The following is a 57,671-nucleotide window of genomic DNA, read 5'->3' as shown; positions in this document are numbered from 1 at the left end:
CCTGCGCCATCAGAGGGAAAATATGACCAGGCATGACAATATCGGCAGGAGACGCATTCTGGGCCACCGCAGCCTGCACAGTACGGGCACGATCCGCTGCGGAGATCCCTGTGGTCACGCCGCTGGCAGCTTCTATCGATACGGTGAAATTGGTACTGAACTGTTCCGCGTTATCCTGCACCATCAGTGGCAGTTTCAGCTGCTGACAGCGGGCCTGCGTCAGTGTCAGACAGATCAGGCCGCGACCGTGAGTCGCCATAAAGTTGATCGCTTCAGGGGTAATTTTTTCCGCGGCAATGATCAGATCGCCTTCATTTTCCCTGTCTTCGTCATCCATCAGGATAACCAGCTTACCCTGACGTATATCTTCAATGATGTCCTTCGCGCTACTCAACGCCATGTTGTATTCCCTCTACCCAAATGATTGTCGTAGTACTTAATCTTGCTCAGGCTGCATCATCAGCCCAGAAACCCGCTACGGGCCAGCAGCGCCATACTGAGTTCAGACGATGGCTCAGACTCAGCCGCTTTCTCTCCCAGCATCAAACGCTCCAGGTAACGGGCAATCACGTCCACTTCAAGATTCACTTTACGGCCTGGCTTAAAGTGTTCCATAGTGGTTTCCGATGCCGTGTGAGGCACAATCGTCAATTTGAATTCCGCCCCGCGAACGGCATTCACTGTCAGGCTGATCCCGTCAATCGCCACCGATCCTTTCTCGGCAATGTAGCGGGCCAGGGTATCCGGTGCTTTGATCCAAAACTCAATCGCCCGCCCGGTCTGAGTGCGGGAAATGATCTCCCCGACATTATCAACGTGGCCGGAAACCATATGGCCGCCAAAACGGGTGGTCGGCAACATGGCTTTTTCCAGGTTGACCCACTGACCCGGGCTGTAATCGGTAAAGGCCGTGCGGTTCAGGGTTTCCAGCGACAGATCGGCGACATAGCCTTTGCCGGTCAGTTTCACCACGGTCAGACACACACCATTGGTCGCTATGCTGTCGCCCAGTTTGACATCCGCTAAATCCAGCTTGCCGCTGTCGACAGTCACGGACACATCTTGTCCGGTTGGCGTGATGGCCGTAATCGTACCTACGGCCTCAATAATACCTGTAAACATTCTAATTTTTCCTTACCCGGCACCTGTCGATGCCATACACAGACGTATTCTGTTACGCAGGGTGAGCTATAGTGCCACGGATCCGAATATCGGCACCAACCATGCGCACATCGCTCAGCGTCACATCCGGTACCTGAGACATAGCCGTGAATTGTGTCAGATCTATCAGGCTGCGACCATGGCTGCCCATGAGTTTGGGTGCCTGATAAAGAATGAATTCGTCCACCAGCCCGGCATTGAGCAGAGCCCCGGCCAGACTCGCACCTGCCTCTACCCAAATATGGTTAATATCTTCCGCTGCCAGCGCTTTCATCAGTGCTGTTAAGTCTAGCTGACCGTCCGGCTGAGCAGGCACCAGTAACTGCCGCACCTGTTCCGGCCATAGTGCTTCATCAGTTTGTGTTCTGGCCAGCAGCACTTTTCCCGGTAACGCGAATAAACGCTGTGACGGCAACAAGCGGTTCTGGCTGTCAGTAATCACCCGTACCGGCTGGCGTACCTCAGATTCCGGATAGTCAGACTGGACGGCTGCCCCTAATTCCTGCCAGCGCACATTCAAGGACGGGTCATCGGCGAGTACCGTTGAGCTGGTTGACAGAATCGCACCCGCCTGGGCGCGAAAACGCTGCACATCAGCACGAGCCTGAGAGCCGGTTATCCACTGGCTGACACCGTTTGCCAGCGCGGTTTTACCATCCAGGCTGGCCGCCAGTTTTAGCTGAACATAAGGCAGGCCGGTTTTCATTCGCTTGATAAAACCGGGATTCAATGACAGTGCATCGGCTTCAAGCAGACCCGTCTCAACGGCAATGCCAGCTTGTTTGAGCATCTCAACACCGCGTCCCGCCACCTTCGGATTAGGGTCAACCATGGCGCAGACAACCCGGGAAACGCCCGCTGCTATCAGGGCTTCGGCACAGGGCGGTGTACGGCCGTAATGGGAACAAGGCTCTAGGGTGACATAGGCCGTCGCCCCTTTGGCCTGCTCGCCAGCGGCACGTAATGCAAACACTTCGGCGTGCGGCTGGCCCGCGCGGTAATGATAACCTTCGCCAATAATGTCGTTATCTTTGGCGATGACGCAGCCCACATTCGGATTCGGGGCGGTCGTGAAACGGCCACGCCGGGCAAGGCTAACGGCTCGGCGCATCATGGCGTGATCAGTAGGCGTAAACATCTTGGTTTATTTTTCCAGTTTAGCTATGGCTTCGCCAAACTCGCGGAGATCGTCAAATGAACGGTAGACAGAGGCAAACCGGATGTAAGCCACTTTATCAAGCTCAATCAGGGCATCCATGACCAGATTACCAATCATGTCTGATTTTACTTCCCGCTCACCCGTTGCACGCAGACGAGATTTGATAGTGTTGATGGCGCGTTCAATGTCATCAGCGCTGACAGGCCGCTTTTCAAGCGCACGTTCTATACCGCCGCGCAGTTTCTCTTCGTTAAACGGCTCGCGGCTGCCATTGGTTTTGATGACATGCGGCATCACCAGTTCCGCGGTTTCGAACGTTGTATAACGTTCACTGCACGCCAGACACTGACGACGTCGGCGAACCTGATGTCCATCAGCGACCAGACGGGAATCGATTACTTTGGTGTCATTGGCACCACAAAACGGACAATGCATCTTGCCTCCTCAATTTCGTCGCCTCAGTGTACCCCAAATCAACCGCTATGCGAGGACTTAGCCCATTATTTTTATCAACAAAAACGGCATCCCAGGGATGCCGTTGAACAAGATAGACCCAAGAGCGGATCGGTCTTTAATGGTGTTTAGTGACACCCATTGTGCTGGCTTATGCGTAAACCGGCAGGCGCTGGCAGATTTCCAGCACTTTGGCTTTGGTCGCTTCGATAACCGCGGGGTTATCGATATTGTCCAGCACATCGCAAATCCAGTTCGCCAGTTCTTTGGCATCTTCAGTGTTGAAGCCACGGCGGGTAATTGCTGGTGTACCGATACGGATACCGGAAGTCACAAACGGGCTGCGCGGGTCATTCGGAACACTGTTCTTGTTGACCGTGATGTTGGCCGCACCCAGTGCTGCATCGGCGTCTTTACCTGTGATGTTCTTGTCAATCAGATCAACCAGGAACAGGTGGTTTTCGGTGCCACCGGAAACGATTTTGTAACCGCGCTCCAGGAACTGGCTGACCATGGCTTTCGCGTTATCCACCACACGTTGCTGATACGCCTGGAACTCTGGCTCCATCGCCTCTTTGAACGCCACGGCTTTGGCTGCAATCACGTGCATCAGAGGGCCGCCCTGACCACCAGGGAATACCGCAGAGTTCAGTTTCTTATACAGATCTTCACCCGCGTTTGACAAGATCAAACCGCCGCGAGGACCGGCCAGTGTTTTGTGCGTTGTGGTGGTGACCACGTGCGCATGCGGCACAGGGTTAGGGTAAACACCTGCTGCAATCAGACCGGCTACGTGCGCCATATCCACGAAGAAATAAGCGCCGGCTTTGTCTGCGATTTCACGCATCCGCTTCCAGTCAACGATTTGCGAGTAAGCGGAGAAACCACCGATGATCATTTTCGGCTTGTGTTCCAGTGCCAGCGCTTCAACTTCTGCGTAGTCGATCTGGCCGGCTTCATCAATGCCGTAAGGAATCACGTTGTATAGCTTACCGGAGAAGTTAACCGGTGAACCGTGCGTCAGGTGACCGCCGTGTGCCAGGCTCATGCCCAGAACGGTATCGCCGGCATTGAGCAGTGCCATGTATACAGCGCTGTTGGCCTGAGAGCCTGAATGCGGCTGAACGTTGGCATATTCGGCACCAAACAGCTGGCAGGCACGGTCAATAGCCAGTTGCTCGGCTTTATCAACATACTCGCAGCCGCCGTAATAGCGCTTGCCCGGGTAGCCTTCTGCATACTTGTTGGTCAGCTGTGACCCCTGTGCTTCCATTACACGCGGGCTGGTGTAGTTTTCAGAAGCAATCAGCTCAATGTGCTCTTCCTGACGGGCAGTCTCTTCCTGGATGGCCGCAAATAGTTCTGCGTCATAATCAGCAATATTCATGTCACGCTTTAGCATCAGTCTCTCCTGACTCAGATAGTTCTCAAATTCGTTGACCTAAGTATCAGACAAGGCCAGACACTTAGGTCAACGCGGGATAATTGGCATTTTTCCTCATTCAGACAAAAAACACAACCCCAGTAACCACGGCGACGCAAACGTTTTCGTCACACCGGAAGATTAAGCCGCATTTTAGCGAATTTGCTTCTCTACAGGTAGCCCTTTTCTGGTTTTTTAACCGGTTTTTTTGTTCGTTTTTTTCATCTGGAAGATGAATTTATTTCACCTTGTCACCGGTTCCATTAAAAACATGACAGAGAAACCGTGATTGCAACCATGAAGCGAAAATAATGATTTACAAAACAGTAAAGAATTCATTACGGGTGGTTTTTCTTTAAGTTAGATCACACTATTCTTTTTTTATTTTCACTCTATATCATATCGCGCGCATTACCTTTCAGCATCAAGGCCACCCCGACTGGCAGGCTGTAAAGGAACCATTTTGGAGGTACAGATTGAAACACCGCGGTCACTCTCGCAAAGAAAACCTAATCGCTATTCTTACTGGTACATTCATCGTCGCGCAAGGCGTTTTTTTCTTACAGCAAGCCCACTTACTGACAGGTGGTACAACTGGCTTAGCACTTTTGCTTACCCATTTTGTTGATTTCAGTTTCGGCCAGCTGTATTTCGTTATGAACATTCCGTTTTACATCATGGCTTGGTGCCGGATGAACCGCCGTTTCGCACTGTCCAGTATTTGCTGCGGCGCATTAGTGTCTGTGATTACAGATAACCTGCATCACTTTGTTGAGATCAGTCAGTTTGATCCTGTGTACTGCGCCGTGATGGGAGGGATGCTGATGGGACTGGGTATGCTGATCCTGTTCAGGCATAACACCAGCCTGGGCGGATTTAACGTACTGGTGCTGTATCTGCAGGAGAAATTCGGGGTGTCAGCCGGTAAGCTTCAGATGGGTATCGATATCAGTATTCTGCTCTGTTCCTATGTCCTGATGACACCCACCATTCTGATGCTGTCACTGCTCGGTGCCGTGATGCTCAATCTGGTACTGGCCATGAACCACAAACCTGGCCGCTACAACGACGGCAAGGCCGTGGCTAAAACCGCAGACTGATCACACGGCAACTGGCTCATGCAACAGTCCGGCATGGGCCAGTTTATCGAGTAATATTCCCCTCGCCTGGCGGCGTAAATCCCGGTCCAGCACATTGATGTTCACCGGCACCGTAATTGTCTTTCCTGCTTCAATATCGATCTGAATTCTAAGCTGGTTTTTAACAACCGCCACGGCAGACACCTGGGTATAAGGCACCCGATAGCAGCCCAGCCAGGGGTTAGGCGTAATAAATAATGCCTGAGGGGTCACCATCAGGGCTGTTTTCTTTTTACCGGCCAGGTTGCGGACAAAAATCACCACGCCCGCCACTACAGCCAGTCCGCCAAAGGGAATACCGACTATCATGGTCAGGATACCTATGCCGCACAGACCGAAAGCTAACGGGTCTTCATCGCAAAAACCAAACTGCGGATACTCAGGTTTCAGCTCGGGTTTGACTTCCTGCAACAGCCGCAGCTCCCAGCGCTTACAATCTGCCAGATAACAAATATGGAAGTACAGGCCAAAGGGAAACAGAACGAAGGTTGTCAGCAAACTCAGGCATTTTCCGGTGAGCGGGCTTCTTGTCAGTAGCCAGAGGCTCACGCCCTGAACCAGCACAGCGGCCGCCGCCAGCAAGGGCCAGAGTGACAGGATCTCCCGGTGCTCTTTGATAGCGGCAGCGATAAATCCGTTAGGGTTAACACTCAGGTTATTTGTCAGTAGTGGCGATGCGATCAGTACCGCGACTGCCGTCGTCAGCACCGAAATGGCAAGCCCGCCGCAAGTGGACAAAGACACGTGCTTCATGATGACTCTCCTTGAAGACACTGAAACAGAAGGATGATCAGACTGTTTTCAACGTCAGATACAGGCAACGTCAGCAAACAGGCAAAATCAGATTGGCTAAGGCATCAATGCGGCAGGGAAAACTGGATATTAAATAATCAGATCGAGAATCAGAGATGGCTCCATAAAGCACAGCCCCGGCACAAGGCCGAGGCTGCAAGGAGTAGCATAATGTTTGCGAAAACAATTCGTTACAGAGCAATCAGATCGCGTCTTCGTCTTCTTCACCGGTACGGATACGGACAACACGTTCAATATCAAACATGAAAATTTTACCGTCGCCGATCTTACCGGTTTGGGCCGTTTCGATGATGGTGTCGACACATTGCTCGGCCACATCATCGGTCACCACGATTTCCAGTTTCACTTTAGGCAGAAAATCCACCATGTATTCCGCACCGCGGTACAGTTCAGTATGGCCTTTCTGACGACCGAAACCTTTCACTTCGGATACTGTCATACCCGTGATCCCCACCTCTGCCAGGGCCTCACGCACATCATCCAACTTGAATGGCTTTATAATGGCTTCGATTTTTTTCATATCACAATATCCTTTGCTCAGCGGGGGTCGATTAAACAGGGACCGTTTTCGACGCCGGAAAGGCCCCATTATCACCGATTTTTCATAGAAAACTCAACGGCTCCCTATAAACTTACACCATTTTCTGATTCGCTGGCGCCTGCTGTCAGCGCAGAAAAAAACCGCTGCGAAATGCAGCGGTTTTCCTATCATCAGCCAGTCAGACATCAGGCTGTGAAAGATTAGCCCAGATTGACGCGCGCATTACGGAACATACGCATCCAAGGGCTGTTTTCGTTCCAGTCATCAGGATGCCAGGAGTTAGCCACAGTACGGAACACACGCTCCGGGTGAGGCATCATGATAGTCACCCGGCCATCCTGGGTTGTCAGGCCGGTAATGCCGTTAGGGGAACCATTCGGGTTGGCCGGATAGTTCTGCGTGACATTGCCGTAGTTATCAAGGAAACGCAGCGCAACCGTTCCTGACTGCTCTATCGCAGACAGATGCTCAGCATTACGCACTTCCACGCGACCTTCACCGTGCGACACTGCAATTGGCATACGCGAACCGGCCATGCCGTTCAGGAACAGTGAATCGCTCTGCTGCACTTCTACCAGGCTGAAACGGGCTTCAAAACGCTCCGACTCATTGCGCACGAAACGCGGCCACAGCTCAGCTCCCGGGATCAGGTCGCGCAGATTAGACATCATCTGACAACCGTTACACACGCCCAATGCGAAGGTGCTGTCACGGTGGAAGAAACGCTCAAACTGATCACGGGCCATGTTATTAAACAGCACAGACTTGGCCCAGCCTTCACCGGCACCCAGTACGTCACCGTACGAGAAACCGCCACAGGCCACCAGACCATTAAAGCCATCCAGTTCCACACGCCCGGACAGAATGTCACTCATGTGAACATCGCGGGCATCGAAACCAGCACGATCGAAGGCTGCTGCCATCTCAACGTGGGAGTTCACACCCTGCTCACGCAGAATGGCCATCTTAGGACGGGCACCGGTAGCGATAAATGGCGCGGCCACATCTTCGTTGATATCAAAGCTCAGCGAAGCACTCAGACCCGGATCCTGGCTGTCTTTCTTAGCCTCAAATTCCTGCACAGCGCCAGCAGGATTATCACGCATCGCCTGCATCTGATAGGTGGTTTCCGCCCAGATAGCGCGCAGCTCAGTGCGGTTTTGATCCAGCACCAGATCGTTCCCGTTCCAGATACGGACTGCGTCTTCGTCAACCACAGTCCCTATCACATGGCTGCACGATGCCAGACCGTACTTCGCCAGCTCGTTTTCAACCAGTGCCAGATCATCAGTCCGCACTTGCAGGACTGCCCCCAGCTCTTCGTTGAACAGCATAGCCAGTACATCGTCACAACTGTCGCCGTCTGTGGTGTTGATATCCACTTCAACACCGGTATGACCGGCAAAAGCCATTTCAGCCAGCGTCACATACAGGCCGCCGTCGCCACGGTCATGGTACGCCAGCAGTTTTTCGTCCCGCACCAGCTTTTGTACTGCGTGGAAGAAACCTTTCAGCAGTTCAGGGCTGTCAACGTCCGCAGGCTTATCACCCAGTTGTTTGTAGACCTGCGCCAGTGCTGTCGCACCCAGACGGTTCTTACCGCAGCCGAGATCGATCAGGATCAGGCTGGAGTCGCCTTGGTCGGTACGCAGCTGTGGGGTTACGGTTTTACGCACATCTTCCACGCGACCAAAGGCCGTGATCACCAGAGACAGCGGAGAAGTAACTTCTTTCTCTTCGCCGTTCTCCTGCCACTTGGTCTTCATCGACATGGAGTCTTTACCCACCGGAATGGTCAGGCCCAGCGCCGGACACAGCTCCTCGCCCACCGCTTTAACGGCTTCGTACAGACCGGCATCTTCACCCGGGTGACCGGCTGGTGACATCCAGTTGGCCGACAGTTTAATCCGCTTCAGATCGCCGATATCGGCACTGGCAATGTTAGTGAGCGCTTCACCGACAGCCAGGCGGGAAGAAGCGGCAAAGTCCAGCAGAGCCACAGGGGTACGCTCACCCATAGACATGGCTTCGCCATGGTAGGTGTCATAACTGGCTGCGGTGACCGCACAGTTGGCAACCGGCACCTGCCAGGGACCGACCATCTGATCGCGGGCAACCAGACCGGTCACCGTGCGATCGCCAATGGTGATCAGGAAGGTTTTCTCGGCAACGGCTGGCAGACGCAATACGCGATGGCTCGCTTCTGCCAGTTCGATCCCGTCACGGTTAATCGCACTGCCCTGCACCTTCTGTGTGGTCACATCACGGTGCATTTTAGGTGGCTTGCCCAGCAGAATGTCCAGCGGCATATCGATTGGCGTGTTATCAAAATGACTGTCATCCAGAGTCAGATGACGCTCTTCCGTTGCTTCGCCCACCACAGCGTACGGTGCACGCTCACGCTGACAGATAGCATCAAAGACAGCCATATGCTCAGGGGCAACCGCCAGAACGTAACGCTCCTGGGATTCATTACACCAGATTTCCAGCGGGCTCATGCCTGGTTCGTCGTTAGGAACATCACGCAGCTGGAACTTACCGCCGCGCTCGCCATCGTTCACCAGCTCAGGCAGGGCATTGGAAATACCGCCCGCGCCGACATCGTGGATAAAGGCAATCGGGTTGTCATCACCCAGCTGCCAGCACCGGTCGATCACTTCCTGACAACGGCGTTCCATTTCCGGGTTTTCACGCTGTACCGAGGCAAAATCCAGGTTTTCCGCCGACTGGCCGGAAGCCATAGAAGAAGCCGCGCCGCCGCCCAGACCGATATTCATTGCCGGGCCACCCAGCACGATCAGCTTGGCACCAACCGGAATTTCTTTCTTCTGAACATGATCTTCACGGATGTTACCCATACCACCAGCAATCATAATCGGCTTGTGGTAACCGCGAATTTCTTCGCCATTGTGGGAAGTGACTTTTTCTTCATAAGTCCGGAAGTAACCCAGCAGGTTAGGACGGCCGAACTCGTTATTGAATGCCGCGCCACCGAGCGGGCCTTCCAGCATGATATCCAGCGCAGTCACGATACGACCAGGCTTACCAAAATCCGTTTCCCACGGCTGCTCAAAACCCGGCACACGCAGGTTAGAGACAGTAAAGCCCACCAGACCGGCTTTGGGTTTACCGCCGATCCCTGTTGCGCCTTCATCACGAATTTCACCGCCAGAACCGGTCGATGCACCCGGCCAGGGTGAAATCGCCGTCGGGTGGTTGTGGGTTTCTACTTTCATCAGGATGTGCGCCGCTTCCTGATGGTAGTTGTACTGGCGGTTTTCCGCATCCGGGAAGAAACGCCCTACCTCAGAGCCGGTCATCACAGCGGCGTTATCTTTATAGGCCGACAGCACATACTCGCTGTTCTGCTCATAGGTATTTTTGATCATCTTGAACAGTGACTTTTCCTGATCGACACCGTCGATAGTCCAGTCAGCGTTAAAGATTTTATGACGGCAGTGCTCAGAGTTTGCCTGGGCAAACATCATCAGCTCAATGTCGTTCGGGTTGCGACCCAGCTTGGTAAAGTTCTCAACCAGATAATCAATTTCGTCCTCGGCCAGTGCCAGGCCCAGTGCGATATTGGCGTCTTCCAGCGCGCGGCGACCGCCGGCCAGGATATCCACGCTCTGCAGCGGTGCCGGTTCGGCATGACGGAACAGGGCTTCAGCCTGAGCAACATCGTCAAAGACGACTTCCATCATACGATCATGCAGCAGCCCTTTAAGCACAGACAGCTGGTCTTGGCTCAGCGCTGAGTCAGTTTCGACATAATATGCCGTACCGCGCTCAAGGCGTTTGATTTGCTCCAGACCGCAGTTATGGGCGATATCTGTTGCTTTGGAAGACCAGGGAGAAATGGTGCCGGGACGCGGAGTGACCAGGAACAAGCTACCCGTAGGTTCATGTTCGGCAATCGTAGGGCCATAGGTGAGCAGGCTGGTCAGCGTACCCAGCGCTTCGCTGTTAAGCGGCGATGCCAGCTCAGCAAAGTGCATGTATTCGGCGTAGATGCCGGTGACAGGCAGACCGGACTCTTGGCAACGCGCTAGCAGCTTGTTGACACGAAACTCAGACAGTGCGGGTGAACCACGCAAAATTTCCATGTGCGTACGACTCTCGATTAGCAGTTGAATGAAGGTGATATTGGCCTGCTCCCCAGCCGGGAATCACGTCAATGTCACCTTGTTCAGCGCCCTTTTTTCTCACTTGTCCGGGAGGAAAAATTACGATGGGCGATAGTATAAGGGAAAACACAGTGTGACGTAACACCTGACGCAACCGTTTGCGCTATTTTTTTTCAATCCGGCTGATATCCACAGCGATCTTTGACTACCAGCCCAAAATCGGACATTTTTTCACCTAAATCCAGACCGCCGGATAAGATCAAAGGGGGTCGGCTTTGTCCTGAATGCGACCTTTGGTATAAAGAACGACTGAATAAATAAATGAGCATGCATTATTGAGACGAGTAGTTTTTTCCACTAATCTCCGCGCCTTTGTCGCCATACTACTGACAGCATTCACATTATCTGGCTGTCAGTGGGAAAGCGACACCCGCACTGAGCTGGAACGGATACGCGACAGTGGCGTTTTGCGCATTGGCACGCTGAATAACCAGATTTCCTACTATATAGGTCCGGACGGCCCTACCGGGCTGGATTATGACCTTGCGCAGCGCTTCGCAGACAAACTGGGGGTAAAGCTGGAAATGCAGCCTTTGTTCTCCTTATCCGGCCTGTTTCCGGCATTGAAACGGGGTGATGTCGATCTGCTTGCTGCCGGCCTGACCATGACGCCGGAGCGTGTACGCATGTTCCGGGCTGCGCCGGCCTATTACTATGCCAGCCAGATCCTGGTGTACAAGAAGGGTCAATGGCGGCCGCGTGATCTTGCCGATCTGTCTCAGAACAAGGGGTCTCTGACCATAGTCCGCGACTCCAGTCATGAGAAAACGCTGGATGTTATCAAGAAAGACCACCCGACCCTGGTGTGGCAGACCATTGATGAAATTGACAGCGAGGAGCTGCTGCGTCAGGTCGCCGCCGGTGAGCTGGACTATACCGTCGCAGACTCGGTTGATGTCGCCCTCAGCCAACGTATCCACCCCGATATTGCTGTGGCCCTTGAGCTGACAGATGACGAGCCCATCGGCTGGTTCATGGAACAGAGCAATGACGATAGCCTTTATGCGCTGCTGATTGAGTTTTTCGGTGAACTGAAACAAAGCGGTGAACTCGCCAAGCTGGAAGAAAAGTATTTCGGCCATGTTGATCAGTTCGATTATGTCGATACGCGCGCCTTTTTAAGGGCGCTGGAAAGCAAGCTCCCTCGCTGGGAAGGCACATTTAAGAAATACGCCAGCGAATTTGACTGGCGATTGCTGGCAGCCCTGTCTTATCAGGAATCGCACTGGAACCCCAGAGCCGTTTCGCCCACAGGGGTGCGCGGCATGATGATGCTGACACTGCCGACGGCCAAATCCGTCGGGGTCCAGAACCGGTTGGATCCGGAGCAGAGTATCCGCGGCGGTACGGATTACCTGAGAAAGATGGTCGCCCGAGTACCCGACAGCATTGAAGAGCATGAAAAGGTGTGGTTTGCCCTGGCCTCTTATAATGTCGGCTTCGGCCATATGATGGATGCCCGCCGCCTGACCAAAAAGCAAGGCGGCAACCCGGATGCCTGGAGTGATGTCAAACAGCGGCTGCCGCTGCTACGGCAACGTAAATACTACCGGCAAACCCGCTATGGATATGCCCGTGGCGATGAAGCGCTGCTGTATGTGGAAAACATCCGTCGCTACTATCAGAGCATCATAGGCTACGAACAGGCGCACAGTCAGCCGGTGAACAGCGAGGGGATCCGTCTGGTTGATGACTGGCAGACAATTACCCCGGCCGAGCAGGAAGGCAACGCAAATAATACAGTTAGCGACACCGCCGAACAGACGCTGGATGAGGTGCTGGATAAAACCAAAGCTAACAAAAGCGTGAGCCGCTGATCCTTTCAGCGGCTGATCGTTTCGGGGAAAGGCGCGTCACTGCCGTAACAGGGAGTGACAGAACGAAGTAAACGGGTGGCAGGCATTGTCACCCGTTTTTTATTGGTCTTTTTTGTGGCTGTCCTGAGTTGCAGGGGCCTGATCGGCCTGCTGCCTCAGGGCTTTTTTCTCGGCACGGCGGCGTTTAAAAAAGGCCTGCAGCTGCTGGCGACACTCAGCATCCAGCACCCCGCCCTGAAACGCCACATGGTGATTCACCCCTGAATAACTGAGCAGGTTCATCACACTGCCCGCGGCCCCGGTTTTCGGATCCGACGCGCCGAAAACGACCCGGCCGATGCGGCTGTGCACCATGGCCGCTGCGCACATAGGGCAAGGTTCCAGCGTGACATACAGCACCACATCCAGCAGGCGGTAATTGCTGCATACTTTTCCGGCCTGACGCAACGCCATGATTTCTGCGTGTGCCGTGGCATCATGCTGACCGATGGAACGGTTCCAGCCTTCACCGATCACCCGGCCATTGAGTACAGCAACTGCGCCGACAGGAACTTCACCTTCGGCTTCAGCCAGGCTTGCCAGTTCAATGGCACGCCGCATAAAAAATTCATCCTGACTGTTGATGTCACTCACCACGGGGTCTCTGATCTCACAAGGTTTGGGCGGAGGATTATAAGCCAAGCGCCGCCTCCTCTCCAGTGCCTAAGCGTCATGATGACAGCGACCCGCCCCGCAGTGGGCACAATGGCTAAATCTCTCCTACTTTATATGAATAGTTACCGCTGCTGAGAGACCACCATCATGGACACTATTAAATCCCGGGCCGCCATTGCCTGGGGACCGAATCAGCCCCTGACCATAGAAGACGTCGATGTCCAGCTCCCCAAAGCCGGTGAGGTACTGGTGCGTATCGTCGCCTCAGGCGTCTGCCATACCGATGCATTTACCCTGTCGGGAGAGGATCCGGAAGGGATCTTCCCCGCCATTCTCGGCCACGAAGGGGGCGGCATTGTTGAGAAAATCGGTGCCGGGGTCACCACAGTACAAGTGGGCGACCATGTTATTCCTCTCTACACCCCGGAATGCGGAGAATGTAAATTCTGTCTGTCGGGCAAAACCAATCTGTGTCAGAAAATTCGCGACACCCAGGGCAGAGGGCTGATGCCGGACGGCACCACACGTTTCTCCCTCAATGGCGAGCCGATTTATCACTACATGGGCTGCTCAACCTTCTCTGAATACACTGTGCTGCCTGAAATTTCAGTGGCGAAAGTGAATCCGGCCGCCCCGCTGGAAGAAATCTGCCTGCTCGGCTGCGGGGTCACAACCGGAATGGGGGCCGTGCTCAATACAGCAAAAGTGCATAAAGGCAATACAGTCGCCATTTTCGGCTTAGGCGGCATTGGCCTGTCCGCCATTATAGGTGCCACCATGGCCGGGGCATCCCGCATTATTGGTATTGATATCAATGAGCATAAGTTCGCTCTGGCTAAAAAACTGGGCGCCACCGACTGTGTGAATCCCAAGGATCACGACAAGCCGATCCAAGAAGTCATCATTGACATGACAGATGGCGGCGTCGATTTTTCTTTTGAGTGTATCGGCAATGTCAACGTCATGCGCTCAGCACTGGAGTGCTGCCACAAGGGCTGGGGAGAGTCGGTTATCATAGGCGTTGCCGGTGCGGGTCAGGAAATCTCCACCCGGCCATTTCAGCTGGTCACCGGACGGGTCTGGCGCGGCACCGCCTTTGGCGGCGTTAAAGGCCGTACCCAATTGCCCGATATCGTGGAGCGTTACCTTCAGGGTGAATTTCAGCTGCACGATTTCATCACACATACCATGCCGCTGGATGATATCAACCAGGCCTTTGAACTGATGCATCAGGGTAAGAGTATACGTTCTGTGATTCACTACTGAACCGGGACCATGGCATGAAGCTGGACAATGTCAGTGACAAAAAATGTTTTATCGCACAACGCCCGGCAGGTACCGGGCGCTGTAGTATCTGACTGGCACTTGTGCCTGATCAGAAACCCAGGGGCAGACCGAAGGCAAAGAAGATCACCAGCACAACTGTCCACATCAGCAGGAAAGCCGCCGAGTAAGGCACCATCATGCTAATCACATCCCCGAATTTCAGTTCAGGTTTATATTTGCGCATAAAGGCCAGCACAACACCGGCATAGGTCATCATAGGGGTAATAATATTGGTTGAAGAATCGGCAACACGGTAAGCGGCGGTCACCAAATCAGGGGTCATATTCGGGTTCACCTGATACAGCATGGGCACAAAGATCGGCCCCAACAGCATCCATTTCGACGTCATGCCGCCCACAAACAGGTTGATGAAAGCCGTGGTCAGGATAAAACCGATAATCAGCGCAACCGGGAATGACTGCAGTCCCAGCGAGCCTAAGAAGGTCGCGCCCAGATAGGTCACGTAAGTGCCAAGGCCGGAGTAACTGAGCATAGCCAAAAAGTTATAGCAGAAGAAAGTCAGCACCAGAATATAGCCCATGGTATTCATTTGCTTGACCATGGCTTTGACCACATCCTGCAGCGATGTGAACTTGCGGGTAGTCACCCCATAACAAAGGCCCACCACAACAAACACAAACGAAATCAGCAGAATGACATTGTCCAGGTATGGCGTAACTTGCTGGCCAGCAGCATTGGTATAGGGAGCCAGCGGGCCTGTCGCCAGCAGATAAATACCCAGCAGAGCCGCAAGCAGCCCTAATCCCGCCATCCGCAACCCTTTTTGCTCTTGCGTCGTCAGCTTGAAATCATCCAGTTTGAGATCATCCGGCAGTTCATAGCTCATGGCAGACAAGCGCGGGGCCACAAAACGTTTGGTCACCCAGGCGCCAACCAGGGTCAGCATAATGGTCGAGACAACGATAAAGTAATAATGCATGGTGGCAGGGTTAAGTGGCTCACCGCTGGCCGTGGTAAATGGCACACCCTGCGATTCGGCAAAAATGCGTGCGTTGACCCCTAGAATGACATCAGAAGGTGTTGCGGGGATCAGGTTCGCACTAAAACCCGCCGACACACCGGCAAATGCCGCGGCCATACCAATCAAAGGGTTCTTGCCCAACCCGGCATACAAAAGGCCAGCCAGCGGGATCAGCACCAAATAACCGGCATCGCTGGCAACAGATGACATGATGCCCAGAAAAACGACCATATAAGGCAGCCAGCGATCACTGATGTGCAGGCCGACTTTCTTGATCAGCGCGGCCAGTAATCCGGAATGTTCTGCAATGCCCACCGCCAGCATCACAATCAGAATCACGCCCAGCACACCGCGCCCAAACGCCAGCCAGTTCTGCAGCAATGCATTATCGAACAGCCAACGGACATGCTCAGTATCCAGCATATTCTTAATACTGTGTGTGACTGCACCGCCGTCAAACTGCATACCGCCAATCAGGCTGGTCAGCACCAGCACAACGGCGAACAAGAACATGAAAATCACCACAGGATCGGGGATTTTCTGCCCGGCGCGTTCAATGAACGCGATAATGCCCCGCGATTTTTGGCCAGGACTCAAGGCTTCACTCATAGTCGTACTTCCTTATTAAATCGAATGAGTATAAAAATCGCTAAAGACTACCCCATCAATGCAAGTCAGTAAAACCATTAATGATTAATATAGAAGCATAAAGATAAGACAAAAAATCAAATAATTAGAATAAATAACCAAACGGTGATTTATTTAAAGTTTGTTAAACCGCAATAAGTCTTAAGGTATTCCTGATGACAGGAAAAAGAAAAAGGCGCCTTGCAGGCGCCTTTCTTCAATAATTATGACTGTATTTGAATAAGGAAATTATTCCCACTCAATCGTCGCTGGTGGTTTACCTGAGATGTCATAAACCACGCGGGAGATACCGTCCACTTCGTTGATGATGCGGTTGGATACCTTACCCAGGAAATCGTATGGCAGGTGTGCCCAGTGGGCTGTCATGAAGTCGATGGTTTCTACCGCGCGCAGCGATACCACCCAGTCGTACTTACGGCCATCGCCCATGACACCGACAGAACGTACCGGCAGGAAGACAGTAAAGGCCTGAGAAACCTTGTTGTACAGGTCGGCTTTATGCAGTTCTTCAATGAAGATGGCATCCGCACGGCGCAGCAGGTCACAGTATTCTTTCTTCACTTCGCCCAGCACACGCACACCCAGACCTGGTCCAGGGAACGGGTGACGGTACAGCATGTTGTACGGCAGACCCAGTTCCAGACCAATCTTACGCACTTCGTCTTTGAACAGCTCTTTGAGCGGCTCAACCAGACCCATAGCCATATCTTCCGGCAAACCACCTACGTTGTGGTGCGACTTGATGACATGTGCTTTGCCGGTTTTCGACGCCGCAGATTCGATCACATCAGGGTAGATAGTGCCCTGAGCCAGCCACTTGGCGTTTTGCAGTTTCTTCGATTCTTCATCGAACACATCAACGAACACGTGACCGATGATCTTACGCTTGGCTTCCGGATCCGCTTCACCGGCCAGAGCCGACAGGAAACGCTGTTCTGCTTTGACATGCACAATGTTCAGACCAAAATGATCGCCGAACATTTCCATCACCTGCTCACCTTCGTTCAGACGCAGCAGACCGTTATCAACAAACACACAGGTCAGCTTGTCGCCGATAGCACGGTGGATCAACATAGCCACAACCGATGAATCAACACCGCCGGACAGGCCCAGAATCACTTCATCGTCACCTACCTGATCTTTGATGCGAGCAATGGCATCCTCAATGATGGTAGATGGCGTCCACAGCTTCTCACAGCCACAGATGTTGAGAACAAAGTTTTCTAGCAGACGCAGCCCCTGACGGGTATGAGTCACTTCCGGATGGAACTGCACACCGTAGAAGTGTTTCTCTTCGTTCGCCATCGCAGCGTACGGGCAGGTCTCAGTGGCGGCGACTTTCACGAAATCAGCAGGGATTTCGACTACTTTGTCACCGTGGCTCATCCAGACGTCCAGCAGGGCGTTACCGTCTTCTGCCACAGCGTCTTCAATATTTTTCAGCAGCGCCGTTGGCTCAATCACTTCAACCTGCGCATAACCAAACTCACGCACGTGGGAACCGGCCACTTTTCCGCCCAGTTGCTCAGCCATGGTCTGCATGCCGTAACACACACCCAGAACAGGCACACCAGCTTCAAAAACATACTGAGGGGCGCGAGGTGAATTCTCTGCCGCGACACTCTCCGGACCACCAGACAGGATAATACCGTTAGGATTGAAATCGCGGATATCCGCCTCTTCCACATCCCAGCTCCACAGTTCGCAGTACACACCGATTTCACGGATACGACGCGCGATCAGCTGTGTGTATTGGGAACCGAAGTCCAGGATAAGAATACGTTGATCATGAATATTTGTGGTCATTCGGGCAGTCTCAAATATCAATTGCAATCAAAAGGGGCGGCTCACCACCCCAGGAAAAATCGTCGGATTAACGCAGACCGGCTGCCTCAGCAACCGGTCCAGTGCGTGCGTTATGAGCCCATACGGTAGTTAGGCGCTTCTTTGGTGATAGTCACATCGTGAACGTGCGACTCTTGCATACCCGCACCGGAGATACGGACAAATTCCGCTTTGGTGCGCAGGTCTTCAATCGTTGGTGAGCCGGTCAGGCCCATGCTTGAGCGCAGGCCACCCATTTGCTGGTGTACGATTTCTTTCAGGTGGCCTTTATAAGCGACACGCCCTTCAATACCTTCAGGTACCAGTTTGTCAGCCGCATTGTCCGTCTGGAAGTAACGGTCAGAAGACCCTTTAGACATCGCACCCAGAGAGCCCATACCACGGTATGACTTGTAGGCACGACCCTGATACAACTCGACTTCACCCGGCGCTTCATCGGTACCGGCAAACATAGAGCCGACCATAACGCAGGATGCGCCCGCCGCAATGGCTTTACACATGTCACCGGAGAAACGGATACCGCCGTCGGCAATCACAGGGATATCATATTCATTAGCGACAGCCGCTGCATCAGCAATCGCCGTAATTTGAGGTACACCCACGCCGGTCACGATACGGGTTGTACAGATTGAACCCGGGCCAATACCCACTTTCACTGCACTGACACCGGCTTCGATCAAGGCACGCGCACCTTCTGCCGTCGCCACGTTACCGCCGACAATCGGCAGCTCAGGGAAAGCCGCACGGGTTTCGCGGATACGCTGCAGTACGCCTTCAGAGTGACCGTGAGACGAGTCAATCAGCAGCACATCGACACCAGCTTCTACCAGCGCTTTCACGCGCTCTTCGTTACCGGCACCTGCGCCAACGGCAGCACCCACACGCAGACGACCCTGCTCATCTTTGCAGGCATTCGGCTTACGCTCGGCTTTCTGGAAGTCTTTGGCAGTGATCATGCCTTTAAGCTGGAACTGGTCATTCACCACCAGTACTTTCTCGACGCGATGCGCTTGCATCACGGCTTCTACTTCTTCACGGGAAGCACCTTCCGTCACAGAAGCGAGACGCTCTTTCGAGGTCATCACGCTTTCTACTTTCTGTGTCAGGTCGGTCACGAAACGGATATCACGGCCGGTAATGATACCCACCAGCGCGTGGTTGTCATCTACAACAGGGAAACCGGCAAAGCCGTTTTCTTCCGTCAGACGTTTCACATCAGAAATGGTTTGGTAAGGCTTCACCGTCACCGGCTCTTGCACGACACCGGCTTCAAATTTCTTCACCATGCGCACTTCACGTGCCTGTTGCTCAATTGACATATTCTTGTGAATAAAGCCAATTCCCCCTTCCTGGGCCAACGCAATTGCCAGTCGGCCTTCCGTTACTGTATCCATAGAGGCAGATACCATAGGGATATTCAGAGTAATGGTCTTGGTCAGACGGGTGCGCAGATCGGCAGTGTTAGGAAGAACAGTCGAATGTGCCGGAACTAGCAGGACATCATCAAAGGTCAAAGCTTCTTGTTTGATACGTAACATCGCAATATCTCACACCATGTAAGGTTTTAAAGAAGGGATAAAATATTGCGAACAAATTATACGTACGAAGCAAACGTTTGGCTAGAAAAAATTAAATCTTTTTTATTGACACTTTTCCGTTGATACGTAATATATTCCGGTTTAAGTGACCAAGCTGCGGGCCGTAGTTCAGGGCCTCTCTGCGCCTGTACGCTTTTCAGCCTTCCTTGCGGCTACATTCATTTGATACTGCTATCAAAATCGTGCACCATCCTCTTCAGAACTAATGTCCTGCAACCACAGGTTTCCTTGTCGTGAGTCTTTACAGTACTGCCTCATCCCAGAATTCACGTATCTATACAGTGTCCAGTCTGAATGCTCAGGTTCGCCTTTTGCTTGAGAATGAAATGGGGGTTGTCTGGCTGGTCGGTGAATTGTCTAACTTTTCAGCGCCGGTGTCCGGTCACTGGTATTTCACCCTGAAAGACGCCCGGGCACAGGTTAAATGCGCCATGTTCCGGGGCAACAACCAGCGTGTCACCTTTCGCCCGGCGAACGGCAACCAGGTGTTAGTGAAAGCGCGGCTGTCGCTCTACGAGCCACGGGGCGATTATCAGCTGATTATCGACAGCATGCAGCCCGAAGGGGATGGCCGTCTGCAGCAGCAGTTCGAAAAACTGAAAATGCAGCTGGCAGCAGAAGGATTGTTTGCCCAGACACTGAAAAAAACACTGCCTGAGCAACCTAAACGGGTGGGCATTATCACCTCAAAAACCGGGGCTGCCCTGCACGATATTCTCCAGGTGCTCAAGCGCCGGGATCCCAGTTTACCTGTCGTTATCTACCCCACTATGGTGCAGGGTGAAGGCGCCGCTATCTCGATTGCGCAGGCCATAGGCCGAGCCAACACACGTCAGGAATGTGATGTGCTGATTGTGGGACGTGGCGGCGGCTCACTGGAAGATTTATGGGCCTTTAACGAGGAAATTGTGGCCCGCACCATCGCAGCCAGCCAGATCCCCATTATCAGTGCGGTCGGTCATGAAGTGGATGTGACGATCGCAGACTTTGTCGCCGACATGCGGGCACCCACACCTTCCGCCGCCGCCGAACTGGTCAGCCGCGATCTCAGCGCACAGATGCAGAAAATCCATCAGCACCAGCAACAACTGCGGCATGCAATGCGGCACTATCTGTCCGTCAGGCAAAGCCAGCTCGTTCGCTGGCAACACAGGCTGGATCGCCAGCATCCGCAAGTACAACTTAACCAGCAAAGCCAGCGCCTGGATGAGCTGAGAAGCCGTCTGGAACGGGCGATGCGCAAGCAGGTGTCAGACCGTCAGCAACACCTGCATCGCAGTGACTATAAACTGGCGCTGCATTCACCGGCCCATCAGCTGGAACGGTTAGGTACTCAGCTTGCTACCAACCAGCGTCGTCTACTCGATGCCATGGACCGCAGGCTCGTTAAAGCCAGCCACCAGCTGGCTCTGGCGACTGAAAAACTCGATGCCGTCAGCCCGCTGGCAACACTGGCCCGGGGTTATTCGATTACCCGCGACGAGAACGGCCAGGTGATCCGCAGTGCCAGCCAGGTTAACACCGGTGATACACTGCAAACCACGCTGGCCGATGGCAATATACGCTCTATAGTCAGCGACTAGCGTCATCGCTCATCCTGTCAGGCAGCGTCTTCGACCAACATACAGGCGCTGATCAGACGTTGGGTATACGCCTGCTGCGGATGGTCAAAAATCTGCTCAGGCGTACCCTGCTCGACCACCTCACCACGCTGCATTACCATCACATGATCTGAAATGGCACGTACGACAGCCAGATCATGGCTGATAAACACATAGCCGATGTTATGGCGACGCTGAATGTCTTTGAGCAGCTCCAGCACAGTGAGCTGTACCGAGCGGTCTAATGCCGATGTCGGTTCATCCAGCAGAATAAACTTAGGCTCAGAGACCAAGGCGCGGGCAATCGCAATCCGCTGACGCTGACCGCCGGAAAACTCATGCGGATAGCGGTTGATACTGGCGGGATCCATGCGTACCTCGTCCAGTGCTTTTCGCGCCTTCTGGATGCGCTCACTTTTTGTCATTTGGGTAAAAACAGTCAGAGGTTCAGTGATGATCTCACCGATGGTCATCCGGGGTGACAGTGAACCATAGGGGTCCTGAAAGACCATCTGCATGTGACGCTTGAGTTCAAAACGCTCTCTGGCCGTCATCTCGCCCAGTTTCCTGCCATCAAAGCTGACAGCACCACTAAACGGCAGCAATTGCATCAGAGCGCGGCCGAGAGTGGATTTTCCCGAACCGGATTCACCAACAATTCCCAGCGTTTCTCCCTGCCGTAATGTCAGACTGATGCCCTTCACCGCATCCAGGTGTTCGATCGGCTGGCCCAGCCAGTTTGACTTCAGCACATAGCTGACTTTGATATCCTGGGCGTCCAGGATAACGGGGGCGTGATGCTTATCGCTCACCTCGCCCGGCTTAGGCTCAGCGTCAAGCAGCATTTTGGTGTACGGGTGCTCTGGCGCATGAAAGACCTTGTCAACATGACCGGCCTCAACCACTTCGCCTTTACACATCACCACCACATCATCGGCAAAATGGCGCACCACACCAAGGTCATGGGTAATAAACAGAATTGCCATCCCCATCTCAGCCTGGATCTCTTTAAGTAACGACAGCACTTCTGCCTGCACTGTGACATCCAGCGCTGTGGTCGGCTCATCCGCAATCAGCAGGTCAGGCTTATTCGCCAACGCCATGGCAATCATGATCCGCTGTAGCTGCCCGCCGGAGAACTCATGAGGATAGTGACGAAGTCGCTTGCGCGGATCAGGAAGCTGTACCCGCTCAAAGAGCACCAGCGTTTCTTCCATCGCCTCTTTTCGCGTGACATCGCGGTGGCAGCGAATCGCTTCAGCCACTTGCTCCCCAATTGGCATATAGGGATTGAGCGAAGTCATAGGCTCCTGGAAGATCATTGCTATCTTACCACCTCGGTAGCCCCGCAACACGTTTTCCGACAGCGATAATAAATCGGTTCCCTGAAAATGAATCTGGCTGTCGGGATCGACCCAGGCATTTTTCGGCAGCAGCCCCATGACAGCGCCAGAAGTGACGGATTTACCTGAACCCGACTCCCCCACCAGTGCCAGAGTCTGGCCTTTGTCCACACTAAAGCTGATTTGCTTTACCGCATCAACGATGCCTGTCTCCATGGTGAATGATACTGACAGCTTGTCTACCGTCAGCAGCGGACACTGCTTATCCATACCGGAATCCTTTTCCTGATCTTAATAAATGATAATTATTAGCAAATGAGAATAAATCAAAGGAGTGGAATTGGCTATCAATGAGTATGGTTCATGCGGTAAAAAGTGAGAAAACCCGTCACAGATCGGCTTTCGCACTGGTAGTAACAGGTCACTCCGTGGTTTTATCTGCCAGAGTATAAGTGATCAAGGCTTGAGACTTTGACTTGAGTTCATTGCAGTGCGCACAGAAATAACTGGTGGCACCACAAGCATTGAGGCTTTCTAACGGGTGTCCGCAATCGTGACAAGTGGCATGTTTTATCGCCCTGCGTTCGCAGTGAAGACAAAAATAGCCTTGATGCTGCCAGACAAGATTGAGCCGGCATTCCGGACAAAGTGGCTGAGACATATCGCACGCTCCTGAGTATGCAGATCAGTGTTATCTGCTTAAGTGTATCAATAGCAGAGATCGGCAACAGTGGCTTGATCAACGACAAAGTCCCGGCTGATCAGCGATCACCTCCAAAAAGAACATTTATCAATACAGTTCCCGAAAGCATAAGTTACATGTTCTGTATATGAATTTTAAACAGCACAAAAGTCTAACCAAGTGTTCTATTTAGATAAGATCCAGCATATATGGAAATTCGAAATCAGTTCGCTTGCTCGCCTGTCAGTGCTGTATTTACAGGGGCTTAGCGTCATAGTGATACGATCAAAAACAAGTCTGCTAACAGGATAATCTTCGCTCATCGATCCCTTTCCCCCGGTAACATGATCCTCTGGCGGTTTGCTCTGATCAAAAAAAACCCGGCTCAATCAGCCGGGTCTGGGTGTTTACTGGTTGCGGTCCCTGTTCTTCAGGGCATTGGTCAGGCGTTTACGCTGCCGCTCCTGAGACACAGTCAGCTTCTGACGTTTCTCATTACCAAATGGGTTATCACTGTTATGGAAGTGAATCCGGATCGGTGTTCCCATCATGTCCAGTGTCTTACGGAAGTAGTTCATCAGATAACGCTTATAGGAACCCGGCAGGTCGTTCACCTGGTTCCCATGCACCACAACAATGGGCGGATTATAACCCCCTGCGTGGGCATATTTCAGTTTCACCCGGCGGCCGCGGATCATAGGCGGCTGGTGGTCATCCTGTGCCATTTGCATAATACGGGTCAGCAGGGAGGTACTGATACGCTTAGTCGCCGACTGGTACGCTTCCTTCACAGATTCGTACAAATGGCCCACACCCGTGCCGTGCAGGGCAGAGATAAAGTGGATGCGAGCAAAATCGACAAAGCCAAGCCGGCGATCAAGCTCTGATTTCACCCGCTCTTTGACTTCGTTATCCAATCCATCCCACTTGTTCACTGCGATAACCAGCGAACGGCCGGAATTGAGCGCAAAACCAAGCAGGCTCAAATCCTGATCCGAAATATTTTCACGGGCATCAATGATCAGCAGCACCACGTTGGCATCTTCAACGGCTTTCAGTGTCTGGATAACCGAGAATTTCTCTACCGCTTCATTCATATTCTTGCGGCGACGCACACCTGCGGTATCAATCAGCACGTACTCCTGACCGTCCCGCTCCATCGGAATGTAAATGGAGTCACGCGTGGTGCCGGGCATGTCGTAAACAACAACACGCTCTTCACCGAGAATCCGGTTAGTCAGAGTCGATTTGCCCACATTCGGGCGACCGATAATCGCCAGTTTGATAGGTTGTTCCTGCAGTCGCTTATAGGCAGCTTCTGCATCTTCTTCTGTCAGGTTAGCCTTTTCGATGGCATTGGCGGAATCCAGGCTTTCGATATCGACAAAGCCGTCATCTTCCTCGGCCTGGCGTGCTTTCCATTCTTCAACGAAAGGTGCCAGTGCACGCTCCATCAGCGCGGTCACACCACGGTTCTGGGCTGCGGCGATCTGATACATAGCATCCACGCCCAACTGCCAGAAATCCGCACAGGCGCTGTCGGCATCAATACCGTCAATTTTATTCACAACTAAAAATGTCGGTTTCTGACGGCTGCGAAGGTGCTTGGCAATGGCTTCATCCGATGCGGTAAGGCCAGCACGGCCATCAACCAGAAACAGTACAACATCTGCTTCTTCGATGGCGGTTAGCGATTGCTCCGCCATTTTGGTCTCGACACCTTCCTCGGAACCATCAATACCGCCGGTGTCGATGACAATGAATTCGTTCTCTTCGAGCTCTGCTCGACCGTACTTACGATCCCTGGTTAGGCCAGGAAAGTCAGCGACCAGCGCATCCCGGGTGCGGGTAAGACGGTTAAACAACGTCGATTTACCCACATTCGGGCGCCCGACAAGGGCAACTACAGGAATCATAATGAGTTTACCTCTATCTTTTTCATCATCTTAATGACAGTAATGTCTGTCTCAAACGACAATCACTACGTCAAGGGTAGAATAACAACGGCCCCTGATGTGAATACAAACAGGAGCCGAAGCGTTAATCTTATCACAGAATATGCCTGTGACTAAGGCAAATGCATTTTGCTCAATTTGCCTTCTCGGGTCACCACCAGGTAGCCATCTGACAGCGCTAACGGCGGGATAGCAATGCCGCTGCCATCGGTTTGCTGCTGGGCAAGAAATTCACCCGTATGGGTATCCAGCCAGTGCAGATAGCCCAGGCTGTCACCCAGCACTAATTTCCCATTGATCACAGACGGAGCACTGAGAATGCGGTGAGCAAGCTCAGTATTTTGCCACAGCTCTGTGCCACTGCGAATATCCACGGCTACCAGGTGATCCTCTGCCGTTACCAGAAACAGCAAGCCGCTGTCGATCACAAAGTCAGTCGCTGAAGAGTAGTTGCGTTTCCACACCTGTTGGCCACTACGCAGATCAATGGATACCAGATTGCCGTTGTATCCGGCAGCATACAGGCGGTCACCGTTAATCACAGGTGCAGCATCGACGTCGACCAGGCGATCAATTTCCGTCGCTCCCTGCGGCTGGCCGATAGGCTGTTGCCACAAAAGCTGGCCGTTACGAATGAAAGCACCCGCCAACCGACCGTTGGCCTGCCCCCAGAATACTCCGCCGGAGATAGACACAGGCGAGCTGTCACCACGCAGCGTCAACGATGGTACTTCGCTGCTGATTTGCCATTTAGACGCACCGGTTTCTGCATCTAAAGCCTGTAGAATGCCGCGGCTGGTGTTCACCAGCAGCAGGCCTTCATCCGCCAGTGGTTTAGCCAGCACTTCGCCATCAATATCAACACGCCAGGCTTGCTCACCGGTTTCTGCATCCAGCGCAATAACTTCAGCATTTTCACTGCCGATAAAGACTTTGTTGTAAGCCACCGTCAGGCCGCCAGACAACTTAGCATTGTCGCTGCCGGCAATCTCGTGCTCCCACACGCTCTTACCCGTCGCCGGATCTAAAGCTTCCACCTTGCCTTCACGGCTGGCTACAAACAACTTCCCGTATCCCGTCACCGGAGACAGACGCGAGTAATAATGCTGTACGCCTTCATCAATATTGCGTGTCCAGTCCTGAACAGGCGTGAACTGGTTTTCAACCGCAGGAAGAGGTGCCATTTGCACCGCTTCTTCTTCACTGGCACAGCCGCTCAATACACCAATAGCGACAGCGAGCGCTACAGCTTGCTTCAATAGCTTTCGCATACTCTGTCGCCTTTACTGGGCCAGATCGTCAAGTTTAATTTGCAGTGCCGGAGAAGCGCCCAGTTGCTGTGCGCTGATATAAGCATCACGAGCTCCTGATTTATCCCCTTTCTGCAGCAAAATATCACCGCGCAGTTCAGCCACTTTACCCTGCCAGCTTTCCGCTTTCACTTTGTCCAGTTCCGCCAGTGCATTGTCGTAAGACTGCTGAGCCGCCAGAATTCGCGCCAGTCGGGTGTGAGCCACAGGCAACAGAGCAACATCTTCTGTATGACTGATAGCCCAGTTTAACTGCTCTGCTGCAGCGTCCAGTTCACCTTTATCCACCTGCACTTTGGCCAGTTGCAATGCAGCCAGCACCGCATACTGACTGCTTGGGTTATCATTGATAAACGTCTGAGCCTGACTGACAGCCTCGTCGCTGCCACTGTCCAGAGCCTGTACAGTCTGAGTATAAGCTTCAGAAGCCAGTTCCTTAGCAGCCTGCACTTCTCCCTGATAATAACGCCAGCCATACAGGCCGCCCAGGCCAAGTACGGCACCAAGCACAACGGCTTTACCGTTCTCTTTCATCCATGCCTTGATGGATTCAATCTGTTGCTCTTCTGTGGTATTGACGTCCACGTCCTGTCCTCTCTTAAATCAATTCTGCCAGCTTAGCGGCAACCTCTGCCTGAGCCAATGTTTGCTGCTCACCGCCACGGAGATCCTTAACGACTACAGTACCTTCTGCAATTTCGTTCTCCCCCAGAACCAGAGCAACAATCGCACCCACGTTATCTGCGCGTTTAAACTGTTTCTTGAAGTTACCGCCACCAAAGTGATTCATCACTCTCAGTCCCGGTACGGCTTCGCGCAGGGTTTCAGCCAGCTTCATGCCTGCCATCAGTGTACCTTCACCGGCAGTCACTACGTAGACATCTACACTGCGGCGAACGTCGGTCAGCTCCAGGGTTTCCAGCATCAGTACCAGACGCTCCAGGCCCATAGCAAAGCCCACGCCTTGCGTCGCTTTGCCACCCAGCTGTTCAACCATACCGTCATAGCGGCCACCACCACATACAGTGCCTTGGGCACCCAGGCTGTCGGTGATCCACTCAAAAACCGTGCGGTTATAATAATCCAAACCACGCACAAGGCGTTCATTTACCTGGTATTCGATGCCAGCAGCGTCTAATAGTTCACACAAACCTGAAAAATGCGCCTTGGAATCATCATCCAGATAGTCAGACAAGGTCGGCGCATCGGTCAAAATCGCTTGTATATCTTTATTTTTGGTATCCAGCACACGAAGAGGATTGGTGTACATACGGCGCTTGCTGTCTTCATCGAGCACGTCAAGATGCTGCTCAAGGAATGCAATCAAAGCATCGCGATACGCGGCACGGGCTTCAGAAGAACCAATAGAGTTCAGCTCCAGGCGTACATGCTTATCAATGCCCAGTTCACGCCACAAACGTGCCGTCATCATGATCAGTTCTGCATCAACATCCGGCCCTTCAATGCCAAACACTTCTACGCCAAACTGATGGAACTGGCGATAACGGCCTTTCTGCGGACGCTCATGGCGAAACATGGGGCCCATATACCACAAACGCTGTTCCTGATTGTACAGCAGGCCATTTTCTATACCGGCACGTACACAACCTGCTGTCCCTTCAGGGCGCAGTGTCAGGCTGTCACCGTTGCGGTCTTCAAAGGTATACATTTCCTTTTCGACCACATCGGTCACTTCACCGATGGCACGCTTAAACAAATGCGTCATCTCGACAATCGGCATACGAACTTCATTGTATCCGTAAGCGCTGACGACTTGTTTCGCGGTATTTTCCACTTTCTGCCAAAGCGGAGACTGAGTTGGGAGGCAATCGTTCATGCCTCGAATTGCTTGAATTTGTTTCGCCACGTTGATTCTCAATTAACCGATGGGGATTAAGTTCGAATGAATAGAACTGAATATATAAGTTATGCAGGACGTTGTGAACCTTACCCCGAAGGATTCCGGGGTAAGTCAGACAGAAAAGGCTTACTTTTCGATGACGTCAATCCGGTTCCGCTGATCCATCATGGACGCTTTGGCCCGGATCTTGGTTTCCAGCTGATCGATCACATTGTCATTATCAAAACGCTCTTTCTGGCGCACACCGTCTTCATAGAAGGCGCTCTTACGGTTACCGCCGGCAATGCCCATATGGGACACTTCTGCTTCGCCCGGCCCGTTAACCACACAGCCAATGACAGAGACGTCCATAGGAATAGTGATATCTTCCAGGCGCTGTTCCAGCTCGTTAACTGTGCCAATCACATCAAATTCCTGACGTGAACAGGTTGGGCAGGCAATAAAATTAATGCCGCGGGAACGGATTCGCAGGGATTTCAGGATATCAAAACCGACTTTAATTTCTTCGATGGGGTCGGCGGCCAAAGAGATGCGCAGCGTATCGCCAATCCCCTCAGCCAGCAGCATGCCCAGGCCAACGGCAGATTTGACGGCGCCGGCACGCGCGCCACCGGCTTCAGTGATACCCAAATGCAAAGGTTGTTTGATCTGCTTTGCCAGTCTGCGGTACGACTCCACAGCCAGAAATACGTCAGAAGCTTTAACACTGACTTTGAATTGATCAAAATTCAGCCGATCCAGAATTTCAACATGACGCATCGCCGATTCAACCAGCGCATCAGGCGTTGGTTCACCATATTTCTGCTGAATATCTTTTTCCAGCGAGCCGCCGTTTACACCGATCCGGATTGGAATATTGTTGTCGCGAGCACAGTCCACCACAGCACGGATACGATCTTCACGACCGATATTGCCAGGGTTAATGCGCAGACAGTCCACGCCATACTCCGCCACTTTCAACGCAATGCGGTAATCAAAATGAATATCAGCCACCAAGGGCAGATTCACCTGTTGCTTAATCGCTTTAAAAGCTTCAGCCGCATCCATAGTGGGCACTGAAACGCGGACAATATCGGCACCGACTTTTTCCAGTGCGCGGATTTGTGCCACCGTCGCTGCCACATCTGTGGTACGGGTGTTGGTCATTGACTGCACCGCAATCGGTGCACCATCACCAATTGGCACCTTACCCACATAAATTCGGGTGGAAGGACGACGTTTAATCGGAGACTCGTTATGCATCTTTCATTCTCTGTTTACAACGGCAACTTCAACCTGGCGACTCTGCCAGCCGGGTAGCCGCTCAGATCAACTGGTTCACCTTTGAAGCTCATTGTAACAACACTCGGCGCACCGAGCACTATCTTAAACGGAGCCTGTCCTTCAATAGAGACAACATCGCCGCTGGATTTGATACCTGTATCAAGTTGTTTGCCGTTGGCATCACGGATATCAATCCAGCAGTCACCGTTAAAAGTCAGTTGCAGATCAGGTGCCGGCGCTTCTTCCGCAACCGGGGCTGCATCGGCAATCAGTGAGTCATTGGCTTCATCAAAGAGCACATTGCCGTCATCATCAATCACACTGCCCGCAGGCATCTCGCCGGCGCTATTGCTGGCGGCTTCATCGAAGGTGTTGAGCGGTAAATCATCACCACCCGCAGTATTGCTGTATGAGTCGTCAGCGGGACTCTCTTGCGTTGCTCCTTCCGCAATCGCACTCACGTCGTCTGTGTTCAGCGTTCCCGCCATATCATCGACCGTACCGGCCAGTGATTCATCCAGAGGCAGATTCGCTGGCGATACTTGCTCAGAAATAACCGGGGTTTCCGTTTTTTGCTCAGTTTGCCACCACCAGGCTGCTGTCATACCGACAATCACAGCCCCCAGCAGCCAGGTCAGGCCCATGACACGGTTATCGTGTTTGTCACGCTTGGTTTTACGGGAAAAACTTTGCATGGTCTGGGCTTGCGGCTGCCCCTGACCAATGCTTTCAAGTTTGTTCAGTACTTCGTTAACATCAAGACCGACAAATTTTGCATACGAGCGGACATAACCACGGGTAAAGGTGGCCATCTGAGCTTCATCAAACCGGTTGTTTTCAATGTCATCGATTACAGACATCCGCAAGCGCAGTCGGCTCGCTACATCCTTTTGAGAATAGCCAAGCTGCTCACGCGCCTGGCGTAGCATATCTCCGGGACGAATGACGTCTTCCGTTACTCGTTCTTCGTTCTGTTCAGTATTCATTGGCTAGATAATTCTGATATTGCTGAGAATCAGGAAATTGTTGTCGCAACAATTCGGCATATTTTTCCACCCGATCAAGGCGACCGCTCTGGCGTGACGACTGAATTTTAAGAACAAGACTATCAGCAGTCTCTCCGTATCGCAGACTGAATGCATCCAGTCTGGCATCGGCCTGCTGGTAATCACCACCAGTCAACTCCAGTCTTGCCAGCTGCAACATAGACAGCGGACGGTAAGGCTCATGATCCAATGCTTTTCTGAAATAATCTGCAGCTTGTGTCGCATCACCATGTTTTATGCTGCACAAAGCCGCATTTTCATACGTCGCTGAAGCCTGAAAATAATCCGGCTGTAAAACAGCACGCATAAAGGCGTTATCTGCTTCATCAAACCGTGCTTCATTACACAAGAATACACCATAGTTATTAAGCACATCGCCATTTTTGGGGGAATATTGCAATGCTCGGACATAGAGCGCTTCAGCTGAACGGTTTTCACCCACTTGTTGGTAATAATGTGCCATGGCAAGTTGTGCTCTGGGGTGATCCGGCGCAACGTCTAAGGCTTTCTGTAAATTTTGCTGTGCTCTCTGCCGCTGACCTTGCTCAAGGTAACTGAGTCCGAGTGTCACTCTGGCATCCGCCACCGCAATGGGATCCACACTGCGCTCCTTCGCTGTCGGGTCAACGGTTACACAGCCCACTAGCAAACAAGCGGCAAAAAAGCCGCTTGTGATCGGATACAGGGTCCAGCGTATCATAACAACTCCTTGCTCACATCCATTTCGAGCTTTATGTTATTGTTATCAGACCGCTTTTACTGGGATTGGTTCCCCTTTAGCTTGTTTTGCCAGGGTACGTTTTGTGCGGTCAATCACATCACCAACCAATTGTCCGCAGGCGGCGTCGATATCATCACCACGTGTTTTACGCACAGTCACAGTGAAGTCGTACTCCATCAGTGTTTTCATGAAGCGGTCAATCCGTGAATTGCTTGGCTTACGATAAGGGGAACCCGGATACGGATTGAAAGGGATCAGGTTAATTTTCGCCGGGGTGTCTTTCAGCGTATGCGCCAGTTCCCGCGCGTGTTCCATGCCGTCGTTCACATGATCCAGCAGTATGTATTCCACCGTGACTTTGCCGCGGTTGGCATTCGACGATGCGATATAGCGACGTACCACATCCAGGAAAGTTTCGATATTGTACCTGTCGTTAATCGGCATGATTTCGGAGCGCAACTGGTCATTACCGGCGTGCAGAGAAATAGCCAGTGCCACATCTATCTTACCTATCATCTGCTCAAGACCAGACACGACGCCTGACGTTGACACAGTGACACGGCGCTTCGACAGACCAAAACCCAGGTCATCGAGCATGATTTTCAGCGACGGAATCAGGTTTTTCATGTTCAGCAATGGCTCACCCATGCCCATCATGACCACGTTGGTGATAGGACGACGGCCCGTTTCTTTCTCAACACCGATCTCTTTGGCAGCGCGCCATACCTGACCGATAATTTCTGACACTTTCAGGTTACGGTTAAACCCTTGCTGTGCAGTAGAGCAGAATTTACAGTCCAGCGCACAGCCCACCTGAGAAGACACGCACAGGGTGGCACGGTCATCATCGGGAATGTACACAGTTTCAACATCCTGATCGCCGACACGCATGGCCCACTTGATAGTGCCGTCTGCCGAGTGTTGCGCTTCAGATACATAAGGGGCACGAATCTCAGCCACGGCTTTCAGTTTCTCGCGCAGCTTCTTATTGATGTTGGTCATTTGATCAAAGTCATCGCAACCGAAATGATACATCCACTTCATGATCTGATCCGCGCGGAAGGCTTTTTCGCCCAGCTCTTCGGCAAAATACTGCCGCAGTCCTTCGCGATCGAAATCCAGCAGATTGATTTTGGCATTCGTCATCGGTTGTCGCCTCACTAAAAAATGACAGATCCTGCACCCGGTATGTCAGGGAACGCTGACCCAGGGTGGCCCCAAATAGCGGGAAGATTCAAGGCGCGAAATTGTACAGACTTTATCGGCGTGTTTCCACTTTTGCTGCTAATGTCAGCTAAGCAGCTGATTACAGCTTAGCTGACGCCAGCCAGCGCCTCCATCAAACCTTAATAGATAAAAAAGATAAAAAAACGGGAAGCCTTGGCTTCCCGTTGTATCCGGCTTTCAGATCATGAATCAGTCACGAGGACAAATTTCATCCTCGGAAAAGAAATACGCAATTTCACGGGCTGCAGACTCTGGGCTGTCAGAACCGTGTACGGCATTCAGGCGAGTACTTTCTGCGTAATCGGCACGCAGTGTACCGCACGCAGCTTCTTCCGGGTTGGTTTTACCCATCAGCTCACGGTAGCGCGTAATCGCATTGTTGCCTTCCAGTACCTGTACCATCACAGGGCCAGACGTCATGAATTCAATTAACGGCGCGTAAAACGGCTTGCCTTCGTGCTCAGCGTAAAACCCCTGTGCCTGCTGTTCAGTTAAACGCAGCATTTTCGCCGCAACAATCGTCAGACCAGCGCTTTCTAAACGATGATAAATTGCACCGATCTGATTACGGCCTACTGCATCCGGTTTTACAATTGAGAAGGTACGTTCAATTGTCATTATTATATTCCTTATACTCAGTTCACTTCTGGCAGGCAGGTTTCCCTGTCCCATAGCGCTTACTGTAACAGCAACGCGGCAATATTTGCCACCCCAAGCCCCGTCGCGCCCGCTGCCCAGCGTGCATCAGCACCGTCACGGAAGCAAGAGGCCAGATCGAAATGAACCCAGCGGCTGTCATCGCTGACAAAACGGGACAAAAAAGCAGCAGCATTCGAAGCACCGCCCATACCACCACCTTTCACAGCACGGCTGTTGGCGGTGTCTGCGTAATCAGACGGACAATTATTCTGGTGCCATTTTTGCAGCGGTAACGGCCATGCGGGCTCATTAACCAGCTCAGACAATTGCTGCGCTTTGCGCAGCAGCTCAGGCTGCATGGAGAAGATAGCGTTATAATCCTGACCCACAGCCATCATAGCCGCACCGGTCAGCGTTGCGGCATCTATGATCAGCGGTGCCTTCATTTCACCGGCTTTGATCAGGCCGTCTGCCAGTACCAGACGCCCTTCAGCATCGGTATTGACCACTTCCACCGTCAGACCATTCTTATAGGTCAGAATATCGCCCAGCTTGTAGGCATTACCGGCGACCATGTTTTCGGCACAGCACAAAATCAGTTTAACGCGCTTTTTCAGGCCTTGTTCAATGGCATAGGCCAGAGCAGCTGTCACTGTTGCCGCACCGCCCATGTCGCATTTCATCGCCACCATACCGGCACTGGACTTGATGCTGTAACCACCGGAGTCGAACGTAATTCCTTTACCGACCAGACAGGCATGCACAGGTGCATCCGCATCCCCAGTAGGGTTAAAGTCCAGCGTCAGCATCACAGGCGGACGACTGCTTGCACGGCCAACACTGTGCGTACCAATCCAGCCTTCGGTCAGTAGTTCGTCGCCAACCAGTACCTCGTGGGTGATATTGTCGCCGGCCACGCTTTTCAGGAAAGTTACCGCATCCTGCGCCAGTTTTTCCGGGTACATGTCTTCCGGCGTCGCATTAACAACCTGACGTACCCAGTCTGCACTGCGACGGCGTGCGTTCAGCAACTCCAGCTCGTCGTCATCCTGGGAAGCCCATTGCACGTCCACCGATTTGCGTGTTGCGGCAAAGCCACAATAAAACGCCCACTGGCGCTCGTAGCTCCAGCCCTCGCCGCTCAGGCTGACCTGAGTCGCCCCCTGAGAAGAAAGCTGACGAGCAGCCTGCTGAATGCGGCGCAGTACAAAATCATCCTGATAGTGAATGAGCACGCTGTCCTGCTGGTAAGAGACCAACGCTTTATCGCCCCAGGCACCCTGACTCGGTTCTGCGGAAAGTAGTACGGTAAGCATATCTGTGTTCCCTAAGTTGAAAACGCACAACAGCGTGAACTGTTGTGCGTAAAAATAGACCGGAGAATGAAATTAATCCTGGGCCAGAATGTTCGCCAGTGTGCGTACACCCATACCCGTTGCGCCCACGCCCCATTTATCACTGGCCGATTTACGGTAGGTACCGCTGCAGTCTAAGTGCAGCCAGCCATGCTTATAGTCTTCGACAAAGTAAGACAGGAAAGCCGCCGCTGTACTTGCACCCGGCATGAAATCGCCGGTTGAAATGTTGGCCAGATCAGCAAAGCTGGATGGCATCATACGACGGTGATGTTCGCCCAGAGGCAAAGGCCACAAACCTTCGTGCTCTTCACTGGCGGCAATCAGTGCTTTCTGCGCCATGCTGTGGTCAAAACTGAACAAGGCATGGTAGTCATTACCCAGGGCATTCTTCGCCGCGCCGGTCAGGGTCGCACAGTCAATGATCAGGCCCGGCTTTTGGGCACTGGCATAAATCAGGCCATCCGCCAGTACCAGGCGGCCTTCTGCGTCTGTGTTGAGGATTTCAACCGTCTTGCCATTTTTGTACGTGATGATATCGCCCAGTTTAAAGGCACGACCCGATACCATGTTTTCCGCACAGCACAAGATCAGCTTAATGCGCTTTTGCACACCGCGGGCAATCGCCAACGCCAGACCACCGGTGGCCATTGCTGAGCCACCCATGTCGGCTTTCATCGCCGCCATCCCTTCAGAAGGCTTCATGCTGTAGCCGCCGGAATCGAAAGTAATGCCTTTACCGACCAGGCACGCAGCAACAGGTGCTTCGGCGTCACCGCTTGGGTTGTAATCAAGAATGAGCATCGCAGCCGAGCGTTCTGAGCCACGGCCAACAGTATGAATACCGATCCAGCCTTCATCCAGAAGATCGTTGCCTTTAATCACTTTGTAACTGACATGATCAGGGGCCAGTGATTTGATAAATTCACCGGCACGGTTCGCCAGATGCGAAGGATTCACCACTTCTGCACTCTGGTTGATAATATCGCGAACCCAGTTGGTGGCGGTCAGACGCGCCTGCAGTTCCGCTTCATCTTCATCATCCAGCTCAGGCCAGCTGACACTGTTGCCCGGCTTGGCATTACGGTGTCCCTGAATGAAAGACCAGATGGTTTCCAGATCCCACTCTTCGCCACTCAGAGTGACTTGCTTGATACCCTGACCGTCCAGAGTCCGGCCGGCACGCTGAATCAGATTCAGCACATCATCGTTGGTCACATGAATCTGAACACCGTTAGCGGTATAAGAAACCAGTGCATTCTCACCCCACTGCTCAGCAGCAGCGTCCTGAGTCAGAAATACTGACATAGTAGAAGACATGTAAAACTCCTTGAGTATATGCCCAACGAGCACTCACAGCTCGTACAGGCGGCATGCTTAAGACTTCCAGAAAGCCGGATTCTGTCCTTCGGCTGTCTGTGCCTGATAGGCCATAGCCCGCATCCAGTCACACTGAATTTACTGTGTTTATGGTGCATGAATGCGTAATTTCAAGTTAAGCAATGCGAAAATACAACAAAGCGGACCTTTTGGTCCGCCATTTAGTTTTGTCAGTGCAGGCAATTTGCTGGCTGTCACTCACATATCAAAGCGATTGGTTTACCTTGCCGTCAAATAGACAAATAAACAAGGCATTTGCCACAAGATTAAGAGAATGATCGACTATTAACGAATATCCACTCAGTCCTTTTCTTCCATCCAGCACAATTGCACCGCTTCCAATACTTTTTCCCCGCAGTGGTTTGGGTCATCATCAAACTCGTCCAGCGCCAGAATCCAATCCCGTAACTCGACAAAATGAATGCTTTGCGGGTCAACGTCCGGATGCTCTTCCAGCAAGGCAATGGCAATGTCTCTGGAATCAATCCACTTCAGTCCCATGATTCACCTGCCCCCGTTGCAAACAGAAAGTATTAAAAGTGTAGCAAGCCCGTCACCAAAGGGGGACGGGCTTGCTGATTAATGGTTTTCGCTGGCCAGATTGATGGTGTAGCGAGGAATTTCAACCACCAGATCTTCATCAGACACTCGGGCCTGACAGCCCAGACGAGACTCAGGTTCCAGGCCCCATGCCTTATCCAGCATGTCATCTTCCAGTTCTTCACTTTCGTTCAGTGAATCAAACCCTTCACGGATAATGACGTGACAGGTTGTGCAAGCACAGGACTTTTCACAGGCATGCTCAATACCAATGCCGTTTCGCAGTGCCACATCCAGCACAGTTTCGCCACTAGATGCATCCAGCACAGCGCCTTCTGGGCAAAGTTCTTCATGGGGTAGTACAACAATTTTAGGCATGCCTAAACCTCATCAATCGATTGACCGGCCAGTGCCTCCCGAATGGATTTATCCATACGGCGTGCGGCAAATTCCTGGCTTGCTTTATCAGTTTTCTTAATACCGGCTTCAATCGCACGCGGGTCTTCACCCTGACGCAATTGAACCAGCTCCATCATGGCGGTTTCCAGTGCTTCACGCTCTTGTTTCGACAGCAGAGTCTCGCCATCGGCAGCCAAGGCAGCAATCAGCCCTTCCAGTACCCGATCCGCCTCTACGCGCTGCTCAGCCAGTGCACGGGCATCTTTATCTTCACGAGCATGTGTCATCGAATCGCGAATCATGTTGGCAATCTCGTCATCCGTCAAACCGTAAGACGGTTTGACCTGAATGGACGATTGTACACCAGAGCTTTTTTCCATCGCGGTGACCGACAGCAACCCATCCGCATCTACCTGGTAGGTGACGCGCACATGTGCCGCGCCCGCGGCCATCGCAGGGATACCACGCAGGGTAAAGCGGGCCAGTGAACGACAGTCTGCGACCATTTCACGCTCACCTTGTACCACATGTACAGACATCGCCGTCTGGCCGTCTTTGAAGGTGGTGAATTCCTGCGCGCGGGCAACCGGGATAGTAGTGTTACGGGGAATGATCTTTTCGATCATGCCGCCCATGGTTTCAATACCCAGTGACAAGGGAATCACATCCAGCAGCAACATCTCAGAATCGGGTTTGTTGCCGGCCAGAATATCGGCCTGAATTGCCGCACCGATAGCGACCACTTTATCTGGGTCAATCGATGTCAGCGGTGTTTTGCCAAAGAATCCGCCCACCATCTCACGCACCAGTGGCACGCGTGTTGAGCCGCCGACCATCACGGTTTCAATCACTTCATCAAGTTCGATACCCGCATCTTTCACCGCCCGGCGGCAAGACATCAGCGTCTTTTTCACCAGCGGCTGAATCAGGGCTTCAAACTGAGCTCGGGTAATCTGCCCCTGCCAGCCCAGCACGTCAATCTCAGCACTGTCGCTGTCGGTCAGAGCCACTTTGGCGTCTGTGGCCACATCCTGCAGTGCACGGCGCTCGGACGCTGTCAGGACGTCACTGTGACCACTTTGTGCCAGAATCCACTCCGCCAGCAGATGATCGAAATCATCACCACCCAGTGCTGTATCACCACCGGTTGCCAGAACTTCAAATACGCCTTTAGACAAACGTAAAATCGAGATATCAAAGGTACCGCCACCAAGGTCATAAACGGCAATCACACCTTCCTGACCAGAATCCAGACCGTAGGCAATGGCTGCGGCGGTGGGTTCGTTCAGCAAACGTAATACTTTGAGGTTGGCCAATGACGCCGCATCTTTGGTACCTGCACGCTGAGCATCGTCAAAGTAGGCAGGAACCGTAATCACGACACCTTCCAGCTCACCGCCCAAGGTCGCCTTCGCACGCTCAGTCAGGGTTTTCAGAATATCCGCAGAGACCTGAACTGGATTGACCTTACCGCGGCGAGTCAGCAATTGCGGTAAACCTGACTCTGATGCCTCAAACTGATAAGGCAAATTAGGGTAACGTTGCTGAATATCGGTCAGCGAGCGTCCCATCATGCGTTTAACGGAAATAATGGTATTCGCAGGATCCTGCTGGGCCAGTTTTCTGGCTTCGTCGCCAACGAGAATGCTTTGCTCATTATAATGAACAACAGAAGGTAGAATTGACTTGCCTTGCTCGTCGGGCAGGGTCTCGGCCACGCCACTACGCACAGCAGCAACGAGAGAGTTGGTCGTTCCCAAGTCAATACCTACCGCCAGTTTATGTTCGTGCGGTGCAGCGCTTTGACCAGGTTCAGCAATCTGTAACAGTGCCATTGTCCTTCCTGTGGGCTTTAAGCTGATAAGTAAATAAAATCAGTCGAACAGCGTCTCTTCCAGACGTTCGACCTCGACTCGCAGCTTTTCGATGAATTTGAGTTTACGTACTGCGTCTGCTGCTGGTTCCCACTCGCTAGCTTCCAGCAATTGTTTCAACTCACTGAGTTGGGCTTTCTGCAAACTGACTGCCTGCTGTTCAAAATCAAACAGAGCGGACTCAGGATCCTCAGCGGAAGGGATCTCTTCCAAGGCCTCACGCAGTTCCATTTGCTGCATCAGAAATTCAGGATCCTGCAAGGTCTGCTGTTCGGCGCGAATATCAACGCCGTTTTCCGCCAGCATATACTCAGCACGAGTCACCGGGTTTTTCAGGGTCTGGAATGCGTCATTGATGTGAGCAGCTTTTTGAACGGCCATCAGTCGATCGCGCTCAGAAGCTGTAGCAAAGTTATCCGGATGAAAACGTCGCTGCAGGTCACGGAAACGTGTGGCAAGAAGGCTACCGTCCAGTTCAAACTGGAAAGGCAGGCCAAATAGTTCGAAATGATTCATATGGCGTCTGATATCGGTTTACAAGCAAGAGGCGCGAAACAGAATGCTCGCGCCCAGGCAATGTCTCGCCGTCAGCGAGTATTAAACGTTGAAGCTTTCACCACAACCACATTCGCTAGACACGTTAGGGTTGTTAAATTGGAAACCTTCATTCAGTCCTTCTTTGACGAAATCCAGCTCTGTCCCTTCCAGGTAAACCAGGCTCTTGGCATCGACGATCACTTTGACGCCGAATTGCTCAAAGACCTCATCGCCCTCGTCGATATCATCAACGAACTCAAGGACATAGGCCATACCAGAGCATCCTGATGTTCGGACACCCAAGCGCAGGCCTAAACCTTTGCCCCGATTTTCCAGGAAAGCCGCAACACGGCTCGCTGCAGTTTCAGTGATGGTAATGGCCATGAACAACAACCCTTATTTCATTAATTACTTTGATGTTTCTTTTTGTAATCGCTAACAGCGGCTTTAATGGCGTCTTCAGCCAGAATTGAGCAGTGAACCTTCACTGGCGGCAGCTCAAGTTCTTCAGCAATCGCTGAGTTTTTGATCGATGCTGCTTCGTCTAAGGTCTTGCCTTTCACCCACTCAGTGATAAGTGAGCTGGATGCGATAGCAGAACCGCAGCCGTAGGTTTTAAAACGTGCATCTTCAATAATGCCTGCATCAGACACTTTGATTTGCAGTTTCATTACGTCGCCACATGCTGGCGCGCCAACCATACCGCTACCGATATTTTTATCATCTTTATCAAATGAGCCCACGTTCCGCGGGTTCTCGTAATGATCAATTACTTTGTCACTATAGGCCATGGTAATTTCCTCGAATTCGTGAAGACCGCAACTTAGTGGTGTGCCCACTCAACTGTGTTCAGGTCGATTCCCTCTTTGTACATATCCCAAAGCGGTGACATCTCACGCAGTTTATCTACTGCGGTACGGATCTGCGAAATTGCGTAGTCTACTTCTTCTTCTGTCGTGAATCGACCAAAAGAGAAGCGAATTGAACTGTGAGCCAATTCATCATTCAGGCCCAAAGCACGCAGTACGTACGAAGGCTCCAAACTGGCTGATGTACAGGCAGAACCGGACGAGACCGCCAGATCTTTCAGCGCCATCAGCAGTGACTCACCTTCAACAAACGCAAAGCTGATGTTCAGATTGTTAGGAACACGCTGCTCCAGATCACCGTTGATTGTCATCGCTTCAATGTCTTTTACGCCGTCCAGCAAGCGGTTACGCAGAGCCAGAGCATGCTGACGGTCCAGGTCCATATCTTCTTTCGCGATACGGAAGGCTTCGCCCATACCAACGATTTGATGGGTAGCCAGGGTACCGGAACGCATACCACGCTCATGACCGCCACCGTGCATTTGTGCTTCCAGGCGAATACGTGGTTTACGACGCACATACAGTGCACCGATACCTTTAGGACCGTAAACTTTGTGCGCAGACAGGGAAATCAGATCAACTTTCATTTCCTGTACATCAATCGGCAACTTACCAGCAGACTGAGCGGCATCAACATGGAAAAACACGCCACGTTCGCGGCAGATTTCACCAATCGCGGTAATGTCCTGAATCACACCGATTTCGTTGTTCACATGCATAATGGAAACAAGGATGGTGTCTTCGCGGATGGCGTCACTCAGCTTAGCCAAATCGATCAGACCGTTTGACTCAGGCTCCAGGTAAGTCACCTCGTAACCTTCACGCTCCAGCTGACGGCAAGGATCCAGAACCGCTTTATGTTCTGTTTTGCAGGTAATGATGTGCTTACCTTTTTTGCCGTAGAAGTGCGCAATACCTTTGATCGCCAAGTTATCAGATTCTGTTGCACCTGAGGTGAACACGATCTCACGTGGGTCCGCATTCAGCAGGTCTGCCACTTGCTCACGGGCATTATCAACCGCTTCTTCAGCCTGCCAGCCAAAACGGTGGGAACGGGAAGCCGGGTTACCGAAGTTACCGTCCATTGTCATGCATTGCACCATTTTCTCGGCAACGCGTGGGTCTACAGGGCAAGTAGCGGAATAATCTAAGTATATTGGCAATTTCATCTTCATCTCCAAAAACACGGGCCGCTGGGCGCTAGGAGCGAACATCGACACCTATAGTGGCGCTGTCGTGTGTATTCTTATGTCCAAAAGACGACTTCTGAAGGCGCTGATCCTGGCGGTCTGACACCGTCAGTACGTCGTTGTCCTGCATCAGTTCACCGAGCGTAATATTGTTCAGAAAGTCACTGATGCGCGCGCTGAGGTCATGCCACAGGGTATGAGTCAGACAGCGTACACCACCCTGACAATCCCCTTTACCGTGGCACTTCATGGCATCAACTGATTCGTCGACGGCCGCAATTACAGTGCCGACAGCAATTTGATGCGCCTCTTCGCCCAGTCGGTAACCACCGCCCGGACCACGCACGCTGGCCACCAGGCCGGCTTTACGCAAGCGAGCAAACAATTGCTCCAAATAAGACAGTGAAATCCCCTGACGCTCTGAAATATCAGCCAGAGGTACTGGACCTTCCTGAGAATGCAGCGCAACGTCCAACATGGCCGTGACTGCATACCGTCCTTTTGATGTCAATCTCATAACACACCGCTACCTACTCGAATCTATGGCAGCAGTGTCGCATACCCGACTAAAATGGTCAAGTATATACCCGACTAATTTAGTCAGGCATTATCTGTACATTAAACAACTACTTTTTCTGTCCGGCGAGGGATTTTTGTACCGATGACAGCACACCGCGCAGGATATTCAGCTCCTGCTCTTCGGGTCTGGCGCGCACAAACAGGCGCCGTAATTTTGCCATCACCATGCCGGAACGGCTGCTGATGAACTGTGTCTGCTCCATGACGTCGTACAAATGGTCAAAGAACTTTTCCAGTTCCATGGTGCGCGGGTATTCAGGCAAACTGTCATCGGCAGGAAACGCTTGGGATTCCTTATCCAGACAGGCCATGCGCACTTCATAACTGATCGTCTGCACAGCCATCGCCAGATTCAGCGAACTGTATTCCGGGTTAGCGGGAATATACACGTGGCAGTGGCACTTTTGCAGCTCTTCGTTGGTCAAACCAGTACGTTCACGACCAAACAGCAATGCAACCGGGTGAGCCGGCGCTTCCTGAATGGCTTTAATGCCACATTCGCGGGGATTGAGTTGCGGCCATTCCAGACTGCGGGAACGGGCGCTTGAACCGATCACCAGGCCGCAATCGGCAATGGCTTCATCCAGGCTGTTAACAATACGGGCATTTTCGACAATATCTGCCGCGCCGGCAGCCAGCGCGATAGCCTGGCCATCAATTTCACAAGCAGGCTCGACCAGAACAAGCTGGCTCAACCCCATCACTTTCATCGCTCGTGCCGCTGAGCCTATGTTGCCTGAATGAGATGTGCCCACCAGCACCACGCGGATTTGATCTAACATGACGGCCTGTTTTCCAACTCTGATTCCAAAACCGGGGGATTTTAGCACAGCCTTCTGTAAAGTGGGGAAAACATTGTAAGCGAAGCCTGGCAGTTAATTCCGTCCTTATGCTGGATAAAAAATCACCACTTCCTTTTTACTCAGGCTCTGATATACTCGCCGCCGCTTTTTAGTTCTTTAACATCCGTTGGGAAGATCCTATGCATCCGATGCTAAATATCGCGATCCGTGCTGTCCGTAAAGCCGGTGACCATGTCGCTAAGTCTTTAGAAAAACCGCAAGGCATTGAAGTAAGTAAAAAAGGCAACGACGTTGTCACCAATATCGATCACGAAGCAGAAGCTATCATCATCGATACTATTCTGAAGTCTTATCCTGATCACTGCATCGTCGGTGCAGAGTCCGGCACCAAAGAAGGCCGCGACAAAGAATGCCAATGGATCATCGACCCAGTGGATGGCACCAATAACTTCGCTCGCGGTATCCCGCATTATGCAATTTCCGTTGCCCTGCGTATGCGCGGCCGTACTGAAGTCGCCGCTGTTTACGATCCTGCCCGTAACGAACTGTTCACCGCAACCCGCGGTTCTGGCGCACAGCTGAACAGCCAGCGTATCCGTGCCTCTCAGCCACGTAATCTGGCCGGTACGGTTCTGGCAAGCAGCCTGCCTTTCACTGCCAAACAACACTCTGAAAGCTACGCCAAAATTCAGCAGGCGATGTTTGTTGAATGTGATGACATGCGTTTGTCCGGTTGTACCGCTTTGGATCTGTGCTACCTGGCCGCCGGCCGTGTAGACGGTGTGTTCAAGCTGAGTCAGAAGCCTTGGGAAATGGCAGCCGGTGAGCTGATTGCCCGTGAAGCTGGCGCCATCTGTACCGACTTCACCGGTAACACCAATTACCTGACCTCTGGCAACATAGTTGCCGGGAATGTGCGCGTCGTGAAGCCTATGCTGGCGAAAATCCGTGAACACGGTGGCGAAGCACTGAAAAAATAATACTGCACTGAAAACCACTGTCTGTACGGTGGTTTTCAGCAGCCATACAAAAAGCCCCGGCAATCAGATTGCCGGGGCTTTTTTACGTCTTCGCCAACGTTTAAGGGCAGAATTTAACCTGCCCCAATCGCCATTACGGCATGGCGTCGAATTCTTCGCCTTCTTTTTCCACTTTTGGCGGCATCAGGTGCTCACGGGTTATACCCAGTTTCAGCGCCAGTGCCGAAGCGACATAGATAGAAGAATAGGTACCGACGGTAATACCGATCAGCAGTGCTGTGGCAAACCCGTGGATCATAGTGCCACCTTTCATAAACAGGGCGATCACCACGAACAAGGTGGTCCCTGAAGTGATCAGGGTACGGCTAAGGGTTTGAGTAACAGAGTTATTCATCACCTCTGCCGGGCCACCTTTACGCATCTTGCGGAAATTCTCACGGATACGGTCAAACACCACTATGGTGTCATTGAGTGAATAACCGACAACCGTCAGCAGCGCGGCGACAATCGTCAGGTCGACCTCAATTTGCAGCAGTGAAAAAATACCAATAGTAATGATGACATCGTGAGTCAGCGACAGCACAGCACCGGCGGCCAGACGCCACTCAAAACGCATGGATACGTACAGCAGAATACAGATCAATGAGACCAGAATAGCCAAACCGCCCGCTTCCGCCAGCTCATCACCGACGTTCGGGCCGACAAACTCAATCCGGCGCATTTCGACACTCTGGTGCGTGCCTTCACGGAGTGCATCCAGGATTTGATTGCCCAGGGTTTCACCTGCCACGCCTTCACGCGGCTGGAGACGCACCATGACATCACGGGCCGTTCCGAAATTCTGAACAATAGCATCGCCAAAGCCGGACGCTTCGAGTGAATCACGAATCTGGCCCAAATCCGCAGGCTGTTCAAAACCCACTTCAATCAGGGTACCGCCTGTGAAATCCAGCCCCCAGTTCATGCCTTTAGTGACAACAATAGAAATGGAAGCAATGATCATCACTGCAGACAAAACAAAGGCCAGCTTCGACCAACGCATAAAGTCGATCACTTTATCCGCTTTCATTAATTGAAACATGTCAGCGTCTCCTTAGATCGACAGTTTATCGATGCGCTTACCGCCATACAGCAGGTTCACCAACATACGGGTGCCCACGATAGCCGTAAACATAGAAGTCAGAATACCGATAGACAGCGTCACCGCGAAGCCTTTAATCGCCCCCGTACCTACCGCAAACAAAATAATAGCGGTGATCAGCGTGGTGATGTTGGCATCAGCGATAGTGCTGAAAGCATTGGCGTAACCTTGCTGAATCGCCTGCTGCGGGCTGCGACCATCACGCAGCTCTTCACGAATCCGCTCGAAGATCAGCACGTTGGCATCCACCGCCATACCTACTGTCAGTACAATACCGGCAATACCCGGCAAGGTCATAGTGGCGCCCGGAATCATGGACATCACACCAATGATCAATACCAGGTTCATCGTCAGGGCCAGGTTGGCAATCAGACCGAACTTGCGGTAGTACAGCAAAGTGAACAACATCACGGCGACCATACCCCAGATACAGGCCTGGATCCCCATGTCGATGTTCTGCTGACCCATAGAAGGACCGATAGTGCGCTCTTCCACAATTGAAATTGGCGCGATCAGTGCACCAGCACGCAACAGCAGTGCCAAATTGTGCGCTTCAGCCTGGCTGTCAATCCCGGTAATACGGAAATCACGTCCCAGCGCGGTCTGAATAGTTGCCTGGTTAATCACTTCTTCGTGTTTTTCCAGAATCACTTTGCCAGCCGGGGAACGCTTGCCGCTGTCTTTATATTCAATGAACAGCGTTGCCATCAGCTTACCCACGTTATTACGGGAGAAAGCTGTCATTTTATTGCCGCCTTCACTGTCCAGCTTGATGTTCACCTGCGGGCGACCATACTCGTCATTGCTGGATGTGGAATCGGTAATGTGTGAACCTTCGAGGATCACCCGCTTTTTCAGCACCACAGGATTACCGTCACGGGAGGTTTTCACCTCGCTGCCCGGTGGTACACGTCCTGCAGCGGCGGCAGCCAGATCCACATTGGTGTCCACTTCACGGAATTCCAGGGTTGCGGTTGCACCCAGAATTTCTTTGGCACGTGCCGTATCCTGTACGCCCGGCAGTTCCACAACAATGCGGTTAGCGCCCTGACGCTGAACCAGTGGCTCTGCTACACCCAGTTCGTTAACCCGGTTACGCAGAATAGTAATATTCTGAGCAACGGCATAGTTCCGAATTTCCTGCATCCGCGCTTCAGTGAAGCTGGCGGTGAGTGCAAAACCACTGCCTTCAACGAACAGCATGTCCGGGTGCGAAGCCGACAGTGTACGCTTGGCTTCTTGTACTTGCTCGTCGTTACGAAGCCGGATTTCCACCCCGTCGCCTTTCACTGAAATCGCACGGTAACGGATACGGGCTTCACGCAGCTCAGTACGGAAAGTATCTTCTTGCTGGCCCAGCAGTTTATCCATCGCAGCATCCATATCCACTTCCATCAGAAAGTGCACACCGCCGCGCAGGTCCAGGCCGAGTTTCATTGGGGTGGCGCCCAGGCTTTCCAGCCAGGCAGGAGTAGAAGGTGCCAGGTTCAGAGCAACAACATAGTTATCGCCAAGAAATTGATTCATTAAATCGCGGGCACTGATTTGTGTCTCAGTGTCTTTGAAGCGGACCAGAATAGCCCCGTTTTCGAATGCGACAGATTTGTAGGAGAGTTTATCTTGATTAAGCTGCTCGGTAACTTTATCCAGCGTGGCCATTTCTACCGAGGCGCCACGCGCCCCGGAGATTTGAATCGCTGGATCTTCACCGAACACATTGGGAAGTGCATAGAGCAAACCGATGAGCAGTGCGAACACCACCATCAGGTTCTTCCACAAGGGATACCGGTTTAACACTGAGAAGATCCTTCAAAGCCATAAATTACAGTGATTTCATTGTGCCCTTTGGCAGAACGGCAGAAACAAAATCCTTTTTGATGGTAACTTCAGTTGTGTCGTTCAGTGCGATCACAATGTAGTCATTTTCCGCTGAGACTTTGGTGATCTTACCCACCAGGCCGCCATTGGTCAGCACTTCATCACCTTTGCCCATGGCAGACATCAGGTTTTTATGCTCTTTCACCCGCTTGGCCTGCGGACGGTAGATCATGAAGTAGAAAATTACAGCAAACAGAGCCAGCATGATAAACAGCTGCATGCCGCCACCTTGTGGAGCGCCTTCTGCTGCTGCATGTGCCTGAGAAATAAAAAGACTCATTTATTCACGTCCTCGTTATAGTTAAACGTTTTTTAATGGTGGAACTTCGCGGTCCCGGCGCGCGTAGAACTCTTCTACGAATGCGTCGAAACGATCTTCTTCAATCGCCTGACGAATGCTTTCCATCAAACGCTGATAGTAGCGTAAGTTGTGGATTGTATTAAGGCGTGCACCCAAAATTTCATTACATTTATCCAGATGATACAGGTACGCCTTCGAGTAATTGCGACAAGTGTAACAGTCACAGTGCGGATCCAGTGGACTTGTATCCGTTTTATGTTTCGCATTACGGATCTTGATCACACCGCCAGTCACAAACAGGTGGCCATTACGGGCATTACGGGTTGGCATCACACAGTCGAACATGTCGATACCACGGCGCACACCTTCAACCAGGTCTTCCGGTTTACCGACACCCATCAGATAACGCGGCTTATCTTCCGGTAATTTCGGACAAGTATGCTCCAGCACACGGTGCATATCTTCTTTCGGTTCGCCAACGGCCAGACCGCCCACAGCGTAACCGTCAAAGCCGATCTCAGTCAGGCCTTTGACCGATACATCACGCAGATCTTCATAGACGCTGCCCTGTACTATACCGAACAGAGCATTCTTATTACCCATTTTATCGAAATGGTTACGGCTGCGTTTTGCCCAGCGCAGTGACATTTCCATCGATGTCTTCGCTTCGTCATGCGTCGCCGGATAAGGCGTACACTCGTCGAAAATCATCACCACATCAGAGCCCAGATCGTACTGAATTTCCATCGACTTTTCGGCGTCCATGAAAATCTTGTCACCGTTGACCGGGTTACGGAAATGCACCCCTTCTTCGGTAATTTTGCGGATATCACCCAGGCTGAACACCTGGAAACCGCCTGAATCGGTCAGAATCGGGCCTTGCCACTGCATAAAGTCATGCAGATCGCCGTGCAGTTTCATCACTTCCTGACCAGGGCGCAGCCACAGGTGGAAAGTATTACCCAGCAGGATCTGTGCACCTGTGTCTTTTACTTCTTCCGGCGTCATACCCTTTACGGTGCCGTAAGTACCCACAGGCATGAATGCCGGCGTTTCTACCGTACCGCGTTCAAAGACCAGACGGCCGCGACGTGCACGTCCCTGGGTTTTATCTAATTCAAATTTCACAAAGCCTCCAAAAGCCAGAGAAACAATCTGACGTTAAGTCGATGCAAAAGGCCCATCGCCTGATGCACTGCAACCCCCAATCAATCAGGATCGCGAACTGTCCGGCCCAAGACCAGACAGTGATATTGAGTAAAAGTTCAGCTATTCAGGCTGCCGCGCCAGAATTCACGCACACAGCCAGACACTGGCTCAGCGCAGCCGATTCAGCGCTGACGCCGGGTGATGAACATAGAATCCCCGTAACTGAAGAAACGGTAACTGTGTTCAACAGCCTGCTGATAAGCGCCCATGGTATTTTCATAACCGGCAAATGCGCTCACCAGCATGATCAGGGTGGATTCCGGCAGGTGGAAATTGGTGATCAGCACGTCCACCAGCTGGAACTCGTAGCCAGGGAAGATGAAAATATCCGTGTCGCCAAAGAAAGGGACCAGTTCGGTACCGTTCTTCAGGGCATCCTGAGCCGCACTTTCCAGCGAACGAACAGAAGTGGTTCCCACTGCAATCACCCGGCCGCCACGGGCTCGGGTGGCCTGAATCGCATCAACCACCTCTTGCGGAACTTCGACGTATTCTGCGTGCATATGGTGATCATGAATATTATCAACCCGGACTGGCTGGAAGGTGCCGGCACCTACGTGCAAGGTCACGAAGGCAAACTCGGCCCCTTTTGACTTGATATCCGCCAATAGTTGTTCATCAAAATGCAGCCCGGCGGTCGGAGCAGCCACTGCACCGGGTTTGGCATTATAAACCGTTTGATAACGCTCTTTGTCTGCTTCTTCGTCCGGACGGTCGATATAAGGCGGCAAGGGCATGTGACCAACCTGCTCCAGAATCTCCAGTACCGTCAGCGCACTGTTGAAGCGAATTTCAAACAAGGCATCGTGGCGGGCAACCATTTCGGCTTCAAACTCGTCATTTTCGCCCAATAACAGTTGGGTGCCCGGTTTGGGTGCTTTAGAAGCCCGAACGTGAGCCAGAATGCTCTTATCATCAAGCAGTCGCTCGACCAGCACTTCCAGCTTACCGCCACTGGCTTTACGGCCGAACATACGCGCCGGGATCACCCGGGTATTGTTAAATACCAGCAGGTCACCGGGACGCACCAGATCCAACACATCTCTAAACGATTTATGGCACACATCACCGCTGTTACCATCCAGTTGTAACAGACGGCTGGATGAACGCTCCGGCTGCGGATAACGTGCAATCAATTCATCGGGAAGGTCAAAGTGAAAATCTGAAACTTGCATTTTTTAGGCCCTAACTTACAGCAGGCAGCTAGTATAGGCCGCCACACTGCAATATCAAGCCCGGAGAAATGTTATGAAATGATTTGTTGTCAGCCTTTCTTGCGCGAACGCCACAGAAGCAGGCCGACGAGTCCCAGCAGCCATGCCAGCGAATAGCTTCCCCCGCTGTCATCGCTACCACTGCTCTCCACCCGAAACTGTTCCAGCCCCGCATTGCTGTAGTCTTTCAGAAAAGGATTCACGCTGAACACAGCTGCCGGATTGGGACGGAAATCGCTGCCAGCGACAGCGGCTATCCAGTCAAAATAGGAAGGGACTTGGGTATAGACTCCGGGCAGATTGCCGGCACACCCTTCGCCGAAGCTCACCAGCCCCAGCAGACGCAGGCCAAAATCCGGATCACTGCTGGCCTGCGGATCCTGCCAGACTAACGGCCCGCCTGAATCACCAAAGCAGCTGTCGCGGGATAAATTAGGTGACGGAGGAGAGGCGCAGACAAAAATACTGTACACCCCGGGGTGCACCGAACTCCCCCACAAGTTGTCACAGACCCGGTCGGGTACGCCAGACAATACCGTCTGTTGCAGCTGAGTTGAACCCGCAGAATCCGGATCCGGTGTCACACTGCCCCACCCCGAGATCAGTAAATTGGCTGGACGGTTGCTGTTTGCCACCCAAGTATTGGCAAATTCAGCATCCGCCCGGTTCTGGGTCGGGACAGACGCTATCTGTATCGGGATCGCAGTTTCCGGCAGATCCAGGCTCAGGCGGATGATGGCAATATCGTTGTTAAAATTACTGCTGTTGTAACTGGGATGCACATTGATTGCGCTGACAGGGGCAGCATTTCTGCTTGTCGCACTGAATACCGAGGTAATACCGGCCCAGACTTTCACACGCAGGGGAGTGGCAATTCGGCCGCCATTGATAATGCAATGCGCCGCTGTCAGTATGATGCGAGGAGCAATCACCACACCGCCACACAGGTACACTTCTGTGCCGTTATCAGAAAAATCAATATTGATAAACGCCTGCCAGGGAATATCTCCGGGCACAGCGGATATACCACCAACAATTCTGGCTGTTGGTTCGAATTGCTCCGCCTGGACAGGCGACTCATCAGTCTGTGCCTTCGCCAGCCCTGACACAAAAAACAGGAAAGCCAGCAATAACAGACTGTTAGTTATGGGGGCTTTCATAACTGCTACCCTCATGATTTACAGTCGCTTAATTATAATTCTCACTGTTATTGCGCCATTGTCACTTATTGAGAATTTGGACGGATAGTTCATTGCAGAGGATAAAGCAGGCAGAGTGGCATCAGGCTCTGGAGGGACAAGCATTCGATACCGTTGATAATAAAAATAATTTTACGGGGCAGTTGTTAATACGCCTCTCAGATACTGAGCATACTGAACTGCCCTTGTTCAGCTTTCACCGCCCTGGCTTCTGCGCCACCAGAGCATCCCCAGCAGTGCAAGCATGCCTCCTGCCGTTACGCTCCCCCCCGATCGACTCGCCATAGCGCCACTCAATGCACTGATAGCACTGTCTTGGCTGTTCTGAGTGTCTGTCTCAGACGTCACTGAGGTATTTTCGGCATTGAGGGCAAACGGATTAAATGCAAAAACAGAGTCCGGGTAAAAGTTAAAACCGTCTCCCGCTATCAAAGCAATCCAATCACGATAATGAGAAACCTCAGTATAAACAGCAGGGAAATCCGCTCCGCATTCCGCCCCAAAGCTGACTAAGCCCACCAGCCGAAAACCCAGATCACTATCGGCGCTGGCCTGGGGATTCTGCCACACCAATGGACCGCCGGAATCGCCCTGACAAGTGTCACGCTTAACCGCAGGATCTGGCGACATCGCACACACAAACATTGCACTCTGAGACGGTTCAACCACTGAGCCCCATACCTGTTCGCAATAATCGTCCGGCACGCCAGCAAGCAACGCATGCTGCAACTGCCGGGCCGAGGTGGCCCCGGGTTCAGTTGAGGTCCGGCCCCACCCGGACACCAGTAAATTCTGACCGCGCTGGCTGTCGGGCACAAAAGTATTGTCAAATGCCGTATCGGCCTGTTGCTGTTCACTCACAGTGGCCAGTTGGATGGGCTGGGCACCTGCCGGAATATCCTTGCCCAGGCGCAGCAAAGCAATATCATTGATAAAAGTCTCTTCATTAAAACCCGGATGTAGATCAACCGCTGTCACCGGCAGGGCATTGAAAGCAGTCACTGAGTCCGTCGAGGTAATACCCGCCCAGACAAATATCTCATCTTGCTGCGCTGCGACTGAGTTTTTGATAATGCAATGTGCGGCTGTCAGTACTGTATTCTTATCTATGATGACACCACCGCACTGAAAGACATCATGGCCGTCGTTGCTGGCGTCAATATATACCAGCGCCTGCCACGGAATGTTTTCCTGATATGCCGGGTTGCCGCCAATGATCCTGGCTACCGGTTCAGTACGGGCTGAGGCACTGGCTTGCTGCACTTGCTGTTCGGCCAACACAGTGCCTGAAATCAGCGGCAAGGCCAGTATTGCGGCTAACAGCATGAATGAAAAGGCGTTCATAGTATTCCCTCACTCCCTGGGCAATGCATTGCAGCAAAAGGGTTACATAGGAACTCATGAGTCTATTAATATGACTCAGGCAATGCGACTAAGCTAAGACGACCAAACTGCTTGCTTTAACTAAGGATAGTGGCGTTTTTTCGCAATAAAGTCCGCAACTGCGAAAAGAGATCCAAAAAGTTTTACCAGTGCCTCAGAATGACAGCATCATTATGTTTCACTCTACACTGTATCTGATACTGCACGCAGTCACTGCACCGCAGCCCGGTATTGCTGCTACAGTGTCAGGCTCACTCTTATCTAACGGCAGCAATAGATGTTGAATTCACTACTATGAACTTCCTGGCACACCTTCACTTGGCTGATCATTGTCAGAGTCATCTGGCGGGTAACTTGCTGGCCGATTTTGTTCGCGGCGATCCCTACCGCGATTATTCTTCTGATGTGGCAGCAGGTATCAAGCTTCACCGCTTTGTCGATAGCTATATCGACAGCCAGCCTGAAATCAGAGCCTGGCGCAGAGCATTTCCGCCGGACATCCGCCGGGTAAGCGGTATCGCTCTGGATATGATCTGGGATCATTACCTCGCCCGCCACTGGCAGACTTTCCATGCCTTACCCTTGGCCGCATTTGTTGAACAGGCGCGTAAAAACGTTGAAGGCTTTGAGGGAAATGAACCGGACCATTACCGGCAAATGACGCAACGTATGTGGCAGCAAGAATGGCTGATTCAGTATCAGCAGGTTGCCAGTATTCATCAGGCATTGGAACGCATGGCAATTCGCCGCCCGAAGTTAAGCTCGCTGGCTGAATGTCCGCCTTTTCTGGCCGGGCATTATCAGGAGCTGGAACAGAGCTTCTTCATTCTCTATCCAAGGCTGATGGATGCATCCCAAGCATTCTGGCTGACGCACAAAGAGGTACTGCTACGCTCGGAAAAGTAAGCGAAGGCAAAAAGCAGAGATAAGTCGAAAATACCGATTAGAAAAATCAGAAAAGAAAAAGGGGAGCCAGAGGCTCCCAAGGCGATAACAATTCGTTAAGTGAAAGCGTTATCAGACTAGGCTTGACGTAAACAAGCCTGATCACAGTCGATAACGTTAATCGCAATCCCCTCTCGGGTAACAGCTGCGAAACGGTCTTACTAGGATAGATTGCTTATTGCCGGTCAATTCAATCAGAATTGATCTTCTTCAGTTGAACCTGTCAGCGCAGTCACAGATGAGTTTCCGCCCTGAATGACGTTCGTCATTTTGTCGAAGTAACCAGTACCCACTTCCTGCTGGTGAGCAACAAAGGTATAACCCTTCTCTGCTGCCGCAAACTCAGGGCGCTGTACTTTCTCAACATAATGGCGCATACCTTCACCCTGAGCATAAGCGTGTGCCAGCTCGAACATGTTGAACCACATGTTGTGGATGCCCGCCAGTGTGATGAACTGGTACTTGTAGCCCATGTCAGACAGCTCTTGCTGGAATTTGGCAATCGTATCGGCATCCAGGTTCTTCTCCCAGTTGAAAGAAGGTGAGCAGTTATACGCCAGCAGCTGATCCGGGTATTTAGCATGGATAGCTTCAGCAAACTTACGCGCTTCTTCCAGACAAGGCGTCGCTGTTTCACACCAGATCAGGTCGGCATACGGAGCATAAGCCAGACCACGGGCGATAGCCTGATCGATACCGGCACGAACGCGGTAGAAACCTTCCTGTGTACGCTCACCGGTAATGAAATCGGCATCATACGGATCGCAGTCTGAGGTCAGCAAATCGGCAGCGTTCGCGTCGGTACGGGCAATCACTAGCGTCGTTGTGCCGGAAACGTCCGCCGCCAGACGGGCAGCAATCAGTTTTTGTACCGCTTCTTGCGTAGGTACCAGAACTTTACCGCCCATGTGGCCGCATTTTTTCACCGAAGCCAGTTGATCTTCGAAGTGTACGCCGGCAGCTCCTGCATCAATCATGCTGCGCATCAGCTCGTAAGCATTCAGTACCCCGCCAAAGCCGGCTTCCGCATCTGCAACGATAGGCAGGAAGTAATCAATGCCGCCTTCTTCCGGGCTGTTGCCGTTTGCCCACTGAATCTGATCAGCGCGGCGGAAAGAGTTATTGATGCGCTTTACAACCGCTGGCACTGAATCGACCGGGTACAGGGACTGGTCTGGGTACATGGATGATGCCGTGTTGTTATCAGCAGCTACCTGCCAGCCTGACAAATAAATAGCTTCAATTCCCGCTTTCGCCTGCTGAACAGCCTGGCCGCCGGTCAGAGCGCCAAGACAGTTCACATAGCCTTTCTTGGCAGAGCCGTTAACTAAATCCCACAACTTATCAGCACCGCGCTGTGCCAGTGTGTTCGCCGGTACGACCGAACCACGCAGATTAACCACTTCTTCCGCAGTATAAGTACGCTTAACATGTTTCCAACGTGGGTTCTCCGCCCAATCCTTTTCAATGGCTTCGATCTGTTGCTGGCGAGTCAGTGTCATAATAAATCCCTCGTATTATGTGGCGATATTTCGCAAAATCTGGACGTTCTGCGCTTCAGTTCTACTCAGTTTTCTTGGGCTTCCTCTGCCCGGACTAAGCCGGGCAGTACTTGTTGCACTATGTGCTTTTTGTTATGTGTACAGTTCCGGTTTGAATGCTTGCTTCACTGTTATTCCAGGTATTCATAACCAGGCAGTGTCAGGAAGGTGACCAACTCATCACTGGTGGTCAGGCGCGCCATCATGGCAGCCGCTTCCTGGAATTGTCCTTTGCTGAAACGCTCAGTACCGATTTCCTGCTCCAGGACTTGCATTTCTTCATCCAGCAGCTGTTCAAACAGTGCTTTGGTAACTATCTGGCCGTTACTCAGCGACTTTCCGTGCTTCATCCATTGCCAGATGGAAGCACGAGAGATTTCAGCGGTGGCAGCATCTTCCATCATGCCGTAAATCGGCACACATCCGTTGCCAGAGATCCAGGCTTCGATGTACTGCACAGCAACACGAATGTTATGACGCATACCGTCTTCTGTTCGTTCGCCGTCGCAGGGTGCCAACAGCTCAGCCGCCGTGATCGGTGCATCCGAATCACGCGTCACATCCAGTTGATTTGAGCGTGCACCCAGGCACTTATCAAAAACGTCGCGGGCGGTATCCGCCAGCCCCGGGTGGGCAACCCAGGTGCCGTCATGGCCGTTATTGGCTTCCAGCGCTTTATCGGTCTGGATCTTGTCCAGTACCCAGGCATTACGCTCGGCATCCTTAGAAGGAATAAAGGCTGCCATGCCTCCCATTGCAAACGCTCCGCGGCGGTGGCAGGTTCTCACCAGCAAACGTGAGTAAGCGTTGAGGAAAGGTTTTTCCATGGTCACCACCTGCCGATCCGGCAAGATACGATCCGGGTGGTTACGCAGTGTCTTGATATAACTGAATATGTAATCCCAACGGCCACAGTTCAGACCCACAATGTGCTCTTTCAGGCTGAAAAGAATTTCATTCATTTCAAACACTGCCGGCAGAGTTTCAATCAGCACAGTGGCCTTAATCGTGCCTCGCGCCAGGCCAGCCTGATCTTCGGCAAAACTGAACACATCACTCCACCAGGCCGCTTCCTGGTAAGCCTGCAGCTTGGGAACATAGAAGTACGGCCCGCTGCCGTTTTCCAGCAATTGCTTATGGTTGTGGAAGAAATACAAGCCAAAATCCAGCAGCGCACCCGGAATCGGCTGACCATTCCAGAAGAGGTGTTTTTCCGGCAGGTGCAAGCCACGGACGCGACAGATCAGTACTGCTGGGTCCTCTTTCAATTCATACACTTTCCCTGTGTCAGGGTGGGTGTAAGAAATAGTGCGCTTCACCGCATCCCTAAGGTTACGCTGGCCGTCAATCACTGCACTCCAGGCGGGGGCAAAGGAGTCTTCGAAATCCGCCATGAATACTTTTACATTGGCATTCAGCGCATTAATCACCATTTTGCGATCAACGGGACCTGTGATTTCCACACGGCGATCCTGCAGATCAGACGGAATGTTCTGAATGGTCCAGTTACCTTCGCGGATATCCCGGGTGTCAGGCAGGAAGTCAGGTAACTGCCCGGCATCAATAGACTGCTGACGAACTTCACGTGCTGCCAGCAGTTCCAGCACACGGGAAGCAAATCGACTGACCAGTTGCTCAACAAAAGTCATTGCGTCATCACTCAGGATGTCTCGCTGTGACTCTGAAAGCGGTGCGACCAACGTCAGCTGACCAAACTGGTGGTGATTTTCCATACTCATTTATGACTCCCCATTTACCCAAATCAGCCAAGTGTAACTAAATCACGACTTAAACTATGCATCGGCTGATTTCCATCATAGACCACTTTCGGCCTCAACATGGCTATTACGTTGCCTTAACAAATCGGAAAAGGCAAACCCCCTCAAAAAGCAACAGAATCACAAAAACCAAACAAACACAACAAAATCAATAATTTACAAAAAATAGAGTTATTACTCAAAACACTAAATTAAAACACTTTAAGGCGATATATTCGGTTTTTAACCTCCAGTCTGTTTCTCAACCAAAAATGTAAAGTATTACGTAATTAAATTACCAATTAACACCAAATTAACAATTGAAAATATGCCGTTTTAAACAAGATAAAATAGCAAGATGGACTGTAACGCACTCAATCTACATACATTTATAGACAAGATTTGGCAGAGTCATACATTGGAGGAATAATTTTGCGGACGAAGCGGGGAATTGTTTTACAGTACGAAACAGAAAAAACCTACAAAATGAAGCACTTGGCAAAACGACCAAACAGAATAAAGTATCAAACAAACCAGAATTCAGCAGAATATTTCACCAAAAAATAAAAACATGTCTACTGAGCGTCCTGAATGTTGTTAAAGCAGCTCTGTGACTATCTCTGCCAGGCATTGAAAAGTGGGTACACGACTGGATGTCGGTCGCCAGACCAGACCTATTTCACGATAAGCGGCCTGCCCTGGCGGATCTAAGATCACCAGATCCGGGCTATCGACCAAGCCATGCTTGATCGCCATGTGCGGAATAAAGGTAGAGCCAAGACCATTCGATACCATCTGTACCAGGGTATGTAAGCTGGTCGCCGCAAACGGGTTAATCTTTTCTTTACTGGTTAGCTGGCACGCAGACACCGCATGGCCAGTGAGGCAATGTTCTTTCTCCAGCAAAAAGACAGATTCATCCGGTAAATCGGCATAGCGCAGCGGAACATTCACCTTGGCGGCCTGATTTTTACTGATCACCATTTTGAAGGGATCGCGCCCCACTACCTGGCTGTGCATACCGCTGATTTCAACCGGGAGTGCCAGTATCAGCACATCCATGTCACCATTGCGTAACGCGCTCAGCAGGTTGTCCGTTGTATCTTCGCGCAATAGAAGATGGAGTTGCGGGTGCCTGCGATTCACCGCCTGCACTAAATCGCCCAGCAAGAAAGGGGCAATGGTCGGAATACACCCCAGCCT

The 57,671-nt window shown here is 52.0% G+C and carries 50 protein-coding genes (2 of these 50 running past the window's edge); 6 read left to right on the top strand and 44 right to left on the bottom strand.

The annotated features are described in order from the left end of the window. From ribBA to glyA, 5 genes are all read right to left on the bottom strand, one after another. A protein-coding gene (ribBA, locus tag KCG43_RS00710; RefSeq protein WP_192017009.1) for a bifunctional 3,4-dihydroxy-2-butanone-4-phosphate synthase/GTP cyclohydrolase II crosses the window boundary here: on the bottom strand, positions 1-400 show its beginning. It extends 704 nt beyond the left edge of the window; 400 of the gene's 1,104 nt are visible here — the first part of the coding sequence; its start codon is at positions 398-400; its stop codon lies beyond the left edge, outside the window. A 59-nt stretch (positions 401-459) separates the two neighbouring features. After that, positions 460-1,122 (bottom strand): riboflavin synthase, encoded by a 663-nt coding sequence (locus KCG43_RS00705; protein WP_218382784.1) that lies wholly within the window; start codon positions 1,120-1,122, stop codon positions 460-462. Between the two features lie 52 nt (positions 1,123-1,174). After that, the gene (ribD, locus tag KCG43_RS00700; RefSeq protein ID WP_192017007.1) at positions 1,175-2,299 is read right to left on the bottom strand and encodes a bifunctional diaminohydroxyphosphoribosylaminopyrimidine deaminase/5-amino-6-(5-phosphoribosylamino)uracil reductase RibD; all 1,125 of its coding nucleotides are present in this window, start codon (positions 2,297-2,299) and stop codon (positions 1,175-1,177) included. A gap of 6 nt (positions 2,300-2,305) precedes the next feature. Beyond that, complete coding sequence (gene nrdR / locus KCG43_RS00695; protein ID WP_027252933.1) at positions 2,306-2,755, bottom strand: transcriptional regulator NrdR; 450 nt, start codon at positions 2,753-2,755, stop codon at positions 2,306-2,308. Positions 2,756-2,924: 169 nt separating this feature from the next. Then, entirely contained in the window at positions 2,925-4,175 is a 1,251-nt protein-coding gene (gene glyA, locus KCG43_RS00690) for a serine hydroxymethyltransferase (protein ID WP_192017006.1), read from the bottom strand. Between the two features lie 497 nt (positions 4,176-4,672). On the opposite strand from glyA, the gene KCG43_RS00685 reads away from it, so the two are divergent. Beyond that, the gene (locus tag KCG43_RS00685) at positions 4,673-5,296 is read left to right on the top strand and encodes a YitT family protein (protein WP_218382782.1); all 624 of its coding nucleotides are present in this window, start codon (positions 4,673-4,675) and stop codon (positions 5,294-5,296) included. On the opposite strand, the gene KCG43_RS00680 is transcribed toward KCG43_RS00685, so the two are convergent. The 3 genes from KCG43_RS00680 to purL all read right to left on the bottom strand — a co-directional run bounded on the left by KCG43_RS00680 (position 5,297) and on the right by purL (position 10,795). Next, positions 5,297-6,088 (bottom strand): hypothetical protein, encoded by a 792-nt coding sequence (locus KCG43_RS00680; RefSeq protein WP_192017004.1) that lies wholly within the window; start codon positions 6,086-6,088, stop codon positions 5,297-5,299. It lies immediately after the preceding gene. Positions 6,089-6,329: 241 nt separating this feature from the next. Further along, entirely contained in the window at positions 6,330-6,668 is a 339-nt protein-coding gene (gene glnB, locus KCG43_RS00675) for a nitrogen regulatory protein P-II (RefSeq protein ID WP_027252937.1), read from the bottom strand. Between the two features lie 221 nt (positions 6,669-6,889). Further along, on the bottom strand, positions 6,890-10,795 hold the full coding sequence (gene purL, locus KCG43_RS00670; RefSeq protein ID WP_218382780.1) for a phosphoribosylformylglycinamidine synthase: 3,906 nt from the start codon (positions 10,793-10,795) through the stop codon (positions 6,890-6,892). A 356-nt stretch (positions 10,796-11,151) separates the two neighbouring features. Between purL and mltF the strand changes: the two genes are divergently transcribed. After that, positions 11,152-12,693 carry a membrane-bound lytic murein transglycosylase MltF gene (gene mltF, locus KCG43_RS00665; protein ID WP_255557811.1) on the top strand — a complete coding sequence of 514 codons (1,542 nt, stop codon included), beginning with the start codon at positions 11,152-11,154 and terminating at the stop codon, positions 12,691-12,693. A 99-nt stretch (positions 12,694-12,792) separates the two neighbouring features. Here the strand turns inward: mltF and tadA are convergent, their stop codons facing one another. Continuing rightward, positions 12,793-13,326: a tRNA adenosine(34) deaminase TadA gene (gene tadA / locus KCG43_RS00660; RefSeq protein ID WP_192017057.1), complete on the bottom strand. Its 534-nt coding sequence runs from the start codon at positions 13,324-13,326 to the stop codon at positions 12,793-12,795. A 168-nt stretch (positions 13,327-13,494) separates the two neighbouring features. On the opposite strand from tadA, the gene KCG43_RS00655 reads away from it, so the two are divergent. Then, positions 13,495-14,613 carry an S-(hydroxymethyl)glutathione dehydrogenase/class III alcohol dehydrogenase gene (locus KCG43_RS00655; RefSeq protein ID WP_255557810.1) on the top strand — a complete coding sequence of 373 codons (1,119 nt, stop codon included), beginning with the start codon at positions 13,495-13,497 and terminating at the stop codon, positions 14,611-14,613. 109 nt (positions 14,614-14,722) lie between these two features. Here the strand turns inward: KCG43_RS00655 and KCG43_RS00650 are convergent, their stop codons facing one another. The 3 genes from KCG43_RS00650 to guaB form a co-directional block, all read right to left on the bottom strand. Then, positions 14,723-16,264, bottom strand: a complete 1,542-nt coding sequence (locus KCG43_RS00650; protein ID WP_218382778.1) for an AbgT family transporter — start codon at positions 16,262-16,264, stop codon at positions 14,723-14,725. A gap of 267 nt (positions 16,265-16,531) precedes the next feature. Then, the gene (guaA, locus tag KCG43_RS00645) at positions 16,532-18,109 is read right to left on the bottom strand and encodes a glutamine-hydrolyzing GMP synthase (RefSeq protein WP_192017000.1); all 1,578 of its coding nucleotides are present in this window, start codon (positions 18,107-18,109) and stop codon (positions 16,532-16,534) included. A gap of 110 nt (positions 18,110-18,219) precedes the next feature. Then, positions 18,220-19,686, bottom strand: coding sequence for an IMP dehydrogenase (gene guaB / locus KCG43_RS00640; protein WP_192016999.1), 1,467 nt, complete (start codon positions 19,684-19,686; stop codon positions 18,220-18,222). A 293-nt stretch (positions 19,687-19,979) separates the two neighbouring features. On the opposite strand from guaB, the gene xseA reads away from it, so the two are divergent. Continuing rightward, positions 19,980-21,329: an exodeoxyribonuclease VII large subunit gene (gene xseA / locus KCG43_RS00635; RefSeq protein ID WP_218382776.1), complete on the top strand. Its 1,350-nt coding sequence runs from the start codon at positions 19,980-19,982 to the stop codon at positions 21,327-21,329. A 17-nt stretch (positions 21,330-21,346) separates the two neighbouring features. Here the strand turns inward: xseA and KCG43_RS00630 are convergent, their stop codons facing one another. The 22 genes from KCG43_RS00630 to trmJ all read right to left on the bottom strand — a co-directional run bounded on the left by KCG43_RS00630 (position 21,347) and on the right by trmJ (position 42,899). Then, entirely contained in the window at positions 21,347-22,960 is a 1,614-nt protein-coding gene (locus KCG43_RS00630; RefSeq protein WP_218382775.1) for an ABC transporter ATP-binding protein, read from the bottom strand. A 151-nt stretch (positions 22,961-23,111) separates the two neighbouring features. Continuing rightward, the gene (locus KCG43_RS00625; RefSeq protein WP_192016996.1) at positions 23,112-23,351 is read right to left on the bottom strand and encodes a zinc ribbon domain-containing protein; all 240 of its coding nucleotides are present in this window, start codon (positions 23,349-23,351) and stop codon (positions 23,112-23,114) included. 428 nt (positions 23,352-23,779) lie between these two features. Beyond that, positions 23,780-25,288: a ribosome biogenesis GTPase Der gene (gene der / locus KCG43_RS00620; protein ID WP_192016995.1), complete on the bottom strand. Its 1,509-nt coding sequence runs from the start codon at positions 25,286-25,288 to the stop codon at positions 23,780-23,782. Between the two features lie 152 nt (positions 25,289-25,440). Continuing rightward, on the bottom strand, positions 25,441-26,598 hold the full coding sequence (gene bamB / locus KCG43_RS00615) for an outer membrane protein assembly factor BamB (RefSeq protein ID WP_192016994.1): 1,158 nt from the start codon (positions 26,596-26,598) through the stop codon (positions 25,441-25,443). 12 nt (positions 26,599-26,610) lie between these two features. Continuing rightward, positions 26,611-27,222 carry a tetratricopeptide repeat protein gene (locus tag KCG43_RS00610; RefSeq protein ID WP_192016993.1) on the bottom strand — a complete coding sequence of 204 codons (612 nt, stop codon included), beginning with the start codon at positions 27,220-27,222 and terminating at the stop codon, positions 26,611-26,613. Positions 27,223-27,235: 13 nt separating this feature from the next. Next, positions 27,236-28,504, bottom strand: coding sequence for a histidine--tRNA ligase (gene hisS, locus KCG43_RS00605; protein WP_218382774.1), 1,269 nt, complete (start codon positions 28,502-28,504; stop codon positions 27,236-27,238). A 120-nt stretch (positions 28,505-28,624) separates the two neighbouring features. Continuing rightward, on the bottom strand, positions 28,625-29,740 hold the full coding sequence (gene ispG, locus KCG43_RS00600; protein WP_192016991.1) for a flavodoxin-dependent (E)-4-hydroxy-3-methylbut-2-enyl-diphosphate synthase: 1,116 nt from the start codon (positions 29,738-29,740) through the stop codon (positions 28,625-28,627). Positions 29,741-29,754: 14 nt separating this feature from the next. Then, on the bottom strand, positions 29,755-30,747 hold the full coding sequence (rodZ, locus tag KCG43_RS00595) for a cytoskeleton protein RodZ (RefSeq protein ID WP_218382773.1): 993 nt from the start codon (positions 30,745-30,747) through the stop codon (positions 29,755-29,757). Continuing rightward, positions 30,737-31,507, bottom strand: coding sequence for a type IV pilus biogenesis/stability protein PilW (pilW, locus tag KCG43_RS00590; RefSeq protein ID WP_218382772.1), 771 nt, complete (start codon positions 31,505-31,507; stop codon positions 30,737-30,739). Before pilW ends, rodZ begins: the two co-directional genes overlap by 11 nt. 45 nt (positions 31,508-31,552) lie before the next feature. Next, positions 31,553-32,674: a bifunctional tRNA (adenosine(37)-C2)-methyltransferase TrmG/ribosomal RNA large subunit methyltransferase RlmN gene (locus KCG43_RS00585; RefSeq protein ID WP_218382771.1), complete on the bottom strand. Its 1,122-nt coding sequence runs from the start codon at positions 32,672-32,674 to the stop codon at positions 31,553-31,555. A gap of 270 nt (positions 32,675-32,944) precedes the next feature. Beyond that, positions 32,945-33,373 (bottom strand): nucleoside-diphosphate kinase, encoded by a 429-nt coding sequence (ndk, locus tag KCG43_RS00580; RefSeq protein WP_192016987.1) that lies wholly within the window; start codon positions 33,371-33,373, stop codon positions 32,945-32,947. Positions 33,374-33,432: 59 nt separating this feature from the next. Continuing rightward, positions 33,433-34,710: an aminopeptidase PepB gene (gene pepB / locus KCG43_RS00575; RefSeq protein WP_192016986.1), complete on the bottom strand. Its 1,278-nt coding sequence runs from the start codon at positions 34,708-34,710 to the stop codon at positions 33,433-33,435. A gap of 72 nt (positions 34,711-34,782) precedes the next feature. Beyond that, positions 34,783-36,069, bottom strand: a complete 1,287-nt coding sequence (gene pepB / locus KCG43_RS00570; protein WP_192016985.1) for an aminopeptidase PepB — start codon at positions 36,067-36,069, stop codon at positions 34,783-34,785. Between the two features lie 360 nt (positions 36,070-36,429). Beyond that, positions 36,430-36,630: a Fe-S cluster assembly protein IscX gene (gene iscX, locus KCG43_RS00565; protein WP_027252957.1), complete on the bottom strand. Its 201-nt coding sequence runs from the start codon at positions 36,628-36,630 to the stop codon at positions 36,430-36,432. 78 nt (positions 36,631-36,708) lie between these two features. Further along, positions 36,709-37,047, bottom strand: a complete 339-nt coding sequence (fdx, locus tag KCG43_RS00560; protein ID WP_192016984.1) for an ISC system 2Fe-2S type ferredoxin — start codon at positions 37,045-37,047, stop codon at positions 36,709-36,711. Positions 37,048-37,049: 2 nt separating this feature from the next. Then, a complete protein-coding gene (gene hscA, locus KCG43_RS00555) occupies positions 37,050-38,903 on the bottom strand; it encodes a Fe-S protein assembly chaperone HscA (protein ID WP_218382770.1) in 1,854 nt (617 codons plus the stop codon). A gap of 39 nt (positions 38,904-38,942) precedes the next feature. After that, positions 38,943-39,458 (bottom strand): co-chaperone HscB, encoded by a 516-nt coding sequence (gene hscB / locus KCG43_RS00550; protein ID WP_192016982.1) that lies wholly within the window; start codon positions 39,456-39,458, stop codon positions 38,943-38,945. Positions 39,459-39,539: 81 nt separating this feature from the next. Continuing rightward, positions 39,540-39,863 carry an iron-sulfur cluster assembly protein IscA gene (gene iscA, locus KCG43_RS00545; protein ID WP_027252961.1) on the bottom strand — a complete coding sequence of 108 codons (324 nt, stop codon included), beginning with the start codon at positions 39,861-39,863 and terminating at the stop codon, positions 39,540-39,542. A gap of 20 nt (positions 39,864-39,883) precedes the next feature. Further along, positions 39,884-40,270: a Fe-S cluster assembly scaffold IscU gene (gene iscU, locus KCG43_RS00540; RefSeq protein ID WP_218382769.1), complete on the bottom strand. Its 387-nt coding sequence runs from the start codon at positions 40,268-40,270 to the stop codon at positions 39,884-39,886. Positions 40,271-40,302: 32 nt separating this feature from the next. After that, positions 40,303-41,517, bottom strand: coding sequence for an IscS subfamily cysteine desulfurase (locus KCG43_RS00535; protein WP_192016981.1), 1,215 nt, complete (start codon positions 41,515-41,517; stop codon positions 40,303-40,305). A gap of 31 nt (positions 41,518-41,548) precedes the next feature. Beyond that, positions 41,549-42,055, bottom strand: coding sequence for a Fe-S cluster assembly transcriptional regulator IscR (iscR, locus tag KCG43_RS00530; RefSeq protein ID WP_027252964.1), 507 nt, complete (start codon positions 42,053-42,055; stop codon positions 41,549-41,551). Positions 42,056-42,164: 109 nt separating this feature from the next. Further along, complete coding sequence (gene trmJ / locus KCG43_RS00525; protein WP_192016980.1) at positions 42,165-42,899, bottom strand: tRNA (cytosine(32)/uridine(32)-2'-O)-methyltransferase TrmJ; 735 nt, start codon at positions 42,897-42,899, stop codon at positions 42,165-42,167. 200 nt (positions 42,900-43,099) lie between these two features. Between trmJ and suhB the strand changes: the two genes are divergently transcribed. Then, a complete protein-coding gene (suhB, locus tag KCG43_RS00520; RefSeq protein WP_218382768.1) occupies positions 43,100-43,900 on the top strand; it encodes an inositol-1-monophosphatase in 801 nt (266 codons plus the stop codon). Positions 43,901-44,033: 133 nt separating this feature from the next. Here the strand turns inward: suhB and secF are convergent, their stop codons facing one another. The 7 genes from secF to KCG43_RS00485 form a co-directional block, all read right to left on the bottom strand. Then, positions 44,034-44,981 (bottom strand): protein translocase subunit SecF, encoded by a 948-nt coding sequence (secF, locus tag KCG43_RS00515; protein WP_192016979.1) that lies wholly within the window; start codon positions 44,979-44,981, stop codon positions 44,034-44,036. Between the two features lie 12 nt (positions 44,982-44,993). Then, complete coding sequence (gene secD, locus KCG43_RS00510; protein WP_192016978.1) at positions 44,994-46,838, bottom strand: protein translocase subunit SecD; 1,845 nt, start codon at positions 46,836-46,838, stop codon at positions 44,994-44,996. Between the two features lie 25 nt (positions 46,839-46,863). Then, on the bottom strand, positions 46,864-47,199 hold the full coding sequence (gene yajC, locus KCG43_RS00505; RefSeq protein WP_192016977.1) for a preprotein translocase subunit YajC: 336 nt from the start codon (positions 47,197-47,199) through the stop codon (positions 46,864-46,866). A 21-nt stretch (positions 47,200-47,220) separates the two neighbouring features. Further along, positions 47,221-48,348 carry a tRNA guanosine(34) transglycosylase Tgt gene (tgt, locus tag KCG43_RS00500; RefSeq protein WP_192016976.1) on the bottom strand — a complete coding sequence of 376 codons (1,128 nt, stop codon included), beginning with the start codon at positions 48,346-48,348 and terminating at the stop codon, positions 47,221-47,223. A 203-nt stretch (positions 48,349-48,551) separates the two neighbouring features. Next, positions 48,552-49,604, bottom strand: a complete 1,053-nt coding sequence (gene queA, locus KCG43_RS00495) for a tRNA preQ1(34) S-adenosylmethionine ribosyltransferase-isomerase QueA (protein WP_192016975.1) — start codon at positions 49,602-49,604, stop codon at positions 48,552-48,554. Between the two features lie 89 nt (positions 49,605-49,693). Continuing rightward, on the bottom strand, positions 49,694-50,803 hold the full coding sequence (locus tag KCG43_RS00490) for a serine protease (protein WP_218382767.1): 1,110 nt from the start codon (positions 50,801-50,803) through the stop codon (positions 49,694-49,696). A 228-nt stretch (positions 50,804-51,031) separates the two neighbouring features. Then, positions 51,032-52,186 carry a serine protease gene (locus KCG43_RS00485; protein ID WP_218382766.1) on the bottom strand — a complete coding sequence of 385 codons (1,155 nt, stop codon included), beginning with the start codon at positions 52,184-52,186 and terminating at the stop codon, positions 51,032-51,034. Between the two features lie 333 nt (positions 52,187-52,519). Between KCG43_RS00485 and KCG43_RS00480 the strand changes: the two genes are divergently transcribed. Continuing rightward, positions 52,520-53,131 carry an ACP phosphodiesterase gene (locus tag KCG43_RS00480; protein WP_218382765.1) on the top strand — a complete coding sequence of 204 codons (612 nt, stop codon included), beginning with the start codon at positions 52,520-52,522 and terminating at the stop codon, positions 53,129-53,131. A gap of 233 nt (positions 53,132-53,364) precedes the next feature. Here the strand turns inward: KCG43_RS00480 and aceA are convergent, their stop codons facing one another. The 3 genes from aceA to KCG43_RS00465 form a co-directional block, all read right to left on the bottom strand. Further along, entirely contained in the window at positions 53,365-54,672 is a 1,308-nt protein-coding gene (aceA, locus tag KCG43_RS00475) for an isocitrate lyase (RefSeq protein ID WP_192016971.1), read from the bottom strand. A 170-nt stretch (positions 54,673-54,842) separates the two neighbouring features. Continuing rightward, on the bottom strand, positions 54,843-56,444 hold the full coding sequence (gene aceB, locus KCG43_RS00470) for a malate synthase A (RefSeq protein WP_370630660.1): 1,602 nt from the start codon (positions 56,442-56,444) through the stop codon (positions 54,843-54,845). Positions 56,445-57,065: 621 nt separating this feature from the next. After that, positions 57,066-57,671 carry the 3' portion of a hydrogen peroxide-inducible genes activator gene (locus KCG43_RS00465; protein WP_218382763.1) on the bottom strand. Its footprint extends 291 nt past the window's final position, so only the last 606 of its 897 coding nucleotides appear in the window; its start codon lies off the right edge, out of view — the gene reads right to left on this strand; it ends in the stop codon at positions 57,066-57,068.

The sequence above is a fragment of the Photobacterium sp. WH24 genome (genome assembly GCF_019204055.1).
In the GTDB taxonomy this organism is placed as follows: domain Bacteria; phylum Pseudomonadota; class Gammaproteobacteria; order Enterobacterales; family Vibrionaceae; genus Photobacterium; species Photobacterium arenosum.
This window is presented reverse-complemented; position numbering and strand designations above follow the sequence as displayed.

Excerpts from the sequence above, each read along its gene's own strand:
- KCG43_RS00705 (WP_218382784.1), bottom strand. The coding sequence starts at position 1,122 with ATGTTTACAGGTATTATTGAGGCCGTAGGTACGATTACGGCCATCACG.
- KCG43_RS00535 (WP_192016981.1), bottom strand. The coding sequence starts at position 41,517 with ATGAAATTGCCAATATACTTAGATTATTCCGCTACTTGCCCTGTAGAC.
- KCG43_RS00630 (WP_218382775.1), bottom strand. The coding sequence starts at position 22,960 with ATGGATAAGCAGTGTCCGCTGCTGACGGTAGACAAGCTGTCAGTATCA.
- suhB (WP_218382768.1), top strand. The coding sequence starts at position 43,100 with ATGCATCCGATGCTAAATATCGCGATCCGTGCTGTCCGTAAAGCCGGT.
- glnB (WP_027252937.1), bottom strand. The coding sequence starts at position 6,668 with ATGAAAAAAATCGAAGCCATTATAAAGCCATTCAAGTTGGATGATGTG.
- KCG43_RS00480 (WP_218382765.1), top strand. The coding sequence starts at position 52,520 with ATGAACTTCCTGGCACACCTTCACTTGGCTGATCATTGTCAGAGTCAT.
- KCG43_RS00650 (WP_218382778.1), bottom strand. The coding sequence starts at position 16,264 with ATGAGTGAAGCCTTGAGTCCTGGCCAAAAATCGCGGGGCATTATCGCG.
- guaB (WP_192016999.1), bottom strand. The coding sequence starts at position 19,686 with ATGTTACGTATCAAACAAGAAGCTTTGACCTTTGATGATGTCCTGCTA.
- ndk (WP_192016987.1), bottom strand. The coding sequence starts at position 33,373 with ATGACAATTGAACGTACCTTCTCAATTGTAAAACCGGATGCAGTAGGC.
- queA (WP_192016975.1), bottom strand. The coding sequence starts at position 49,604 with ATGCAAGTTTCAGATTTTCACTTTGACCTTCCCGATGAATTGATTGCA.
- yajC (WP_192016977.1), bottom strand. The coding sequence starts at position 47,199 with ATGAGTCTTTTTATTTCTCAGGCACATGCAGCAGCAGAAGGCGCTCCA.
- aceB (WP_370630660.1), bottom strand. The coding sequence starts at position 56,444 with ATGGAAAATCACCACCAGTTTGGTCAGCTGACGTTGGTCGCACCGCTT.
- rodZ (WP_218382773.1), bottom strand. The coding sequence starts at position 30,747 with ATGAATACTGAACAGAACGAAGAACGAGTAACGGAAGACGTCATTCGT.
- KCG43_RS00655 (WP_255557810.1), top strand. The coding sequence starts at position 13,495 with ATGGACACTATTAAATCCCGGGCCGCCATTGCCTGGGGACCGAATCAG.
- KCG43_RS00485 (WP_218382766.1), bottom strand. The coding sequence starts at position 52,186 with ATGAACGCCTTTTCATTCATGCTGTTAGCCGCAATACTGGCCTTGCCG.
- pepB (WP_192016986.1), bottom strand. The coding sequence starts at position 34,710 with ATGCTTACCGTACTACTTTCCGCAGAACCGAGTCAGGGTGCCTGGGGC.
- iscU (WP_218382769.1), bottom strand. The coding sequence starts at position 40,270 with ATGGCCTATAGTGACAAAGTAATTGATCATTACGAGAACCCGCGGAAC.
- iscA (WP_027252961.1), bottom strand. The coding sequence starts at position 39,863 with ATGGCCATTACCATCACTGAAACTGCAGCGAGCCGTGTTGCGGCTTTC.
- trmJ (WP_192016980.1), bottom strand. The coding sequence starts at position 42,899 with ATGTTAGATCAAATCCGCGTGGTGCTGGTGGGCACATCTCATTCAGGC.
- KCG43_RS00625 (WP_192016996.1), bottom strand. The coding sequence starts at position 23,351 with ATGTCTCAGCCACTTTGTCCGGAATGCCGGCTCAATCTTGTCTGGCAG.
- nrdR (WP_027252933.1), bottom strand. The coding sequence starts at position 2,755 with ATGCATTGTCCGTTTTGTGGTGCCAATGACACCAAAGTAATCGATTCC.
- aceA (WP_192016971.1), bottom strand. The coding sequence starts at position 54,672 with ATGACACTGACTCGCCAGCAACAGATCGAAGCCATTGAAAAGGATTGG.
- bamB (WP_192016994.1), bottom strand. The coding sequence starts at position 26,598 with ATGCGAAAGCTATTGAAGCAAGCTGTAGCGCTCGCTGTCGCTATTGGT.
- KCG43_RS00680 (WP_192017004.1), bottom strand. The coding sequence starts at position 6,088 with ATGAAGCACGTGTCTTTGTCCACTTGCGGCGGGCTTGCCATTTCGGTG.
- iscX (WP_027252957.1), bottom strand. The coding sequence starts at position 36,630 with ATGGGACTGAAGTGGATTGATTCCAGAGACATTGCCATTGCCTTGCTG.
- guaA (WP_192017000.1), bottom strand. The coding sequence starts at position 18,109 with ATGACCACAAATATTCATGATCAACGTATTCTTATCCTGGACTTCGGT.
- hscB (WP_192016982.1), bottom strand. The coding sequence starts at position 39,458 with ATGAATCATTTCGAACTATTTGGCCTGCCTTTCCAGTTTGAACTGGAC.
- der (WP_192016995.1), bottom strand. The coding sequence starts at position 25,288 with ATGATTCCTGTAGTTGCCCTTGTCGGGCGCCCGAATGTGGGTAAATCG.
- fdx (WP_192016984.1), bottom strand. The coding sequence starts at position 37,047 with ATGCCTAAAATTGTTGTACTACCCCATGAAGAACTTTGCCCAGAAGGC.
- secF (WP_192016979.1), bottom strand. The coding sequence starts at position 44,981 with ATGTTTCAATTAATGAAAGCGGATAAAGTGATCGACTTTATGCGTTGG.
- pilW (WP_218382772.1), bottom strand. The coding sequence starts at position 31,507 with ATGATACGCTGGACCCTGTATCCGATCACAAGCGGCTTTTTTGCCGCT.
- purL (WP_218382780.1), bottom strand. The coding sequence starts at position 10,795 with ATGGAAATTTTGCGTGGTTCACCCGCACTGTCTGAGTTTCGTGTCAAC.
- KCG43_RS00490 (WP_218382767.1), bottom strand. The coding sequence starts at position 50,803 with ATGAAAGCCCCCATAACTAACAGTCTGTTATTGCTGGCTTTCCTGTTT.
- KCG43_RS00585 (WP_218382771.1), bottom strand. The coding sequence starts at position 32,674 with ATGACGAATGCCAAAATCAATCTGCTGGATTTCGATCGCGAAGGACTG.
- glyA (WP_192017006.1), bottom strand. The coding sequence starts at position 4,175 with ATGCTAAAGCGTGACATGAATATTGCTGATTATGACGCAGAACTATTT.
- hscA (WP_218382770.1), bottom strand. The coding sequence starts at position 38,903 with ATGGCACTGTTACAGATTGCTGAACCTGGTCAAAGCGCTGCACCGCAC.
- pepB (WP_192016985.1), bottom strand. The coding sequence starts at position 36,069 with ATGTCTTCTACTATGTCAGTATTTCTGACTCAGGACGCTGCTGCTGAG.
- ispG (WP_192016991.1), bottom strand. The coding sequence starts at position 29,740 with ATGCATAACGAGTCTCCGATTAAACGTCGTCCTTCCACCCGAATTTAT.
- iscR (WP_027252964.1), bottom strand. The coding sequence starts at position 42,055 with ATGAGATTGACATCAAAAGGACGGTATGCAGTCACGGCCATGTTGGAC.
- ribD (WP_192017007.1), bottom strand. The coding sequence starts at position 2,299 with ATGTTTACGCCTACTGATCACGCCATGATGCGCCGAGCCGTTAGCCTT.